Annotated in this window: 60 protein-coding genes and 3 pseudogenes (1 of these 63 cut by a window edge); 30 read left to right on the top strand and 33 right to left on the bottom strand. The window is 42.9% G+C overall.

The annotated features are described in order from the left end of the window. The 3 genes from DCO44_RS12090 to dnaJ form a co-directional block, all read left to right on the top strand. On the top strand, positions 1 to 438 hold the end of the coding sequence (locus DCO44_RS12090; RefSeq protein WP_116762220.1) for an efflux RND transporter permease subunit. 2,685 nt of this gene lie to the left of the window's left edge; only the last 438 of its 3,123 coding nucleotides appear in the window; the start codon falls outside the window, past its left edge; the stop codon is at positions 436 to 438. A 141-nt stretch (positions 439 to 579) separates the two neighbouring features. Then, a complete protein-coding gene (locus DCO44_RS12085; RefSeq protein WP_116762217.1) occupies positions 580 to 954 on the top strand; it encodes a hypothetical protein in 375 nt (124 codons plus the stop codon). 106 nt (positions 955 to 1,060) lie between these two features. Continuing rightward, the gene (gene dnaJ / locus DCO44_RS12080) at positions 1,061 to 2,167 is read left to right on the top strand and encodes a molecular chaperone DnaJ (RefSeq protein WP_116762215.1); all 1,107 of its coding nucleotides are present in this window, start codon (positions 1,061 to 1,063) and stop codon (positions 2,165 to 2,167) included. A 51-nt stretch (positions 2,168 to 2,218) separates the two neighbouring features. Here the strand turns inward: dnaJ and DCO44_RS12075 are convergent, their stop codons facing one another. Next, on the bottom strand, positions 2,219 to 2,473 hold the full coding sequence (locus DCO44_RS12075; protein WP_116762213.1) for a hypothetical protein: 255 nt from the start codon (positions 2,471 to 2,473) through the stop codon (positions 2,219 to 2,221). A 292-nt stretch (positions 2,474 to 2,765) separates the two neighbouring features. Here DCO44_RS12075 and dapB point away from each other — a divergent pair, with 292 nt between their 5' ends. Both dapB and DCO44_RS12065 read left to right on the top strand, forming a co-directional pair. Next, positions 2,766 to 3,587 (top strand): 4-hydroxy-tetrahydrodipicolinate reductase, encoded by an 822-nt coding sequence (dapB, locus tag DCO44_RS12070; protein ID WP_116762210.1) that lies wholly within the window; start codon positions 2,766 to 2,768, stop codon positions 3,585 to 3,587. Between the two features lie 58 nt (positions 3,588 to 3,645). Then, positions 3,646 to 4,290, top strand: a complete 645-nt coding sequence (locus tag DCO44_RS12065) for an START domain-containing protein (protein ID WP_116762208.1) — start codon at positions 3,646 to 3,648, stop codon at positions 4,288 to 4,290. A gap of 28 nt (positions 4,291 to 4,318) precedes the next feature. On the opposite strand, the gene DCO44_RS12060 is transcribed toward DCO44_RS12065, so the two are convergent. Both DCO44_RS12060 and dkgB read right to left on the bottom strand, forming a co-directional pair. Continuing rightward, positions 4,319 to 5,518, bottom strand: coding sequence for an MFS transporter (locus DCO44_RS12060; protein ID WP_116762206.1), 1,200 nt, complete (start codon positions 5,516 to 5,518; stop codon positions 4,319 to 4,321). A 9-nt stretch (positions 5,519 to 5,527) separates the two neighbouring features. Then, positions 5,528 to 6,331, bottom strand: a complete 804-nt coding sequence (dkgB, locus tag DCO44_RS12055) for a 2,5-didehydrogluconate reductase DkgB (protein ID WP_116762204.1) — start codon at positions 6,329 to 6,331, stop codon at positions 5,528 to 5,530. Between the two features lie 111 nt (positions 6,332 to 6,442). Here dkgB and DCO44_RS12050 point away from each other — a divergent pair, with 111 nt between their 5' ends. Further along, positions 6,443 to 7,333 carry a LysR family transcriptional regulator gene (locus DCO44_RS12050; RefSeq protein ID WP_116762237.1) on the top strand — a complete coding sequence of 297 codons (891 nt, stop codon included), beginning with the start codon at positions 6,443 to 6,445 and terminating at the stop codon, positions 7,331 to 7,333. Here the strand turns inward: DCO44_RS12050 and DCO44_RS12045 are convergent. Continuing rightward, the gene (locus DCO44_RS12045) at positions 7,293 to 7,694 is read right to left on the bottom strand and encodes a hypothetical protein (protein WP_116762202.1); all 402 of its coding nucleotides are present in this window, start codon (positions 7,692 to 7,694) and stop codon (positions 7,293 to 7,295) included. The genes DCO44_RS12050 and DCO44_RS12045 overlap by 41 nt on opposite strands. Positions 7,695 to 7,791: 97 nt before the next feature. Between DCO44_RS12045 and DCO44_RS12040 the strand changes: the two genes are divergently transcribed. Beyond that, positions 7,792 to 9,234: a PLP-dependent aminotransferase family protein gene (locus DCO44_RS12040; RefSeq protein ID WP_116762200.1), complete on the top strand. Its 1,443-nt coding sequence runs from the start codon at positions 7,792 to 7,794 to the stop codon at positions 9,232 to 9,234. Here DCO44_RS12040 and ahr read toward each other — a convergent pair. The 8 genes from ahr to DCO44_RS12000 all read right to left on the bottom strand — a co-directional run bounded on the left by ahr (position 9,204) and on the right by DCO44_RS12000 (position 14,507). Beyond that, positions 9,204 to 10,241, bottom strand: coding sequence for an NADPH-dependent aldehyde reductase Ahr (gene ahr, locus DCO44_RS12035; RefSeq protein WP_116762198.1), 1,038 nt, complete (start codon positions 10,239 to 10,241; stop codon positions 9,204 to 9,206). The two genes, DCO44_RS12040 and ahr, sit on opposite strands and share 31 nt — an antisense overlap. 12 nt (positions 10,242 to 10,253) lie before the next feature. Beyond that, on the bottom strand, positions 10,254 to 10,829 hold the full coding sequence (locus DCO44_RS12030; protein WP_116762196.1) for a DNA-3-methyladenine glycosylase I: 576 nt from the start codon (positions 10,827 to 10,829) through the stop codon (positions 10,254 to 10,256). A 25-nt stretch (positions 10,830 to 10,854) separates the two neighbouring features. Then, entirely contained in the window at positions 10,855 to 11,100 is a 246-nt protein-coding gene (locus DCO44_RS12025) for a hypothetical protein (protein WP_116762194.1), read from the bottom strand. Positions 11,101 to 11,117: 17 nt separating this feature from the next. After that, the gene (locus DCO44_RS12020) at positions 11,118 to 11,657 is read right to left on the bottom strand and encodes a M23 family metallopeptidase (protein WP_116762192.1); all 540 of its coding nucleotides are present in this window, start codon (positions 11,655 to 11,657) and stop codon (positions 11,118 to 11,120) included. Positions 11,658 to 11,722: 65 nt separating this feature from the next. Next, on the bottom strand, positions 11,723 to 12,751 hold the full coding sequence (mutY, locus tag DCO44_RS12015; protein ID WP_116762190.1) for an A/G-specific adenine glycosylase: 1,029 nt from the start codon (positions 12,749 to 12,751) through the stop codon (positions 11,723 to 11,725). Between the two features lie 122 nt (positions 12,752 to 12,873). Continuing rightward, on the bottom strand, positions 12,874 to 13,239 hold the full coding sequence (locus DCO44_RS12010) for an HIT family protein (RefSeq protein ID WP_116762188.1): 366 nt from the start codon (positions 13,237 to 13,239) through the stop codon (positions 12,874 to 12,876). Between the two features lie 75 nt (positions 13,240 to 13,314). Beyond that, positions 13,315 to 14,055, bottom strand: coding sequence for a dienelactone hydrolase family protein (locus DCO44_RS12005; protein WP_116762186.1), 741 nt, complete (start codon positions 14,053 to 14,055; stop codon positions 13,315 to 13,317). 293 nt (positions 14,056 to 14,348) lie between these two features. Continuing rightward, positions 14,349 to 14,507, bottom strand: a complete 159-nt coding sequence (locus DCO44_RS12000; RefSeq protein ID WP_004776391.1) for a DUF1328 domain-containing protein — start codon at positions 14,505 to 14,507, stop codon at positions 14,349 to 14,351. A 188-nt stretch (positions 14,508 to 14,695) separates the two neighbouring features. Between DCO44_RS12000 and DCO44_RS11995 the strand changes: the two genes are divergently transcribed. From DCO44_RS11995 to DCO44_RS11985, 3 genes are all read left to right on the top strand, one after another. Further along, positions 14,696 to 15,148, top strand: coding sequence for a YcgN family cysteine cluster protein (locus tag DCO44_RS11995; RefSeq protein ID WP_116762184.1), 453 nt, complete (start codon positions 14,696 to 14,698; stop codon positions 15,146 to 15,148). Between the two features lie 87 nt (positions 15,149 to 15,235). Continuing rightward, positions 15,236 to 16,135, top strand: a complete 900-nt coding sequence (locus tag DCO44_RS11990; RefSeq protein WP_228157554.1) for an alpha/beta hydrolase — start codon at positions 15,236 to 15,238, stop codon at positions 16,133 to 16,135. 82 nt (positions 16,136 to 16,217) lie between these two features. Beyond that, positions 16,218 to 17,492 carry a replication-associated recombination protein A gene (locus tag DCO44_RS11985; RefSeq protein ID WP_116762180.1) on the top strand — a complete coding sequence of 425 codons (1,275 nt, stop codon included), beginning with the start codon at positions 16,218 to 16,220 and terminating at the stop codon, positions 17,490 to 17,492. Positions 17,493 to 17,716: 224 nt separating this feature from the next. Here DCO44_RS11985 and DCO44_RS11980 read toward each other — a convergent pair whose 3' ends face one another. The 5 genes from DCO44_RS11980 to DCO44_RS11960 form a co-directional block, all read right to left on the bottom strand. Continuing rightward, positions 17,717 to 18,493, bottom strand: coding sequence for an ABC transporter ATP-binding protein (locus tag DCO44_RS11980; protein ID WP_016168904.1), 777 nt, complete (start codon positions 18,491 to 18,493; stop codon positions 17,717 to 17,719). An 11-nt stretch (positions 18,494 to 18,504) separates the two neighbouring features. After that, entirely contained in the window at positions 18,505 to 19,218 is a 714-nt protein-coding gene (locus DCO44_RS11975; protein WP_116762178.1) for an ABC transporter permease, read from the bottom strand. Beyond that, positions 19,215 to 19,904, bottom strand: coding sequence for an ABC transporter permease (locus DCO44_RS11970; RefSeq protein WP_016168902.1), 690 nt, complete (start codon positions 19,902 to 19,904; stop codon positions 19,215 to 19,217). The genes DCO44_RS11975 and DCO44_RS11970 overlap by 4 nt, the downstream gene beginning before the upstream one ends. 92 nt (positions 19,905 to 19,996) lie before the next feature. Then, positions 19,997 to 20,782 (bottom strand): ABC transporter substrate-binding protein, encoded by a 786-nt coding sequence (locus DCO44_RS11965; RefSeq protein WP_116762176.1) that lies wholly within the window; start codon positions 20,780 to 20,782, stop codon positions 19,997 to 19,999. 349 nt (positions 20,783 to 21,131) lie between these two features. Then, entirely contained in the window at positions 21,132 to 21,701 is a 570-nt protein-coding gene (locus tag DCO44_RS11960; RefSeq protein ID WP_228157553.1) for a LysE family translocator, read from the bottom strand. A gap of 136 nt (positions 21,702 to 21,837) precedes the next feature. Between DCO44_RS11960 and DCO44_RS11955 the strand changes: the two genes are divergently transcribed. Continuing rightward, on the top strand, positions 21,838 to 22,296 hold the full coding sequence (locus tag DCO44_RS11955) for an Lrp/AsnC family transcriptional regulator (protein ID WP_116762174.1): 459 nt from the start codon (positions 21,838 to 21,840) through the stop codon (positions 22,294 to 22,296). Positions 22,297 to 22,423: 127 nt separating this feature from the next. Here DCO44_RS11955 and purC read toward each other — a convergent pair whose 3' ends face one another. Genes purC through dapA form a run of 3 tightly spaced genes read right to left on the bottom strand, consistent with a single transcriptional unit; the run spans position 22,424 to position 24,699 of the window. Continuing rightward, a complete protein-coding gene (gene purC, locus DCO44_RS11950) occupies positions 22,424 to 23,143 on the bottom strand; it encodes a phosphoribosylaminoimidazolesuccinocarboxamide synthase (RefSeq protein WP_116762172.1) in 720 nt (239 codons plus the stop codon). Between the two features lie 37 nt (positions 23,144 to 23,180). Beyond that, a complete protein-coding gene (locus DCO44_RS11945; RefSeq protein WP_116762170.1) occupies positions 23,181 to 23,786 on the bottom strand; it encodes a lipoprotein-34 precursor (NlpB) in 606 nt (201 codons plus the stop codon). A 13-nt stretch (positions 23,787 to 23,799) separates the two neighbouring features. Next, positions 23,800 to 24,699: a 4-hydroxy-tetrahydrodipicolinate synthase gene (gene dapA, locus DCO44_RS11940; protein ID WP_116762168.1), complete on the bottom strand. Its 900-nt coding sequence runs from the start codon at positions 24,697 to 24,699 to the stop codon at positions 23,800 to 23,802. Between the two features lie 637 nt (positions 24,700 to 25,336). Here dapA and mhpT point away from each other — a divergent pair. From mhpT to ppk1, 5 genes are all read left to right on the top strand, one after another. Continuing rightward, on the top strand, positions 25,337 to 26,551 hold the full coding sequence (mhpT, locus tag DCO44_RS11935; protein WP_116762166.1) for a 3-(3-hydroxy-phenyl)propionate transporter MhpT: 1,215 nt from the start codon (positions 25,337 to 25,339) through the stop codon (positions 26,549 to 26,551). Between the two features lie 14 nt (positions 26,552 to 26,565). Beyond that, positions 26,566 to 26,706 carry a hypothetical protein gene (locus DCO44_RS16640; RefSeq protein WP_165815714.1) on the top strand — a complete coding sequence of 47 codons (141 nt, stop codon included), beginning with the start codon at positions 26,566 to 26,568 and terminating at the stop codon, positions 26,704 to 26,706. A 29-nt stretch (positions 26,707 to 26,735) separates the two neighbouring features. Next, positions 26,736 to 27,371, top strand: a complete 636-nt coding sequence (pncA, locus tag DCO44_RS11930) for a bifunctional nicotinamidase/pyrazinamidase (protein ID WP_116762233.1) — start codon at positions 26,736 to 26,738, stop codon at positions 27,369 to 27,371. A gap of 54 nt (positions 27,372 to 27,425) precedes the next feature. Continuing rightward, the gene (locus DCO44_RS11925; protein ID WP_116762164.1) at positions 27,426 to 28,400 is read left to right on the top strand and encodes a bile acid:sodium symporter family protein; all 975 of its coding nucleotides are present in this window, start codon (positions 27,426 to 27,428) and stop codon (positions 28,398 to 28,400) included. Positions 28,401 to 28,568: 168 nt separating this feature from the next. Continuing rightward, the gene (ppk1, locus tag DCO44_RS11920; RefSeq protein ID WP_116762162.1) at positions 28,569 to 30,632 is read left to right on the top strand and encodes a polyphosphate kinase 1; all 2,064 of its coding nucleotides are present in this window, start codon (positions 28,569 to 28,571) and stop codon (positions 30,630 to 30,632) included. Between the two features lie 58 nt (positions 30,633 to 30,690). On the opposite strand, the gene DCO44_RS11915 is transcribed toward ppk1, so the two are convergent. Continuing rightward, positions 30,691 to 31,944 carry a hypothetical protein gene (locus DCO44_RS11915; RefSeq protein WP_116762160.1) on the bottom strand — a complete coding sequence of 418 codons (1,254 nt, stop codon included), beginning with the start codon at positions 31,942 to 31,944 and terminating at the stop codon, positions 30,691 to 30,693. 77 nt (positions 31,945 to 32,021) lie between these two features. Here DCO44_RS11915 and serB point away from each other — a divergent pair, with 77 nt between their 5' ends. The 3 genes from serB (at position 32,022) to DCO44_RS11900 (ending at position 34,839) form a co-directional block, all read left to right on the top strand. Further along, on the top strand, positions 32,022 to 33,242 hold the full coding sequence (serB, locus tag DCO44_RS11910) for a phosphoserine phosphatase SerB (RefSeq protein WP_116762159.1): 1,221 nt from the start codon (positions 32,022 to 32,024) through the stop codon (positions 33,240 to 33,242). A gap of 412 nt (positions 33,243 to 33,654) precedes the next feature. Continuing rightward, positions 33,655 to 33,987, top strand: a complete 333-nt coding sequence (gene aciT / locus DCO44_RS11905) for a ciprofloxacin tolerance protein AciT (protein ID WP_116762157.1) — start codon at positions 33,655 to 33,657, stop codon at positions 33,985 to 33,987. A 372-nt stretch (positions 33,988 to 34,359) separates the two neighbouring features. Then, positions 34,360 to 34,839, top strand: a complete 480-nt coding sequence (locus tag DCO44_RS11900; RefSeq protein ID WP_116762155.1) for an SCP-2 sterol transfer family protein — start codon at positions 34,360 to 34,362, stop codon at positions 34,837 to 34,839. Positions 34,840 to 34,904: 65 nt separating this feature from the next. On the opposite strand, the gene dtd is transcribed toward DCO44_RS11900, so the two are convergent. After that, the gene (gene dtd / locus DCO44_RS11895; RefSeq protein ID WP_116762153.1) at positions 34,905 to 35,345 is read right to left on the bottom strand and encodes a D-aminoacyl-tRNA deacylase; all 441 of its coding nucleotides are present in this window, start codon (positions 35,343 to 35,345) and stop codon (positions 34,905 to 34,907) included. A 156-nt stretch (positions 35,346 to 35,501) separates the two neighbouring features. On the opposite strand from dtd, the gene pncB reads away from it, so the two are divergent. From pncB to asd, 3 genes are all read left to right on the top strand, one after another. Beyond that, positions 35,502 to 36,710 (top strand): nicotinate phosphoribosyltransferase, encoded by a 1,209-nt coding sequence (pncB, locus tag DCO44_RS11890; RefSeq protein ID WP_116762151.1) that lies wholly within the window; start codon positions 35,502 to 35,504, stop codon positions 36,708 to 36,710. A gap of 109 nt (positions 36,711 to 36,819) precedes the next feature. Beyond that, positions 36,820 to 37,668 carry a sulfurtransferase gene (locus DCO44_RS11885; RefSeq protein WP_116762149.1) on the top strand — a complete coding sequence of 283 codons (849 nt, stop codon included), beginning with the start codon at positions 36,820 to 36,822 and terminating at the stop codon, positions 37,666 to 37,668. After that, a complete protein-coding gene (gene asd / locus DCO44_RS11880; RefSeq protein WP_116762147.1) occupies positions 37,665 to 38,516 on the top strand; it encodes an archaetidylserine decarboxylase in 852 nt (283 codons plus the stop codon). Before DCO44_RS11885 ends, asd begins: the two co-directional genes overlap by 4 nt. A gap of 87 nt (positions 38,517 to 38,603) precedes the next feature. Here asd and phoR read toward each other — a convergent pair whose 3' ends face one another. The 3 genes from phoR to DCO44_RS11865 form a co-directional block, all read right to left on the bottom strand. Next, positions 38,604 to 39,962: a phosphate regulon sensor histidine kinase PhoR gene (gene phoR, locus DCO44_RS11875; RefSeq protein ID WP_116762145.1), complete on the bottom strand. Its 1,359-nt coding sequence runs from the start codon at positions 39,960 to 39,962 to the stop codon at positions 38,604 to 38,606. Between the two features lie 10 nt (positions 39,963 to 39,972). After that, the gene (gene phoB / locus DCO44_RS11870) at positions 39,973 to 40,683 is read right to left on the bottom strand and encodes a phosphate regulon transcriptional regulator PhoB (protein WP_116762143.1); all 711 of its coding nucleotides are present in this window, start codon (positions 40,681 to 40,683) and stop codon (positions 39,973 to 39,975) included. Between the two features lie 220 nt (positions 40,684 to 40,903). Further along, positions 40,904 to 41,590: a TetR/AcrR family transcriptional regulator gene (locus DCO44_RS11865; RefSeq protein ID WP_116762141.1), complete on the bottom strand. Its 687-nt coding sequence runs from the start codon at positions 41,588 to 41,590 to the stop codon at positions 40,904 to 40,906. A 211-nt stretch (positions 41,591 to 41,801) separates the two neighbouring features. On the opposite strand from DCO44_RS11865, the gene DCO44_RS11860 reads away from it, so the two are divergent. Next, on the top strand, positions 41,802 to 42,641 hold the full coding sequence (locus DCO44_RS11860; protein WP_116762139.1) for an SDR family NAD(P)-dependent oxidoreductase: 840 nt from the start codon (positions 41,802 to 41,804) through the stop codon (positions 42,639 to 42,641). A gap of 53 nt (positions 42,642 to 42,694) precedes the next feature. On the opposite strand, the gene DCO44_RS11855 is transcribed toward DCO44_RS11860, so the two are convergent. The 5 genes from DCO44_RS11855 to DCO44_RS11835 all read right to left on the bottom strand — a co-directional run bounded on the left by DCO44_RS11855 (position 42,695) and on the right by DCO44_RS11835 (position 47,942). Further along, positions 42,695 to 44,062, bottom strand: a complete 1,368-nt coding sequence (locus tag DCO44_RS11855; RefSeq protein WP_116762137.1) for an MATE family efflux transporter — start codon at positions 44,060 to 44,062, stop codon at positions 42,695 to 42,697. Between the two features lie 127 nt (positions 44,063 to 44,189). Continuing rightward, a complete protein-coding gene (locus tag DCO44_RS11850) occupies positions 44,190 to 45,344 on the bottom strand; it encodes a methionine aminotransferase (protein ID WP_116762135.1) in 1,155 nt (384 codons plus the stop codon). Positions 45,345 to 45,445: 101 nt separating this feature from the next. Beyond that, positions 45,446 to 46,750: a DUF445 domain-containing protein gene (locus tag DCO44_RS11845; RefSeq protein WP_116762133.1), complete on the bottom strand. Its 1,305-nt coding sequence runs from the start codon at positions 46,748 to 46,750 to the stop codon at positions 45,446 to 45,448. A gap of 15 nt (positions 46,751 to 46,765) precedes the next feature. Beyond that, positions 46,766 to 47,344, bottom strand: a complete 579-nt coding sequence (locus DCO44_RS11840) for a CC0125/CC1285 family lipoprotein (RefSeq protein WP_116762131.1) — start codon at positions 47,342 to 47,344, stop codon at positions 46,766 to 46,768. Positions 47,345 to 47,402: 58 nt separating this feature from the next. Further along, positions 47,403 to 47,942, bottom strand: coding sequence for a DUF924 family protein (locus DCO44_RS11835; RefSeq protein ID WP_116762129.1), 540 nt, complete (start codon positions 47,940 to 47,942; stop codon positions 47,403 to 47,405). 316 nt (positions 47,943 to 48,258) lie between these two features. On the opposite strand from DCO44_RS11835, the gene gshA reads away from it, so the two are divergent. Further along, on the top strand, positions 48,259 to 49,836 hold the full coding sequence (gshA, locus tag DCO44_RS11830) for a glutamate--cysteine ligase (RefSeq protein ID WP_116762127.1): 1,578 nt from the start codon (positions 48,259 to 48,261) through the stop codon (positions 49,834 to 49,836). A gap of 18 nt (positions 49,837 to 49,854) precedes the next feature. Beyond that, entirely contained in the window at positions 49,855 to 50,370 is a 516-nt protein-coding gene (locus DCO44_RS11825; protein WP_116762125.1) for a disulfide bond formation protein B, read from the top strand. Between the two features lie 60 nt (positions 50,371 to 50,430). Here the strand turns inward: DCO44_RS11825 and DCO44_RS11820 are convergent, their stop codons facing one another. Next, positions 50,431 to 51,762: an alpha/beta fold hydrolase gene (locus tag DCO44_RS11820; RefSeq protein WP_116762123.1), complete on the bottom strand. Its 1,332-nt coding sequence runs from the start codon at positions 51,760 to 51,762 to the stop codon at positions 50,431 to 50,433. Positions 51,763 to 52,005: 243 nt separating this feature from the next. On the opposite strand from DCO44_RS11820, the gene DCO44_RS11815 reads away from it, so the two are divergent. The 5 genes and pseudogenes from DCO44_RS11815 to DCO44_RS11800 form a co-directional block, all read left to right on the top strand. Continuing rightward, a complete protein-coding gene (locus DCO44_RS11815; protein ID WP_116762121.1) occupies positions 52,006 to 52,590 on the top strand; it encodes a YqiA/YcfP family alpha/beta fold hydrolase in 585 nt (194 codons plus the stop codon). A gap of 14 nt (positions 52,591 to 52,604) precedes the next feature. Further along, the gene (gene parE / locus DCO44_RS11810; RefSeq protein ID WP_116762119.1) at positions 52,605 to 54,485 is read left to right on the top strand and encodes a DNA topoisomerase IV subunit B; all 1,881 of its coding nucleotides are present in this window, start codon (positions 52,605 to 52,607) and stop codon (positions 54,483 to 54,485) included. After that, complete coding sequence (locus DCO44_RS11805; protein WP_116762117.1) at positions 54,485 to 55,042, top strand: DUF6714 family protein; 558 nt, start codon at positions 54,485 to 54,487, stop codon at positions 55,040 to 55,042. The genes parE and DCO44_RS11805 overlap by 1 nt, the downstream gene beginning before the upstream one ends. A 234-nt stretch (positions 55,043 to 55,276) precedes the next feature. Further along, positions 55,277 to 55,444, top strand: a pseudogene (locus DCO44_RS17005) (urea ABC transporter substrate-binding protein); the annotation flags it as partial. After that, positions 55,418 to 55,689, top strand: a pseudogene (locus DCO44_RS11800) (ABC transporter ATP-binding protein); the annotation flags it as partial. The pseudogenes DCO44_RS17005 and DCO44_RS11800, both read left to right, overlap by 27 nt. 69 nt (positions 55,690 to 55,758) lie before the next feature. On the opposite strand, the gene DCO44_RS11795 reads toward DCO44_RS11800, so the two are convergent. Together DCO44_RS11795 and DCO44_RS11790 are read right to left on the bottom strand one after the other, a co-directional pair. Then, complete coding sequence (locus tag DCO44_RS11795) at positions 55,759 to 56,409, bottom strand: phospholipase D family protein (RefSeq protein WP_116762115.1); 651 nt, start codon at positions 56,407 to 56,409, stop codon at positions 55,759 to 55,761. A 12-nt stretch (positions 56,410 to 56,421) separates the two neighbouring features. After that, positions 56,422 to 56,548: pseudogene (locus DCO44_RS11790) on the bottom strand (IS5/IS1182 family transposase); the annotation flags it as partial.

The following is a 56,548-nucleotide window of genomic DNA, read 5'->3' as shown; positions in this document are numbered from 1 at the left end:
ACCTTGCTGATGATTCAACTTAAAAGTATTTCCCGCGCCAGCATGGTCTTGCTCACGGCACCGCTCGGTTTAATTGGCGTAGTATTATTCTTGCTGTTGTTTAATAAGCCGTTTGGTTTTGTGGCGATGCTGGGCACGATTGCTCTTTCAGGCATGATTATGCGGAATTCCTTGATTTTGATTGATCAAATTGAACAAGACCGCGCAGCAGGACAAACCACATGGGAGGCGATTATTGAAGCGACAGTACGCCGTTTTCGTCCAATTTTGTTAACTGCACTGGCAGCAGTTCTGGCCATGATTCCATTATCACGCAGTATTTTCTTTGGGCCGATGGCGGTGGCCATTATGGGTGGCTTAATAGTTGCGACTTTGCTCACACTATTCTTTTTGCCAGCGTTATATGCGCAATGGTTTAAGGTGAAAAAGACCGGTTAGTACAAAATATTTTAGTAATATCAGGTGCGAAAGTTTGAAAATTTCAATATAGTAGCACCTTATATTTTTATTAAATTTCAGTTTAGGAATTTTGCTACATATTAAAAAAATCACAGATGTAGTAATGAGGTTTAATCGCACATGAAGCAAGACAGTTTAACCAAGTATCGCCGCTCTATCGCGATTTCTTATGTCTTCATGTTTTTGGCATTATTTACCGTCATCAGCGGTATTTTTGCTTATTGGTTTGCCCGTAAAGTTACCCAAATGGACACTGAAGTCTGGTTACAAGCCCAAGCCTTTTGGGTCATGCGAAATATCATTATTTATACTGTACTCAGTTTATTTGCTGCACTGTGGTTTATTCCTTTATGTTTTTTCACTTGGAATAGCGCGCTTTGGGTTACGGGTTGTACCGTTGCGGGTGTGGTATTTGGACTGATTGCCTTTTTATATTTGCTGAATGCTTGGATTAAAGGGCTTTCTAAGTTTATAAAAAATAAAGCAGTTTTCTAAAATTTATCATTTTTTTAGCATTTTGCCCTTGTAAAATCACGCTTTGCCCCCAATTTCAGAGCATTATTCAGTATCAAATGAAATTCCGTGAGGAGCATCGCCAGCCATGGCTAAACGTGATTATTATGAGGTTTTAGGTGTCGCTAAAACCGCTAGTGATGATGAAATTAAAAAAGCCTACCGTAAGTTGGCGATGAAATATCATCCAGATCGTAACCCAGACAATCCTGAAGCTGAAGAAAAGTTTAAAGAAGCTTCTGAAGCGTATGAAATTCTTTCCGACGGTGAAAAGCGCAGCATGTACGACCGTATGGGACATGGTGCATTCGAAGGCGGCGGCGGTGGTGGTGGCTTCGGCGGTTTCAGTGCAGAAGACATTTTCAGCCAGTTTGGTGATATCTTCGGTGGTGCTTTTGGTGGTGGCGGTCGCGGTCAGCAGCGTCAGCGCCGTGGTTCCGACTTACGTTATGTCATGGAACTCACTTTAGAAGAAGCAGTAAAAGGGGTGAAAAAGACCATTACCTTTACTGCACCAGCACCATGTGAGAGTTGTGACGGTAAAGGTTCTAAAAACCCGAATGACGTTGAAACGTGTAAAACCTGTCATGGTGCAGGTCAAGTCCGTATGCAGCAAGGCTTCTTCTCGGTACAGCAAACCTGTGGTACCTGTCGTGGCCAAGGCAAGATTATTAAAAACCCTTGTCAGAAATGTCATGGTTCAGGTGTTTCTGACCGTCAGCAAACCCTAGAAGTGACGATTCCAGCTGGGGTAGACAATGGCGATCGCGTGCGTTTAAGCGGTAAAGGTGAAGCCATTCGTGATGGTCAATCTGGCGACTTATACGTAGAAGTTGTGGTACGTGAACACGAAATTTTCCAACGTGATGGTGCAGATCTGTATATGGATGTACCCGTAAGCATTGCTGATGCTGCTTTGGGTAAAGAAATCGAGATTCCAACGCTAGAAGGTCGTGTTAGTTTGAAAATTCCTGAAGGCACGCAAACTGGAAAAATGTTCCGTTTACGTGGCAAAGGGGTCAAACCTGTGCGTACCAGTATGCAGGGTGATTTACTCTGCCGTATTGTGGTGGAAACACCTGTGAACTTGACGGCGCGTCAACGCGAATTGTTGAAAGAACTTCAAGTGACTTTAGATGGTGAAGAAAATAACTCTTCTCCGAAGAAAAAATCATTCTTTGGTTTGTTTGATTAATTCAAACCAATAAAAAAGGGCGTGTAAAACATGCCCTTTTTTTATGTCTGTTTATTGTGCGATGGGGGTATCAATCGCTTCAACACTCACCGTTTCATCAACAGGTTGTTGCGTTGCACTCACGGATGCTTGAGAGGCATTCGTTGCCATACGTTCGGCAAGGCTTCCAGATTGACCGTTGACCGTGGTCATAATTTTAACCCCTGCCAAACTGTCAACACTGTCGCCAGATTGCGCAGCAGGTTCAGCATAAACATGAGCAGCAACGGTACACAGTAAAGCAACTATTATTTTTTTCGAATGCATAGAAAGTCTCCTGACAATTTTTATCTTGATGATTCGTGACGGCTAGTCTGCGTAAGCAAGATGTAAATTGTGTGAAAAATGAGAGGTTATACTTTCATTTTTAAGGATTTTTTTCGATATAAATGCATGTCACGATCTAATTCTTCACTATCTTGATGCGTTGAAATTGGGCAATCTGAAGTTTAAATCGATTCAATCAAGTTTTTTGCGAAAAATTTAGATTACAACTTAGTCGTGTTCCAGAGTTTTGCTATAGTAAAGGCAATTTTAAATTCGAGATTAGGAACGGATTATGTCTACAAGTCCACGTATTGGGGTATTGGGTGCAGGCGGTCGTATGGGTCGCATTCTGATTCAGGCGGTACAACAAGCGGGTTATCAACTGGCTGCTGCGGTTGAGCGACCAGAAAGTAGTTTAGTCGGTTCAGATGCAGGTGAGCTTGCAGGCATTGGTAACATTGGTGTGAAGATTGTGGGCAGTCTGCAAGAAATCTTACCTGTATGTGATGTGGTGATTGATTTTACCGCGCCTGTTGCCACCGAACAGCACTTGAAGCTTTGCCGTGAAGCGGGTGTCGCCATGGTCATTGGTACCACAGGCATGAATGATGAGCAAAAAGCATTTCTTGATGAAACATCCACTCATACGCCAGTCGTCTATGCAGCCAACTATTCTGTAGGCGTGAATGTATCGATTAAATTATTGGAACTGGCATCAAAAGTCTTTGGCGATACAGTCGATATTGAAATCATTGAAGCGCATCACCGCCATAAAGTCGATGCACCATCGGGTACAGCTTTAATGATGGGTGAAGCCATTGCAGATGCATTAGGTCGTGACTTGAAACAAGATGCTGTGTATTGCCGTGAAGGCCATACGGGTCCACGTGAACGTCAAACCATTGGTTTTCAAACCATTCGTGGCGGTGACATTGTGGGTGAACACACGGCAATGTTTATTGGTGAAGGTGAGCGTGTAGAAATTACTCACAAAGCCACCAACCGCATGAATTTTGCTTCGGGTGCCGTTCGTGCCGCAGCATGGGTGGTTGGGCGTGAAGCACGCAAATATGACATGAAAGATGTACTAGGTTTTAACGATATTCAGGTGTAAAACACGGCCTGAATTTGCGAAAACATTTGCATAAAATTAAAATAAGAAGCTGAATTTAATGAAAATAAAACTGATCACTTGCTGTGCTGTAGCCTTATTTGCTACAGCACAGGCCAAGTCTATCGACAATGCCAAACTCAGTATTAACAAGCAAAATATTAAAGTTTGGACCTATCAAAACACTGCCAACCCTATGGTGTTGTATAAAGCCGAAACCCATTTTGATGTGCCGATTGAAAAGGCCACTGCCCTGATTTTGGATGTGGAACAAGCGCCAAGATGGGTGCCTTATATGGGCAGCGTCAAAGTCTTATCTCGAGATGACAGCAAAGGCGAGTTTCTGTTGTATATGGTGCTGGATTTTCCCTTTCCTTTAAAAGACCGAGATTTGGTGGTAAAGGGGAAAATGCGTAAAGATGCTCAAGGCATGATTCATATTCAAAACAAGGCTGTGAATCAAGGCTATCCGCTGAATCCAAATTATGTACGTTTAACCCGTTATGAAGGTGATTGGACCTTTCAGAAACTGGGGAAACAGAAAGTGAAAGTCTCGACCTATGGCTATGCCGATCCTGACGGCTCTATTCCGCTGAGCGCTGTGAATTTATTTGTCGAGCAGCAACCGTATCAAATGTTGTTAAAAATGAAGGATGAATTGGCAAAACCGCGGAATTATGCGGCTTTGCCAATCGCATTGCGCTAGTCAATATGATGTTAAAATCGACATGGATTTAGTGTTCAAGACATTGAGGCTCTATTTTCTGTATTTGGCTTTGTACAAGCTGTTTGTTCAGTAACATTTTTTGTAAGCCGACCAACAGCAAGGCTAGACCACTTAATAGTGCACCGATCCATGCCACCGCCGTATAGCTGAGTCCAAAACTGAGTACGCTGGCACCTGCCAGTGCACCCAAGGCATTGCCTAAATTAAAGGCGCCAATATTGACCGAAGAGGCAAGCCCAGAGGCTTCATGCGCAACCGACATGACGCGCATTTGTAAGGGAGGAACCACTGCAAATGCGGCTGCTCCCCAAAGGATTAATGCAATCGCTGCTCCAATGGCGGTTTGCGCCAGTAAGGGAAACAGCAGCATCATGATGCTGAGTAGGCTGAGAAAACCCAATAGCGTCCGATCCAGTGAGCGATCTGCGAATCTGCCCCCCAGATGATTGCCAATTGAAAAGCCAATCCCGACCAGAACCAACATGAACGTGATCAGGCTTGGTGTAGCTTGAGTGAAGTTTTGCAAACTGGGTGCAATGTAGGTATACAGTGTGAACATTGCGCCTGAGCTCATGACTGTGGTCAATAATGCCAAAACTACAGGTAAACGACGGAGTACCTTGAGTTCCTGAGCAATCTTGGGACGAGGACTGGCTTGACCTTCGGGAAGTGCTTTCCAGAGAGACAGCATGGTGATTACCCCCAGTAGCGTGATTCCCAGAAAGGCAATGCGCCAACCAATATGTTGTCCCACCCAAGTGGCGAATGGAACACCGCCAATATTGGCTAGGGTCAACCCCATAAACATGGCTGCGACAGCACTGGCTTGTTTTTCTTTGGGCACCACACTGGCTGCGACTACAGAACCAATGCCAAAGAAAGCACCATGATTTAAGCTGGTCAAGATACGTGCCAGCATTAAGCTCGAATAACTGTGGGCAAAATAAGCCAGCAGGTTGCCTAGTGTGAAAATGACCATGAGCAGGATCAGGGCACGCCGTTTGGAGTAGCGGCTAAACCACAGTGTCATCAGCGGGGCACCCAACATCACCCCAATCGCATAGGCATTGATGAGCATACCTGCTTGTGGAATAGAAATACTCAGATCACGGGCAATTTCAGGTAAAAAGCCCATGGGGGAAAATTCAGTCGTCCCAATGGCAAAGGCGCCTATTGCCAGTGCCAATAACGGGTAATTCACTTTCATTTGATTGCCCTAGTCCCACTCGGGAGCGAGTTGTTCAGGATTTACCTCACGTGAGTTTCGGTCGAGTTCAGCAATGGCCTGCATCTGTTCAGGAGTGAGCTGTAAATCTTGCGCTTTTAAATTTGCCAACAAATGTGCCCGTTGTGTAGAAGATGGAATGACGGCATAACTTTGTTGGAGAGCCCATGCCAATGCCACTTGTGCGGGACTGGCATTGATTTGCTGTGCAATCGTCTGCAAGACAGGATCTTGCAGCACTTTGCCATAGGCCAAAGTCATGTAAGAAGTCACATCAATCTGTTGCTGTTGCAGATAACTGACCAAGGGACGATTTTGTAAATAAGGACTCAGTTCAATTTGATTGGTGGCAATATGCTCGAGTCCAATACTGTTAATTGCCTGTTGGGTTAGGGCAATATTAAAATTTGAGATACCGATATGTTCGGTCAGTCCTAATTGCTTGGCATGCAGCAAGGCTTGCATGACTTCCTCAATTTGAACGCCCAGTTGTGGGGCAGGCCAATGAATTAAAGTCAAATTCACAGCATCCGCGCCTAATTTCTGTAGGCTCTGTTTTAAGCTCAGAATCAATTGCTCTGGAGCGTAATTTTCAGTCCAGATTTTGATGGTCAAAAATAATTCATGTTGTGGTACACCACTGTTGGCAATGGCTTGACCAATCTCAGCTTCATTGCCATAAATTTGTGCCGTATCAATGGCACGATAGCCGACCTCAAGTGCTGTCTGAACAGCATCAATTACTGTTGCACCCGTCAAGCGAAAGGTCCCCATTCCTATTTTTGGAACAATCATGTTTTTCTCAACCGAACTTTTTTAAAGATGGAGCTATTTTGCTGAAATAACTGTTGTGGAAAAATCTAGGAATTTGCAAAATATTGTTGACCAATAATCAATAAAATGACGATGAAATCGACCATTGAAGAATTAAATGCTTTTGTCCAGATTGTCGAAAGTGGCTCGATTGTGAAAGCTGCGGAGCAATTAGGACAAACCACATCGGGTGTTAGTCGTGCCTTGCAGCGCTTGGAAAGCAAACTTAATGTGACCCTGCTGGAACGGACTACGCGCAAGTTGAAACTGACGCAAGAAGGGCAGTTGTTTCTGGAAAAAACGCGTAAGATTTTGAATGATTTGACGGAAGCCGAAGATGCCTTATTAAAATCTGATCATGATATTTCAGGTCTCATTCGAGTCGATTCTGCGACGCCTTTTGTACTGCATGTGATCGTGCCACTGATTCAGGAGTTTATGCAGCAATATCCGAAGATTGAAATTGAATTAAATAATCACGATCAGATTATTGATTTACTGGAACATAAAACCGATGTGGCGATTCGTTTTGGCGAGTTAAATGATTCCAGCTTACATGCCAAACTGTTGTGCCGTAGCCGCCTGTATATTGTGGCCAGTCCTGATTATTTAGCCCAACATGGCGCGCCCAACCAGCCTGAGCAGTTGTTGCAGCACCCCTTGATTGGTTTTACCCAGCCCACACATTTAAATAGTTGGCCCTTAATGTTGCAGGGACAACATCTGAATATTCATCCAAAAATCAAGGCATCGAATGGGGAAACCGTACGTCAGTTGGTGCTTAACGGTGTTGGGATTACCTGCTTGTCGCGTTTTTTGGTTCAAGATGATCTCCATGCAGGACGTTTGGTGGCCCTGTTTGAAGATCAGATTGAACTGCAATATCAAAAAATCCATGCAGTGTATTATCAACAAGAACATTTACCGAAACGGGTTCGCTTGTTCATTGAGTTTTTGGCGCAGAAACTTGCAATTTATCTGTAGTTTTAGGCAAGTGAAGCTGTACAGTGAGCAAGGCTTGTCGTGGCGCTTGGTTCTGATCATGTTGAGCAATCGCAAAATGCTGTGCGTCGTTCCAACAGACAAAGCGTAACTCTTTTCGTTGTGTTTCACCGATTAAGGTGGTACGGGTTGAGCCAGATTGATAGCTAAACAGGCGCTGCGGGATGACGCTATCCACGACATCACTTTTCTGGTTCAATTCAAAGTTTTGTTGTCCAGACGCTTTTAAAAAGCCTTCGATTAAAGACTGACAAATAAAATCATGTTGCTGTTGCCAAACTGATGTGCTCGGTTGGCAGGCGACAAGAAACAGGGTGAGTACGATAAGGCTAAGACGATACATCTTGATTTTCCCCAAATAAAAATGAACTGTACGCCTAGCATAGGCAGGGTGTATTCTTGGTTACAGATACAAAATATATTAAAAAATGAGTACAGTGATGGGCATTCAATATCGGGATTTGGCACACCAGTTGGCACAGAAAATTTATGCGGGAGAATTGGGAGCAGGGCAGCGCTTGAGTTCGTTGCGTCAGTTTGCCCAGTCGCAACAGGTCAGTCTCAATACAGCCAAAAGTTGTTATGAACTATTAGAGGCACAAGGCTTAATTACGGCAAAACCTCAAGCAGGCTACTTTGTGCAACCACAAGCTTTGGCGGTGGCCGTGCCACAGCATGTTGATTTTGCGGTGACGGCGCGAGACGTTTCTAATCTAGAACTACAAATAGAAATTCAAGAGGCCTCCATTCATGATCAAATGATTCACTTGGGTTCTATTCAACTTTCACCAAATTTAGTACCTATAGAGGCACTCCGCCGTTCTATTCAACGTGCGCTGAAACACAGTAAACCTGAAGATTTTTTGTATAGTGATAAACAGGGACATCGACGTTTAAGAGAGGCTTTGTCGGCACATTGGGCGGAAGATGGCATTTACATGGCACCCGAAGATATTTATATCAGCAATGGTTGCATGCCCGCTTTGTCGGTGGTGATTCAAACTATCACCCAAGAAGGCGATAGTATTATTGTACCGACACCCAACTTTAACGGGCAGTTGCAATTGTTGGCGAGTCTGAATCGTAAAATTGTGGAAGTTCCAGCGCATGCCAATGGCTTTGACCTGAATCGATTTGAACAGGCGATGCGTGATTCGGGGGCGAAAGCGTGCTTACTCACAGCCAATTTTCAGAACCCTTTGGGTTTTTGTTTAAGCCCTGCAGAAAAGGAAAAAATTGCTCAGTTGGCAGCTCAATATCAGTGCTATGTGATTGAGGATGATATTTATGCCGAATGTAGTTTTGATTTAAAACGTCCATTGCCGATTCAATACTGGGATCGACAGGGTTATGTCATTTACTGTGGCTCGGTTTCCAAATCCTTATCTACCGCTTATCGGGTGGGGTGGTTTTGCATGCCGTCACGTTTAAACCATTTACGTGCACAACTTCTGACACGACATGTTGCGGTGAATACTCCCTTGCAATTGGGTTTGGCCGATCTGATTTATAGCCGTGCCTATCGAGAGCATTTAAACCGTTTAAAACCCTGTTTAATGCAACAGGTCGAGCAATATCGGCAATTTTTAATACAGGCTTTTTCAGGTATAGACATTCGCTTGAATCAACCCAAAGGCGGCTATGCTTTGTGGTTACAGTTGCCTGAAGCCATTCATAGTTTGGATATGTATCATTATGCCCAACAGCAAGGCATCAGTATTGTGCCCGGTATCGTTTTTGGAGAAGAGCAGCGTTATAAAAATTGTGTACGGTTAAATGCAGGTCATGAATTATCCGCCGAGATTCGCCAAGCAATTGAATGCTTGGCGGCTTGGACTCGGCGACAATTGGCTTATGTTGTGCTTGATTCGAAGTCGGCTTGAAGCACAATGCGATAACGGGCTTGGCCTGAGTGCAAACGCTCTATCGCCTGATTCAATTGTGACATTGGGAACAATTCAATTTGTGGCGCAATGTTTTTACGCGCAGCGAACTTAAGCAGTTGACGTAATGCAGCAGGTGAACCTGTAGGTGAGCCTGTAATCGACTTTGCTCCACCAATCAGGCTACCCGCATTAAACTTAATCGGCTCTAAGGGTAGTCCTAACAGATGTATGGTGCCATTGGGTGCCAGTGTACTGATATACGCAGGCCAATTGAGCGTGACATTAACCGTACTGAGCAACAGATCAAATTTGCCTCGTTGGGTTTTCAGTGCATCTACATCGCGGCTATTTACCACATGGTCTGCACCCATCGCTTTAAGTTCATCAGTCTTGTCCAGACTTGAAGTAAAGGCCGTTATTTCACAGCCCCACGCTTTGAGTAACTTAATCGCGATATGCCCCAAGCCACCAATACCAATCACACCGACATGATGCGTGGCTTGAATATTATGTTTAAGCAATGGGTCAAATACGGTAATCCCTCCACAGAGCAGAGGACCTGCACTTTCAGGATCTAAGTCTTCTGGTAGCGGAATGACCCATTGCCATGCCGCTCGGACTTTATCGGCAAAGCCACCAGCATGACCCACAATGGTCGCAGTGCTGCCACTGCTACATAATACAGGCTGTCCAGCCACACATGGATCACAGTATTGACAGCTTTCCGCAGTCCAACCCAACCCTACACGTTGACCTATCTGTAATCCTTTGGCTTCAGAACCCATTCTTAAAATAGTGCCAATGACTTCATGCCCTGCGATTACAGGGTAAACGGAATTCCCCCATTCGTTGCCAATCACTGAAACATCAGAATGACAGAGTCCACAATATTCCACTTTAATTTCAACTTGATGGGCTTGAAGTTCGCCTGCATCAAATTGAAAGGGGACCAGTGCTTCGCCTGCGTGTAGGGCGGCATAGCCATTGATCAGATTATTACTCATGACGTCATCCTCTTATTTATGGGGGCTATTTTTTGTATTTTTGGCAGGGCAATGATCTTCGTGATCATCGACCATACCCACGGCTTGCATAAAGGCATAACAGGTGGTTGGCCCCACAAACTTGAAGCCCTTTTTCTTTAAGGCTTTGGACATTTGTTGGCTAATTTCAGTTTGTGCAGGTGCTGTTTTATAGTTGGGCACAGCATTCAGAATAGGGGTGTGGCTGACAAAACCCCACAACCAATCCACGACATTTTCTTGTTGTTTCAGACTTTGCCAAGCCCGGGCATTCTCTCGAATGGCATGTAGTTTGCCAATGTGTCGAATGAGTCCAGCATCTTGTAATTTGGCTTCAAGCTCGGCATCGCTCAGCTCAGCAATCTGTTGAATCGGATGCTGAAAAAAATGTTGGCGATAGCTTTCCCGTTTTTTCAGTACGGTAATCCAAGAGAGACCCGCTTGCTGTCCTTCGAGACAAAGCATTTCAAACAAATGTTGTTCGTCATGCACAGGTTGCCCCCATTCATGATCATGGTAGGCAATGTAGAGAGGATCCTCGGTACACCAGCCACAGCGTTGTTTAGTCATTGTTCCTCTCTATGTTGTTGTTGATTTATAAAGTGAAGTCTACCCATTGGTCTGTTTTGTTGTTCCAATAGAATAAGGTGGCATGTTGTAAGTCGTTAAACGAAATCCAGAAATCTTTGCCTGATTTGTCTGCAAAACCTGTACTAATCAACAGGGCATCTTCGGTAATTTCCATGACCCAGCCCTGATAGCTTTGTCCTGCAACCACAATTTTTTGTTGATTGCCTGATTCTGCAAATTCAACCAGACGATTCATCAACACTTCAGACATGTGTATTTCCTAAAAAATTAACGTAAATATGGAAAAGGATTGACCGCACCGCGACCTTTACCTGCTAAATAGATGCCATAATGCAAATGGGGTGCAGTATGTCGAGCATTTCCCGTGTTGCCTACATAGCCAATCAGATCGCCTTTTTTGACATAATCTCCAACGGCCAGTCCACGTTTGTGCTCATTTAAGTGTGCATAATAATGCCAAGAGCCACTGGGCCCCAACACCCAAATTACTTTACCACCCAAATTGTTATCGCGTAAGTCAGCAATTAATCCATCGGTAGTGCTATACACTTTGGTTCCACGTGGAGCCATAATGTCGATACCTTCATGTCGACGTCCTTGGCTGCGTGAAGCACCCCATGTATCGCTCAATTGTTTGGTTTTAATATTTTGTACAGGAATCGGTAAGTTCGATTTAAGCGGCGTGCGTTGTAGGTCTTGAACAGTAGAGGGCGGCAGCCCAGAGCCTGTTTTCTTGGGTGTCGACGTACAGGCAGTGAGTACCAAAAAACTGATTGTTAAACTGCTAATCGCAAACTGACGAAGCACAATTTTTCCTTTTGATTATTGTGATTTTCAAGAAGCTAAACTTTCAGTTTCTGACTATGTCATATCTATAAGGCAGAGATCAATTTTTTCATGGCTGTAGGTAGCCCCATTTGTGTAGCTTTTTGTGGCGTGTACCATGTGCCTGAGAGTTCAATTGCAATATGCTCTTTTTGTTCTGGTTCCACGTGGAAACAAATCGCCTCAAGTAACCAAGTAAAATGAGTAAAACTATGTGAGATTTGCGCACTATTGCTGTTTGGTTTTAGACCTAACATTTGTGTGGTTCGAGTCAATTCAGCACCATCGTCATAGATGGGGAGACTCCATAATCCACCCCACAACCCAGTATTGGGGCGCTGTAACCATAGCCATTGATCTTGGCACTGCAATACCATGACTTGTGCCGATTTCACAGGAACCGCTTTCTTGGGTTTCTTATACGGTAGTTCAGTTTCTAAGCCTTGTTGATGAGCTTTGCAATGTTGCTGCATTGGGCAATACAGACATAGCGGTTTTTTGGGGGTACAGATGGTTGCCCCTAAGTCCATAATGGCTTGGGTATAGTCATGATTCCGTTGTTCTGGGCAGAGTTGTTCCGCCAGTTGCCACAGGGCACGTTCATGGACAGGTTTGCTAAGATCATCTTCAATGGCAAAGAAACGAGCGAGTACGCGTTTTACGTTACCATCCATAATCACGCCATATTGTCGTAAACCTAAAGACATTAATGCACCCGCCGTGGAGCGTCCTATGCCTGGCAGTGCCATCCATTCTTCTAAGCTGGTAGGGAAATGACCTTGCTGTGCCACAATTGCTGCGGCCTTATGCAGATTACGTGCACGCGCATAGTAGCCTAAACCTGCCCAGTAAGGAGCAACATCATCCCAAGAGGCACGGCCTAAATCTTCAACAGCGGGGAAGCGTTGCACAAAACGTGCAAAATATTGGAGTACGGTTTTGACTTGTGTCTGTTGCAGCATAATCTCAGAAACCCATACTTGGTAAGGATTATCTACCACTTGCCAAGGCAGGTCATGTCGACCATGTAGATCGAACCAAGCTAATAGCGCATCTGAGAAAGAAAACGAAGACATGTGAACTCTATACAATTTCAAGCGACTTAGTATAGCGGAGCCGTACTGATTTTTGCTGAGTCCCGACAGGAAATTTAGGCATAAAAAAATGATGCGATCGCATCATTTTTTATGGTGGCAGATTAAGCTTCGCTTAACATTCCCCAACGCGCATCGAGTTTTAGCGGTTGGTCATCGTAACGAGGGATAATGTGGATGTGCAAATGTTCAGATGCTTCACCAAACACCGAGCCATCATTAAAGCCGACGTGAAAACCGGTAGGTTGATGACGAAGCTGTAATTCATTGCGAGCCAGTTCTAAAAGTGACATTAAACTTTTACGTTCTTTGTCAGTGACATCAAAGAAAGAGCTGACATGGCGTAGAGGGATAATGACGCAATGTCCTTTAGAGAGTGCATTTGGCTCAGGTAGAATCACACCAAACTCATTTTTATCAATGATATCAAACTCATCAAAATTGCAGTATGGGCAGTTGTTCTCAGTCATTATCTTGTCCTCTTAATAAAGTATTCAAATTCAAAAATGATGTTGGATAAAGCCAACATCCACGTTTCTATTTTTTTATTCAGCCAAACGACGTTGTAGTAGTTCATACATGGCTTCAAGCCCTTGTCGTTCCGCCTCAGCATTATAGCCTAAGTCTACACCATTGGCTTTGGCTCTTTCATCTGCTTGTGGGTTACTAAAACCATGCTTTGCATCTTCAAAGACAATGACGTCATGTGGGACTTGAGCCGCATACATTTCTTCTCGGAAATGTGCAACATCATCTAAGCTGACCATGCTGTCGAGTTCACCGTGTAAGACCAAAATTTCAGCTTTGACTTGACCTGCTTGGGCAGGCGCTTGTGCTGACAGGTTGGCGTGGAAGGTCACGACAGCTTTCAGTTCAGCACCCGAACGTGCTAAATCCAAAATAACTTTACCTCCATAACAGAAGCCAATGGCAGCCAGTTTATCTGCATTTACTTCGGTTTGTGCAGCCAAAGTCGCTAAACCTGCTGACGCACGAGTCACAATGGTGTCTGGAGTTTGGAAGGTTTGCATCATCCATTCGTTGGCTTGCGCCGCAGATGTAGTCACATTTTTATCGCCATACATATCAATGGCAAAGGCTGCATAGCCGTGTTCGGCCAGTTCGCGTGCACGCTGTTCTGTGTATTCATTGCGTCCCCACCATTCAGGTGCAACCAAAACACCTGCAACTGGTTTAGCCGTGCTTGGTGCAGCAAAATATCCAATTAAGCGCGTACCATCTGCGGCAGTATATTCGATTTCACGAGTTTGAATATTGGTGGTCATCCCTTAGTCCTTAGTATTATTGAGTACGAGAATTGAATGATTAAAGCATAAAATAATCCATGATTTTGAAAAAATAATGTCATGGCGCTGAAGAAGTGTAAAAAAACATCTGTCTATTTTTCTTAATTGGATTAAGTTATTGAAATTAAAATAAACTAATAAAAATGTTTCATTGGATGAAAATAAAAAATATGAGTAAAACGTGGAATTTCTATGCTTAAATTATCCGTTTAAGCATAAAAAAAGAAGGAAAAATCCTTCTTTTTTTATGAAGTACATTTAATGACCGTATTCTAAACTTTCCCTCTAGAGATGAAGCCAACGATCGCTAAAATGACGGCAACGACCAATAAGATCACCGCAAAGTCTTTGGATAGCCCTGCAACACCACCAAAGCCGAGTAAGCTTGCAATTAATGCAATCACTGCAAAAATAATCGCCCAACGGAACATAAGTTTTCTCCATGTTGTTGTTGTCTTGCACTCAGTATAGGTTCGGGTGAACCTTTAGAATGTTGATCTTTTGTCTAAAAAATGTTCGCATATTTGAGTAAGTCTATGATTTAACGTAAAAGAGATTGCTGCATTGTTGCAGGAATTTATTGATATAATAATGATGTTATTTTTAGTTTTTGCCCACCATGTCTAGTGAATTACGCCCGCAGTTCTGGAAAAAATATCCGCTTGAAGCTCTGACTACTCAAGAGTGGGAGGCTTTATGCGATGGTTGTGGCTTATGCTGTCTGGTGAAATTAGAGGATGAAGATACGCAAGAAGTTGCGTATACCAAAGTCGCGTGCAAACTACTGGATTGTACAACTGCACGTTGTAGCAACTATCCTGAACGCTTAGATTATGTCCCAGATTGTATTCAATTGACGCCAGAGAAATTAAGACAGATTCATTGGTTGCCTGCGAGTTGTGCATATCGGCGTTTAAATGAAGGAAAAAGTTTACCTTCATGGCATTATTTAAATACAGATTCGCGGCAGAGTGTAATTAAAGCCAGAAAATCGGCAGCAGGTCGTTGTATCTCTGAGACTGAAGTCGATGAAGAACAGATTGATGAATATATTGTGCGTTGGGTGCGTTAACCCGCAGATAAAACAAGATGTTTAATTGATAATGATTCTTAATAAAAGTAGTATTTGATCTCTTTGTAGGTTTTTAGAGGTCTGGTCGTGTTTCATTTTTCATGCAAGTCTGCACTGTTACTGATATGTGGCTTTAGCTTGCTGATCCATGTAGAAGTACAGGCAAAACCGAATTTAGCCCCCTTAAAAGCCAATATTGCAGAACAAGGCTCTGCCTACTATCAGTTTCAGGTGAAGTATTTCCAATCTGCCGATCAGCAGCGTCGTTATAAAGTCTGGTTAGGTCTTCCGCGCCAAACAGCAAGAGTCTCTCCTGCATTATTCATGCTCGACGGTAATTCGGCGATGTCTTATTTGTCTGAAGATGTATTACAGCATTTGGCAAGGCGTGAAGCGCCAGTTTTGGTTGCAATTGGCTATGACACAGACTTGCCTTTTGATACAGCAGCACGTGCTTTGGATTATACCCCAACAGATGAAACTGGAAAAATTACAGCAGATCCCCGTCGACCTGAGCGCTTAAGTGGGGGCAGTGCAGAATTCCGTGAAGTCTTATTCAGCCAAATTCAACCTTGGGTGGCTGGACAGATTAAATTAGATCCTCAACGCCAAGCTTTATGGGGACATTCTTATGGCGGGCTATTTGTATTAGATAGTCTGATGCATCCGCAATACTTCAGTCATTATTTTGCCGCAAGTCCGTCTTTGTCATGGGCGGATGGGCGTATTCTGAAAAATATGCAAAGGAAGGCAGTGTCGCATGATCAGACCCAAGCTTTATGGATTATGGAAGGGGATTTAGCACAACATCATCCTGCGACAAAAAGCCCAAATTTTAATCCGAGAACTGTGCAAGAGAATCGAGATGTGATCGCATATTTTCAACAACAAGGGGTACAAAGCAAACTGTTGCTTTATCCAAATTTAAGTCATGGACAAATGTTTGCAGCCTCTTTGTTGGATATTTTAAATTACCAGCTATTCTAGTGGGATCTTCAGCATTCAGCTATTCAGTCTGCTTGGCATTCCAGTGTAGACTAGAACCACCTTTATTGGCTGAAATAACCATATGTCAGACACCCAGATTCCGCTTCCAGAACGTCTTCGTCCTCGTGATTTGTCTGAAATTATTGGGCAAGATCACTTATTGGGAGAGCAAGCACCATTACGTCAAATGATTGATCAGGGGCACTTGCCGTCGATTATTTTCTGGGGACCGCCGGGTGTTGGTAAAACCACGATTGCCTTGTTGTTGGCACAAGCGGTTGATCGTCCCTTTGTCAGTCTGTCGGCGTTAAATACGGGTGTGAAAGAATTACGGGAAATCATTGCTGAAAGTGGTGATTTACTCACCCCTGTGGTGTTTATTGACGAAATTCACCGTTTCAACAAATCACAGCAAGATGCTTTATTGAATGCGGTGGAAAAGGGCAAGATTACGCTGATTGGTGCGACCACAGAAAACCCCTCCTTTGAAGTCAACAGCGCCTTATTGTCACGCTGTCAGGTTTATACCTTAAATGTGCTCAGTAATGAGGCTATTCAGGAACTGATTCAACGTGCGATACAACAAGATCATTTTTTAAAACAACGTTATATTCAAATTGAAGAATTTGATGCCTTATTGCAGTTTGCCGCAGGTGATGCACGCAAGGCACTGAATTTACTCGACCTAATTGCCAGCACCTTTGAAGCAGACGTTGAAAATGTCATCACCAATGCCATTGTCGTGCGTGTTGCACAGCAAAATATTGCGCGGTATGACAAATCGGGTGAACAGCATTATGACTTGGTTTCGGCCTTTATTAAGTCGATTCGCGGTAGTGATCCAGACGCGGCTTTATATTGGATGGCACGGATGTTGAAAGGGGGAGAAGACCCCGTATTTATTGCGCGTCGCATGCTGATTGCCTCTTCGGAAGATATCGGCAATTCTAATCCGAATGCCTTGCTTTTGGCTGGAGAATGTTTCCGTTCGGTTCAAGCGGTCGGTATGCCTGAAGCACGGATTATTTTAGGACAATGTGCCGTGTATTTGGCAACCAGTGCCAAAAGCAACAGTACTTATCTGGCAATCAATAAAGCCCTCGATTTGGCAGAAAAAACGGCGAATTTGCCAGTGCCATTACATTTACGCAATGCGCCAACCAAACTCATGAAACAGCAAGGCTATGGGGTGGACTATTTATATCCGCATAACTACCCTGAACATTTTGTAATGCAAGACTATTTACCTCCAGAATTGAAAGGCACCAAGTTGTACGAATCTGCGCGTAATAAACGTGAAGTGGAAGGTGAGCGTTTACAGCAACGCCGTTGGATGCAAGAACAACAGCAGCAATAAGGCTGTAGTCCAAATAAAAAAAGCCCGACATCCTGTCGGGCTTTTTTCGTATGCGCTGCTTAGGTATAACTCCTGTCGTACCTCACATCCTAGTGGTGTCACTTATCATTATTGTTTTATGTTTTGGAACATCCTGTTCTCTATGTCTCCATCATATGAAAAATATTCAACCTGATCTAGAAGACATCTTCCTGAATCTTTGTAAGCTGTAACCTACAAAGCATTTATTTAAAATTGCCTTCAAGGAACTGTTTCAGTCGTTCACTTTTGGGATTGATCAGGACTTCTTTAGGGTCACCTTGTTCTTCAATTTTACCTTGATGCAAGAAAATCACATGGTTGGAGACATGCCGAGCAAAGCCCATTTCATGAGTCACCACAATCATGGTTCGACCTTCTTCTGCCAGACTTTGCATGACCTTTAATACCTCTCCCACCAGTTCAGGGTCTAAAGCACTGGTCGGCTCATCAAATAACATGACTTCGGGTTCCATCGCCAATGCACGTGCAATCGCTACCCGCTGCTGTTGCCCACCCGATAAGAAGGATGGATATTTACCTTCTACACTTTCAGCCAGTCCCACTTTTCTTAAGTATTTGCGCGCACGCTCTTCAGCTTCGGCACGTTTTAAACCCAAAACATGAATTGGCCCTTCCACGATGTTTTCCAGTACGGTCATATGTGACCATAAATTAAAATGCTGAAACACCATCATCAGTTGGGTGCGCATTTTTTGTAACTGTTTTGGACTGGTCGCTTTCAAATTGCCTGATTTGTCCAGTACAGTATTGAGTTGCTCGCCATTCAGTTGAATGGAACCCTGACTGGGTTGTTCTAAGAAGTTGATACAGCGTAGGAATGTACTTTTTCCTGAACCTGAAGAACCAATAATACTAATGACATCGCCTGCGTTAGCATTTAGAGATACACCTTTTAGAACTTCATTGTCCCCGAAGGTTTTATGTAAATCACGAATCACCAGTTTTGCTGAGTTTTCCATCTATGTTTCTCCTAATGATTCGATGGTTTTAGAAATGCCAACCAGCGTTGTTCCAATTTACGAAAAATCCAAATCAAGATAAATGCCAAACATGCATATAAGATTGCCGCGATGCCAAAAGCATCAAATGTGGCATAGGTTGCCGCATTCACATCTCGTGCAATTTTCAAAATATCAGGCACGGTTGCGGTAAAGGCAATGGTGGTGGCATGCAGCATTAAAATGACTTCATTACCATAAAATGGCAATGCACGGCGTAACATGGATGGAATGATAATACGGGTATAACGTTTCCACGGAGACATGCCAAAGGCCTTGGCGGCTTCAATTTCACCATACGGAATAGAGCGAATCGCACCTGCAAAAATTTCGGTAGTATAGGCTGCGGTATTCAGCGCAAAAGCCAAAATGGTACAGTTGAGTCCTTCGCGAAAGAATTCATCCAGACGCTCATGGGCATGAATATAATCGAGGCTATAAATACCCGTGTAAATAATAAGCAGTTGCACATAAAGTGGCGTGCCACGAAATACATAGGTATAAAACCAAACAGGCAGGCGAAAGAATGGATTTTCTGATACGCGGGCAATGGATAGCGGGACTGCCAGTACAAAGCCAATCGCAATTGAGAGCACCAAGAGCCATGCGGTCATGGCCACGCCTGTCATTTGAAAACCATCGGTCCAAAGGTATGACTGCCAATATTGTTGAAGAATTTCAATCATAGTTGTCCCTTTTTCACACCAACCGAGTAACGACGTTCTAACCACATCAAAATTAAATTCGAAATGGTGGTGATCGCCAGATAAATCACTGCGGCAATGACACTGAAGTAAAACACCTGCATGGTGCTACGACCTGCATCTTGAGTAATTTTGACGATGTCCGTCAAACCAATGAGTGAGACCAGTGCGGTCGCTTTAATCAGGACTTGCCAGTTATTGCCAATACCGGGTAGGGCAAAACGCATCATTTGCGGAAACAAAACGCGGCGAAAGACTTGAAATGAAGTCATGCCATAGGCATAGGCGGCTTCGATTTGTCCCTTGGGTACTGCTTGAAATGCGCCACGAAACGTTTCGGTGAAATACGCACCATAAATAAATGCCAAGGTAATTACGCCTGCAACAAACGGATTAATATCAATTTGTTCCATTTGCAACGATTCGGTAATCGAGTTTAGCCCCAGTTGCAGGCTATAAAATAGCAGCAGCATAATGACCAGATCAGGAACGCTTCGAATAAGGGTGGTGTAGGCAGTCGCAATATAGCGGACAAATTTAAGACTAGAGAGTTTAGAACTTGCACCAATCAATCCAATCATGATGGATAGTAATAGCGATAACAATGCAAGCTGTATGGTCATCCAAGTGCCTTCAAGCAACACGGGACCATAACCAGACAAAAACATACTCATCTACTCCGAACAGAAACTATAAATAGAATATTGATGAAATTCAGTTATGTATAAAAAATGTCGGTTTAAAACCGACATTCTTGTCATCAATAAATACTGAAGGAGAAGTATTTTTTCTCGAGTTTTTTGTATGTTCCATCGGCAATAATGGCGGCTAAAGCTTTATCAATGTCCTTTTTCAAATCAACATCTTCTTTACGTAAGCCAATTGCTGCACCTACGCCAAGGGTTTTAGCATCTACCACGTTGCCACCTGCAAAGCCGAATGCTTTACCTTTTGGTGATTTAAGGAAGCCACCATCAACCATAATGGCATCTTGTAATGTTGCATCTAGACGACCTGACACCATGTCTTGGTAAAGCACGTCTTGGTTTGGATAAGGCACGACATTGACACCTTTAGGTGCCCAATAGGCTTTTGCATAACTCTCTTGAATGGTGCCTTGTTGTACACCCACACGCTTCCCTTTTAGAGATGCAGGGGTTGGCAATAATGGAGAACCTTTCTTCGCGACCATGCGGGTTGGGGTGTTGTAAATTTTATTACTGAAAGCAATCTGTTTTGAACGATCCGCAGTGACCGTCATTGAAGATAAAATGCCATCGAATTTTTTCGCTTTGAGTGCGGGAATCATCCCATCAAAAGAATTTTCCACCCAAACACATTTGGCTTTTAATTTGGCACAAATGGCATTGCCTAGGTCGATGTCAAACCCCACCAATTTGTTGTCAGGGGTTTTATATTCAAAAGGGGCGTAAGCAGATTCGGTACCGAAACGAATGACTTTCCATTCTTTGGCTTGCACTGTGCTGCCAAGCGCTGTCAGCATTAACGTTGTTGAAAGTAATACTTTCTTTTGCCAGCTTTTCATCGTAAATATTAGCATCCGTAAAAAATCAAATTTCAAAAAATAAGACGAAGACAAATTTACTCCACCTGTTGCTTTGAAATAAAAGCAACATATATACCAAAATATCCATTTATTGGTGATTTATTCAGCTTTACGCCGTTGTAATGGTGGAAATTTGGGTATTTTCTACGGGCCAGAATAACTTTGTTTTGCAATATCCTATTCGCAATCCTTGATCATATTTAAAACATTGCACAGCACATAGTGGAAAAACTCGGGAAGCTGTGTGCGCTATGGCGTACACAGTTGCTGCTTTTTTTTACAGTTTTTCTTCATAATGGTTTTAGCTTAGAAAAACCTAGACCAAATATTAGGGCTGTAATGTGATGAATTGAAAACATACGGGTAAAACTGCGATGAGTAATGCAATTGCCATACTGAGATTAAAAATGAAGGCAAATTTAGCTTGCATTAACAATTGACGTAAAAATTTCCCCGCGATTGCCCAAATACCAACGCATGGAATCGAGATCAACATCAGAATGAAGGCGGCATAGGCAATGTCGGTGGATTGTTGGCTGGTAGCAAAGTAGGTTGAGATGGTACTGATAGACATCATCCATGCCTTGGGATTTAGCCATTGGAAAACAGCGCCTTGTAAAAATCCCATTGCAGGTTTTTCATCTAGACGTGTGTTGAGTGGACCACTGGACGCAATTTTCCATGCTAACCAAAGAATATAGGCGGATCCAATCAGGCTTAAGATGAACTGGAGTTGGGAAAAATGTAGGAATATTTGATGAAGTCCCAGACCAATTGCCATTAGTTGAAAGGCAACACCAAAGGCAATTCCCAGAATTAAAGGCAGGGTTTTCTGAAGCCCAAAGCGTGCTCCTGAAATCAGCACGAGGGCATTATTCGGCCCTGGGGTACTGGTCATGACCAAACAAAAAAGTAAATAAGAGATAAATAGAGAAGGGGACATGTATTTTGCATCATAAATAAAAAACATTTTATTGTTCAGATTGCGCAATTTGGTTGTATATTGAGCTTAAAAATAGATAGTTTTGCAATAAATGATTGAACTAGACCGATTAGACCGAAGAATATTGTGTGAGTTGGAAGCCGATGCACATTTAACCAATCTTAAATTGGCTGAACGTGTGGGTTTGTCCGCATCAGCATGTTTGCGTCGGGTGCAGGAATTAGAAAAAATTGGGGTGATTAAGGGCTACAAAGCCATTATTGATCGATCACTTTTAGGCATTGGATTAATTGTCTATGTGACTATAGGACTGTCGTGCCATTCCAAAGCATGTTTGCAACACTTTGAAGAAGTGATTGAGACTACGCCTGAGGTTACTGAGTGTCACACCATTACGGGTGCAGTCGAGTATTTGCTTCGGGTCGAGGTGACCGATATAAAATCCTATAAAAAATTTCATACTGATGTTTTGGGCACGATTCCTTCCATTTCCTCGATTACCAGTTTATTGGTGATGGATACCACCAAAGATTTGCGTGTACAAGTATGAACAACAGGGAAATCTATTTAAGGGATCCGATTCAATTCAAGGTATAGATATTGGAAAGCAATGAATTCATAGCATAAAAAACCGAGCCATCAGACTCGGTTTTTTTAGTTCGAAGCTTCAGAGCAAATTAGATGTCTGAAAGGTCGATGCCAATACGTGCAGCAACTTCTTCATAAGCTTCAACCACACCACCTAAACCTTGGCGGAAACGGTCTTTGTCGAGTTTCTTCTTGGTGTCTTTATCCCATAGACGGCAACCGTCTGGAGAGAATTCGTCACCCAATACAATACGGTCATGGAACACACCAAACTCAAGTTTGAAGTCAACCAAAATCATGTTGCCTTTGTCGAACAATGCTTTAAGCACATCGTTCACTTGGTAAGTGAGTTCTTTCATTTTTTCGAGTTGTGCAGCATTTGCCCAACCTAAAGCAATGGCTTGAGATTCATTCACCATTGGATCGCCAAGGGCATCATCTTTGAAGAACAATTCGAAAGTTGGAGGTGTAAGTTCTTTACCCTCTTCAACGCCTAAGCGACGGCAGAGTGAACCTGCTGCATAATTACGAATGACACATTCCACAGGAATCATGTCTAATTTCTTTACCAACACTTCGGTTGGAGAAAGTAATTTTTCAAAGTGAGTTTCAATGCCAGCAGCAGCCAGTTGCTCCATGATAAAGGCGTTAAAACGGTTGTTCACCTTGCCTTTACGATCTAGTTGTTCGATTTTTTCGCCATTGAACGCAGAGGCATCATCACGAAATACTAAAATCAGGTGGTCTTGACTATCTGTTTCATACACAGATTTCGCTTTACCAGTATAGAGCAAGGTTTGTTTTAACATGGGGGAACCTTTTGCAAAAAAAAATGCCTAGTGTGATCTAGGCCGGCCAGTTTTGGTAAATCTGGGTTAACAGTTCTGCAGCTTTTTGTTGATCTGCAAAGCTATTATCGGCATTAAACACTGCCAAATTATGACTTGAACCAGCGGAAGTGAGTCGAAGTACATAGATCTGCTGATCAATTTTAAGCGTTACTTCGTAACGGTTTTTACTTTGACCCACAATGTTCTGGTTCATGCTGCTGAGTGTGGCAAGTGTATACTGCCAAATTGTATCAGAATTTCCATCAATTTTGAGTAATGGATTTTGATTTCCATCAGTTAGTAATTGAGGACGACCTATCTCAGTGCTTTGTTCAGCAGCAGTTGCTGCGCTGTTGGGTGCAGCAACATCTGGGCGAGGTAAAGCAAAACGGTTGCCTTTGCTATTTTCGAGCTTCGGTGCGTGTTGAATTGCTAAAGGTTCAACCGTTGGTGCTGGATACAGTGGCGTTACTGGACGAACCATTGATCCTTCAGGATATTGTAGCGGTTCGAGGGTTGCTGTCTCTTTATAGCTCAAAGATTTGTTGCTAACCGCAAGTGAACTACAACCCGCTAAACTCAATACTGAAAGTGCAAGGGTTAAACCTAAACGTAACTGCATAATGTAGTGCTCTTTATTTGATTATACCTGCCGCCACTAACGCTTCACGAAGCGGTGCGCGGTATTGTTCTGCAAGAGGTGTTAATGGTAAGCGTATGCCTGTACCAATTAAGCCCATTTCGTGTAGTGCCCATTTCACAGGAATTGGGTTCGATTCACAAAATAGAATATTGTGTAAATTTGCAACTTGCGCATTTAATGCTTGTGCACGTGCAGCATCGCCAGCAATCGCAGCCGCACACACTTCACTCATTTGCTTAGGCGCAACATTCGCAGTGACCGAAATATTACCTTTCGCACCATGTTCAATTAACTGGTAAGCGGTTGCATCATCACCTGAATAAACCACCATGTCTTTACCATGAAGACCTTCCAGTAAAGCTTGACCACGCGGAATATCACCAGTGGCATCTTTAATGCCAATAATTTGCGGAATATCAGCCAGACGAATGACTGTTTCATTTGCCATGTCTACGCCTGTACGGCCTGGTACGTTATACAGAATTTGAGGTAAATCAACAGCTTCAGCAATCGCTTTATAATGCTGATATAAGCCTTCTTGTGTCGGTTTATTGTAATATGGTGTGACCAATAGGGCTGCATCAGCACCGAGTTGTTTTGCTTCTTTTGTGAGTTCAATTGCTTCGCGCGTTGAGTTTGCACCAGTACCAGCAATAATTGGAATACGTTTGTTGGCTACACGAACGACTTCTTTAATCACTTGTGTATGTTCAGCCATGCTTAATGTAGACGCTTCACCAGTTGTTCCAACTGCAACAATACTGTTTGTTCCCTGTTCTATGTGCCACTCAACGAGCTTCTCAAGACCTTTCCAATCTACGCTGCCATCTTCAAACATTGGGGTGACGATTGCGACTATTGAGCCTTGAATGATCTGTGCTTGTTGAGTCATTTTAAAAAAATATCCTATTTTTCCATCCAGTGAAGTGAAAAACATGAGGTTGGATGGGTGCGTATTTTGATTTATAGCAGTTTCAATTAGAGTGTGTCGAATTGAATAATGCTTACGCAAATTATGACTGAACAAACGATGAAGAACAATATGCTTTAGTCAAAGCAACTCAAAACTTTAAAAAAGTGAAAAATAATTCATAGCGAGAGGATACATCTCGTGCTTTAGAATGCCAGAGAAGGGCATAGATCAATACATTTGAGGCAGAAAAATAAATAGGATTAAGAGCTTATAGGACTTAATAAATAGCTTATAGCTCTAGGTCATAGGCAAGAAAGTAGGAGACTTCATTCTAAAAAGTGTCGTCAATTATTGATTTGAACAATAACTGATAAATTGCAGTTGAATTGGATGAGCAGCTAAGTCGTTAAAGTTCAATTGAATTGTTGACTATTTCAGTCAAATTTATTTCTGATTAATTGTTTTTAAGACTATTTATGCTAGGCAAAGAAAATGTGACTTATCTCATAATTTATAAAAAAACACCAAAAATCTTCCACTTAAGGTGAGTTAATTTAAATTTCTGCTTCACGGATGATGAGCTTCATTTTGGACGCGGTTTAAACAAGGAGTTGAGATGAATACATTGTCAGCGCGTAGGCACTCCGTGATTACGGTCGCAATTTGTTTTTTGATTGCGGTGATTGAAGGTTTAGATATTCAGGCTGCGGGTATAGCCGCAGCAGGCATTCGAGAACATTTTGCACTGAACAGTTCACAACTGGGTGTGTTTTTTAGCGCAGGAATTTTAGGCTTATTACCTGGGGCATTGGTGGGTGGACGTTTTGCAGACCGCATAGGACGTAAAACAGTCTTGGTTTGGTCTGTTGCCGTATTTGCAGTATTCACTTTATGTACTGTCTGGGTAAATAGTTTTTACAGTTTATTGCTGGTTCGCTTTTTGGCTGGCGCGGGCTTAGGTGCTGCGATGCCGTTGTTAATTACGCTAGCATCGGAAGCGGTTACTCCTGCAAAGCGTGGGCAAGCGGTAGGGTTAATGTATTGTGGTATGCCCGTCGGAGCTGCGATTCTGTCCTACATTGCCAGTTTAGATTTTGGTTCGAACTGGAAAAATATTTTCTATTTGGGCGGGTTGTTACCTATTATTGTGCTCCCGATAATGATCAAATTCTTGCCTGAATCGCGTGAATTCTTAAAAGCCCAAACACGTGTTGAAACCACCGAGGTCGAGCAAAAAGTCTCTTTTCGGGATCTGTTTAATCGCCATAACTTAATGCGTACAGGCTTAATTTGGTTCAGTTATTTCTTCACCTTAATGGTGGTTTATATCATGCTGAGCTGGTTACCTTCGTTATTTATGGAGCTTGGTTTCTCGCGTAAAGAAGGCAGTACAGCACAATTCTACTTCATGCTCAGTGCAACCGTAGGAACGGTGATTTTGGGTATGCTGACAGATCGCTGGAAAAAAGCTTATGTGATTGTGTTGATGTATGGCGGAATTTTGGCAGGCTTATTTGCCTTAAATGCTGCGGCTTCACTGACTCAAATGTATTTGGCATCAGCACTTGTCGGCGCTTTTGTGATTGGTTGTCAGGGCGTGCTCTATGCGTTTGGGAGTATTGTTTATCCGACTGAACTACGTGGTACAGGCGTGGGCATGGCTTCGGCTGTTGGGCGTATTGGGGCGATGTTGGGTCCGACCATTGCGGGACAGCTTTTAGCAGCAGGTTTTGGCGCGACTGGTGTTGTTTCAGCAGCGATTCCTTGTATTGTGATTTCTGCCGTATTGATGTTAATTTTGGTCCAACGTCTACAGAAAGTCACCGTTTAAACATCGAATGGTCTATGAATAGCCCGTATTTACGGGCTATTTTTATGGGGAATAAACAATCGGCAACAGCAGGAATTGCTGTAGATCAAGCCAGTGAGACGGATGCACTGACTACATTCTTAGACTTTTGTTATATGCTAGCGAACAATGAATAAAAACAGTGAACGAAACGGACATGCAACAGATACAAAACAAGAAAGCGTTGATTGTGGTGGATGTACAAAATGGTTTTACCCCAGGAGGAAATCTTGCGGTTGCCCATGCCGACCAAATTATTCCCAAAATAAATCAATTGGGGGATTATTTTGAGCAGATTATTCTGACCCAAGACTGGCATCCCGCACAGCATATTTCTTTTGCAGACAATCATGTGGGTAAACAAGCCTTTGATCAGATTGAACTGCCTTATGGCACACAGGTGCTTTGGCCTGTGCATTGTGTACAAGGCAGCCATGATGCCGATTTTCATCCGGATTTAGTCTTACCCCAAGCCCAATTGATTATCCGTAAAGGCACGCATGTGAATATCGACAGTTATTCGGCATTTATGGAAGCAGACCGTAAAACCACCACAGGTTTGGCTGGTTATTTAAATGCACGTGGCATAGACACTGTCTATATTGTGGGCATTGCGACAGATTTCTGTGTGGCATGGACAGCGATAGATGCCTGTCGTTTAGGCTTTAAAACCTATGTGATTGCCGATGCAACCAAAGCGATTGATTTAAATGGTTCTTTGCAACATGCTTGGCAGGATATGCTGGCTGCCGGCGTACAACGCCTCTATATCAAAGATATTGTTGCGACCATGACTGCATAATTGGTGTTATCTCATTTTACCTTTTCTAGTTTGACTCCCCATTGAGGACTAACGATGTCTGCATTATTGCAATTGAGCCATTGGATTCAGAAAACGTTTGCTTTGTGGGTGGTTCTGTTTGCAGGGATCGCGTTGATTTTGCCTGAAGCCTTTGTGTGGTTAAAAGCCTATATCCCGTGGATGTTGGGGATTATTATGCTGGGCATGGGAATGACCATGCAGCTGGCGGACTTTAAAGCCATAGCACAAACGCCGAAAGCGGTCTGTATTGGTGTGATGGCACAATTTGTGGTGATGCCGTTGTTGGCTTATGTCCTGTGTCTGATCTTTCAATTGCCTGCTGAATTGGCTGTCGGGGTGATTTTAGTCGGTTGTTGTCCCGGGGGAACCGCTTCGAATGTCATTACTTATATGGCAAAGGGTAATACGGCGTTGTCTGTCGCCTGCACTGCGGTTTCGACCTTATTGGCACCTCTACTCACCCCATTTATTTTCTATCTGCTTGCGAGTCAATGGATTGAAATTAATGCGTGGTCCATGCTGAGCTCTATTTTACAGGTGGTGCTATTGCCGATTGTGGTGGGCTTAATTTTAAGACGTTTATTGAAACAAAAGATTCAGCAGTACATCCGTGTAATGCCCCTCATTTCTGTGCTGGCTATCGTCTTGATTGTGGCGGCAATTATTGGCGGCAGTAAAGCGCAGCTCCTCCATTCAGGCTTGCTTATATTTCTGGTGGTGGCATTACACAATGGTTTAGGATATTTATTGGGATTTGGATGCAGCCGTTTATTTCATTTAAATTATGCAGACAGTAAGGCGGTAGCGATAGAAGTTGGAATGCAAAACTCAGGTCTGGGTGTGGCTTTAGCCGCAGTACATTTTGCGACAGCACCTTTAGCAGCCTTACCCAGTGCAATTTTTAGTTTATGGCATAATATTTCAGGACCGATTTTGGCAACCTATTGGGCAAGTCGACAGCATGAATCGGTTTCTGAAATTGAATTAGAGTCAAGAAAATCCGAATAAAATGAGTGGATTATTCTAATACAGGTGTGAGTTCTGCCTATAAAACCAACACTGGGACTGTATATTGAAGCTGAGTCTTAGGCTGTAATAAAAACGTCATAAACACTGCATAACATGCAGACACAGAGGGTAAAGAGTTGATTAAAAAATCAACCGCATTGAGTCTACATGGAAAATTTTCAGCATTCATCAGCAACGTATTTTAATCGAGAATTGGCATTAATTGAATTTAATCGGCGTGTTCTGGCTCAGGCGAGAAATCCCGATTTACCCATTTTAGAGCGACTCAACTTTCTAATTATTTTTTCCCGTAATCTAGATGAGTTTTTTGAAATTCGAGTTGCGGGGTTAATGAAGCAACAGGATTTAAACGCCATTACCCGAATGCCTGATGGTATTCCAACCGATGTGGTTTTGTCAGAACTTTCGACCATTGTGCATCAGGCAGTCCAACAACAATACGAGATTTTCAACCATTCCATTTTGCCGCAGCTACAAGGCTTTGGAATTCATTTCATTCAATATCAAGATATTTTAGAAAAGCATAAGGCGTGGATTGCCAACTATTTTGCCAAACAAGTGCAGCCTGTGTTGACGCCAATCAGTTTAGATCCATCACATCCCTTTCCTCGCTTGGTCAATAAAAGTCTGAATTTCATTGTGAGTCTGGAAGGTAAAGATGCTTTTGGGCGTGAAATTGAAATGGCGATTGTGCCTGCGCCTCGTTCTTTACCACGTTTGATTCATTTGCCCGAGAGTGTGGTGGGGAATCATCAAGAACAGATTTTCCTGACCGCCATTATTCAGCAACATATCAGTGATTTATTTCCGGGTATGAAAGCGACGGGTTGCTATGCGTTTCGTGTGACACGCAACGCTGATTTAATTTTGTCGGAAGATGTGGATGATCTGGCGGTGGCATTAAAAGATGAGCTGTCTTCGCGGCGTTTTGGTCGCGCGGTGCGTTTAGAAATTGAAGATGATTGTCCCCGTGAAATTACGGATTATTTGCTGAATCAATTTGATTTAGATCAAGAGCATTTATATTCGATTTCGGGACCCATCAATTTATCACGCTTAACCACCAGTTTTGCTCGCCCAGATTTGAAATATCCCGTATTTAACCCTGTTATTCCGAAGGCGTTTCGTAAGCAACAGTCCATCTTTGAAATTTTGAAAAAAGAAGATGTGTTACTGCATCATCCTTTTGATTCATTTCAACCTGTGATCAGTTTATTGCGTGAAGCGGCAAAAGATCCGAATGTATTGGCCATTAAGCAAACGCTCTATCGCAGTGGGCCAGATTCGGAAATTGTGCAAGCCTTAGCAGAAGCTGCCCGTAATGGCAAAGAAGTCACCGCGGTGATTGAGCTGCGGGCACGTTTTGATGAAGAATCGAATATTACCGTGGCCAATGTCTTGCAAGAAGCGGGGGCAGTGGTGGTGTACGGCATTGTGGGTTATAAAACCCATGCCAAAATGATTTTAATCGTACGTCGTGAAGATCAGCAATTGGTGCGTTATGCACATTTAGGCACAGGCAATTATCATGCAGGTAATGCCAAAATGTATACCGATTATGGCTTAATGACCACGCAGCCTGATATTTGTGAAGATGTACATCGGATGTTCCAAGAGCTGACGGGGATGGGCAAGATGGCAAAATTAAAGACTTTGCTGCATGCCCCTTTCACCTTGCATACTGAATTGCTGAAGTTGATTGATCAGGAAATTGCGTGTGCACAAGCGGGGAAAAATGCGCGCATTATCATTAAAGTCAATGCACTGACCGAGCCACAACTGATAGCAGCTTTATATCGTGCTTCGCAAGCTGGGGTGAAAATTGAACTGATTATTCGTTCGATTTGCTGTTTGGTTCCACAACTGGAGGACTTGTCCGAAAATATTCGAGTGCGGTCCATTGTGGGACGTTTCTTGGAACATACCCGCGTCTATTATTTTGAACAGGGTGGTGAAAAGAAACTGTACTGTGCCAGCGCAGACTGGATGGGGCGTAATTTATTTTCGCGTGTTGAAACCTGCTTCCCCATTTTAGACCCGAAAATCAAAAAGCGTATTCTGCAAGATGGCTTACTCAATTATTTGTCGGATCAAAAAGGCACGTGGGAATTGCAGTCTACTGGAGAGTGGATTCCAGCCTACGTTGCTCCAGATGAAGTGCCGCATTCCGCGCAAGAGTTCTTAATCAGCAAAAGCCTACAAAAAATTTAATCTTTTAAGACAGCATAAAAAAGCCTGACAGGAGTCAGGCTTTTTTATTGCAGCAAGCTTATGAGGCTTTAGATTGTTTGCCTTTCAGAATCTCAGTTCTTAAACTTTGTGCCAATTCGGCTGTACTGCTATCCATCCCATTGACCATAAAGGCATGGCGAGTCAATACATTGGTCGGATTCGGTAAGGACACCAAGTCATAATGCTCGCTGATATCCTTTAACAATTCATTGTTCAGATGCACTGCACTTTCTTTGGCAGAGAGTTGATGCACCAAACGTTCAGCCGCTTGCACGGCAGACAACTGCATGGCGTCTACCGATGAAGAAATCGCACTGCGGGTTTGTAAAACGAAACGTTTTTCTTCACGGTAGCGTTTATATAAAACTTCCGACAATAATTGGAACACTGAACTAATCATCACCAGACAAGGCACAGCATCAGGCATGTCAGCCGATAGGGTAATGGTTGCCCCTTGTGCGCTGAATTGCTGGACTGTAGTAATGTCAGAACGATTCAATTTATAGTGCTGAACAGCAAGCTCAATACTTTTGTTCAGGAAAATCTGGCACAAATTGAAATAAGGTACAGATACCGTCTGATTGACTGAATCGAGGAGTTGCTTCGGATCATAATATTGAATGTTCAATGCGACCGAGCAATCATCCAAAATCACAGGTTTAATTTCTTTGGCTTTATTTTTATTCTGGAACTGTTGTTGGGCTTGAGCAATGGTTAACGCAGCATTATGTTTCTCTTGCTCAAGTGCTTGAGTTAAGGCCTGAATTTCGTGTTTTAAGCGGGATTCATTATTAATGCGTGCTAAGTATTCTGTACGGCTTGGGCGCGCAATCGCACGGTAACCTAACCAGAGTAAGCCGTGAATAAAGAACGAGAACAAAATGGCCAACCATTGAGTCCGTAAAATTTCACCAATGCTAGGTTTGATCAGGGTAATTTCAATGGTGCCGACTTTTTTCTCATTTTGTAAGGCATCACGAACAAAGATTTCACCATCACGCGTTTTGGATAAACCGCCTGTGGCCAAAACCTGATTAGTACCATCTAAAATTCGAATAGAGGCGACACTTGGATTCGTGGCGTAACGATTTACCAATAAGGCCAGTGATACTGTATTGGCAGGTTCAAGTTCCGATAAACTGTCTGTGACCAACTGACTGGTCATCAACTGTCCCTGATTCGCACGGTTTTCATTTAGTTGGTGAGTGGTTGCAATCACCAATAAAAAGGTATGAAGTGCAAAACTTATTATCAGTAGGCTAGCAAATAGCCCTTGTCTAGGCGCATTCAACGTAAACTTCCAAGGCAATTCTATTCAAATTCGATTATGATTCTCACAATAGTTGTAGCTCAGACTCGAGTCAATTCATGCGAGAAATCATTCTTATATCATTTTTAGGACCCGACCAACCTAATCAATTCACTCGATTAATGCAGGTTTTGTCCACTCATTCCTTACAAATTCTAGATGTTGGACAAGCCGTCATCCATAATCAACTGACTTTAGGTATTGTTGTTTCGTCAGATGACCAGACTGCAACAGCATTAGCCATGAAGGAAATTCTGATTCTAGCACATGATATCGGCTTAACAGTGCGCTTTAAACCGATCTCTGCAACAGAATATGATCAATGGGTAAGTGAAGGTGGACGTACACGCTATATTGTCACGGCTTTGGCGCCAGAACTAACTGCTGAGCATTTACAAGCTGTTACCAATATTGTGTCGAACCAAGGTTTTAATATTGAAACAGTGATCCGTTTATCGGGTCGTCCACAGCTACAAAACCAGTCAGAAGGACCAAAACGTTCTTGTGTACAGTTTGGTTTGAGTGGGCAAATGTTAGATGCAACGGCAATGCGTGCAGCTTGCTTACGTTTGTCTTCAGAACTCAGCATTGATATTGCGGTGCAAGAAGACAATGCTTACCGTCGCAACAGCCGTTTAGTGTGTTTTGACATGGATTCGACCCTCATTGAACAAGAGGTGATTGATGAATTGGCGATTGAAGCGGGTGTGGGTGAGCAAGTTGCAGAAATTACTGAACGTGCCATGCAAGGGGAGTTGGATTTCCAACAAAGCTTCCGTGCGCGTGTGGCCTTATTAAAAGGTTTGGATGCTTCGGTATTACCTAAAATTGCGGAACGCTTGACCATTACCGAAGGCGCAGAACGATTAATTACAACATTAAAATCATTGGGTTATAGAACAGCAATTTTATCAGGTGGCTTCCAGTACTTTGCCGAGTATTTACAAGCCAAACTTGGGATTGATGAAGTGCATGCTAATGTACTAGATGTACAAGATGGCCATGTCACAGGTGAAGTCAAAGGACATATTGTCGATGGCGCACGTAAGGCATTTTTATTGGGTGAACTGGCAGACAACATGGGGATTTCACCAGAGCAAACCATTGCAGTGGGGGATGGTGCCAATGATTTACCCATGCTGTCTTTGGCGGGTTTAGGCGTTGCTTTCCGTGCGAAACCTTTAGTCCGTCAGAATGCCAATCAGGCGATTTCAAGCGTGGGACTGGATGGTGTTTTATACCTGTTGGGTGTGCATGATAAAGATCTTAACTGCGTGTAACCATTACAGTTTCATGAAAAAAACGCAATCTTAGGATTGCGTTTTTTGTTTTCTTCTGCGTGACTTTTGTATTAAAAAATCATCTAACGATTGGTCACAATCTGCTTCATATCGGGTGTCCAAAAAATATTTTTTTCACTGAAAAACCCCGTTGTTTTTTTGTAATGACACGCCAACTCATGGCATATCTTGCTTCCATTCAAGTCGAAATGACAAAAAATGTAATGACAAAATAATATTGCGACAAGGTATGTCGTTCAATAAAAAAGCATGGCTTTTTTTCTGTTTAAAACTGCTCATAATGCTTGCATAGAGATACAGATAAACAAATTTCACAAAATTAATATAGGTCGTGAGAATTACTGGTCGGGTCCCTGCCCAGACACGATTTCCATTGAAGACGGAGGTTTTTATGGTCACAGCGAATTTAGCAACCATAATTGGCTTGAGTTGTGTGGCTGTTGCACTGATTGCTGTTTTCTTCTCGCCTTATCGTCGTTGGCTGAGCTTTATGTTCGCAGGTATGATGTTCTGGGGCTTGCTAGAAATGATTCGACTGAGCATTCAGGTCGTGTTTGATTTACCTATGGCGTATAGTTATCTGGCTGCGGTGAGCTTATCCATGACGATGGTGACACTATTATTGTTCCGAGAAGATCGCCGTGCTGAACGTGCTTTATCAAAGCGCCGTTACATTGAACATACCCCTGTATATGAAGATGATCAACAGTACAGTAGCCGTTAAGCGTTGACGGCTCCTTTTCAGCCAAGATGGGAGGGAGCTAAGTTCCAAGGCAGTTTGGACAATCAGAAAATAACAATAAGTATTACCATACTAAGGTGAATGCTGATGATGCAGTTCATACGTGTAGAAATAGGTAAGTTTTGATTTTTAGTCAGGACAGTTGTGATTTAGCCAATCTAAGAGTTTAAACTTTTATATGCTGATTTACGCATGCGACAAAAAGACTGTGATTTTGTGATCAACATAAAATTTTTGTTTGTGACTTTAGCGCTCAGATTGGGATTGTTATACAAAGCCTAGCTTCCATCAGAATTAAGTTATGGTAGGATGGAGCAGTCAATTTTTCTACAATTACAATAGGCTTTAAACGTCATGAAACTGTCTTCAATTCCAGTTGTCAAACTACCTTTGGTCGATGTGAGCACGGATCCACTTGATCTTTTAGTGGCGAGTTTAGTGTTGCGCATGAAACAACTGGCTCGTACTAGCCCAAAATTTATTGAGTTGATTCATGAGCGTCAATTTCGCATCCAAATTGGGACTGACCAAGGTGTAGCGCGTCAAATTATTATCAACAATGGACAAATTGATACAGTTTCAGGTGATGCAGAGAAAGCCGATTTTATCCTGCAATTTGTAGACAGCGAGCAAGGTGTGAAAACCTTACTGAAAGGTGATCCATCGGCATTCATGACGGGGATGCAAAATGGCAGCATCAAAATGGAAGGTGACTTCAGCTTATTGGTTTGGTTTAATAAAGTTGCAAAATTGATTCCACCAAAATTACCAAAACCAGTGAAAGAGAAAATTCAATTGGCGCGTCAATTCTTAAAAGAAAAAACAGGTCGATAAGTCTTAAATTGCGAAGCAATAAAAAAGCCTACAATTCACTGTAGGCTTTTTTATTGCGGAATTTTTCATTCAACTTCAAGCTGAAAAGTCACAGGACCGTCATTAATTAAATGCACTTTCATGTCTGCTGCAAAAATGCCCGTTTGTACTTGTTCAAACTGAGATTTGGCATAGTCCACCAATTGTTCATACAAGACTTTGGCGGCATCGGGTGGCATTGCAGGACCAAAATCTGGGCGTAAGCCCTTTTGCGTTTGTGCCATGAGGGTAAATTGTGATACCAAGAGCAAACCACCTTGTGCTTGAGTCAAATTCCAGCCCATTTTGCCTTGTTCATCATCAAAAATACGGTACTTGAGGATTTTATCAATCAGCTTTTTGCCTTTTTCAAGCTGATCCTCTTTGCCGAGTCCCAAAAAGACCAGCAACCCATGTTGAATTTCACCCGTAACTTGACCGTCGACGATCACTTTGGCTTCAAGTACTCGCTGTAATAAAGCACGCATGAGAATCCCTCAATGTTAATGTGGCAGGCATTGTAGCAAAGATGACTTTAGCAGGGGTTTTGAGACATCTTGATTTGGTGAGTTTTCTGCAATCAATGGCTTTTTTCAGCTTGAAAGTGTGCTTTAATGCTAGAAGTTGATAAAAACTGAACCTTTATGTCTGCAATTATTCACTCACTCCTCGATACTGACTTATATAAGTTCACCATGTTACAAGTGGTGCTGCACCAGTTCCCGCAAACACATAGTGTTTACCACTTCCGTTGCCGTAATTTGGATGAAACGGTGTATCCCTTGGTGGATATTTTGCAAGATTTGAATGAGCAGCTAGATTATTTGTGTCAGCTTCGGTTTAAAGAAGATGAATTGCAATATTTGCGTGGCTTACGTTTTATTAAAAGTGACTTTGTCGATTATCTAGAATTATTCCAGTTAAAACGCCGCTTTATTCATGCAGATGTCGATCAAGAAGGTCGATTAGACATTTGGGTGGAAGGCCCCATGGTGCAAGCCATGATGTTCGAGATTTTTGTTTTGGCGATTGTGAATGAACTGTACTTCAAACGCATTCGTACGCCAGAAGTGCTCGAAGAAGGCGAGCGTCGCCTCAAAGCCAAAATTGAATTTATTCAACAGTGTGAACAGCAGCAGCGCCCAGAAGATCCGCCTTTCTTGGTATCGGATTTTGGTACCCGTCGTCGCTATAGTTTGACTTGGCAAAGGCAGGTGATTCAGGCATTTCACCAAGCAGTACCGAATGTTTTTCGTGGCACCAGTAATGTGTTGTTGGCAAAAGAATTGGGGATTTCACCCATTGGCACCATGGCGCATGAGTTTTTACAAGCTTTTCAGGCGCTAGATGTGCGGCTGCGCGATTTCCAAAAAGCAGCATTAGAGACTTGGGTACAAGAATACCGTGGGGATCTAGGCATTGCCCTGACCGATGTGGTGGGAATGGATGCTTTCCTGCGCGATTTCGATTTGTATTTTGCCAAATTATTCGATGGTTTGAGACATGACAGTGGTGACCCTTTTGTTTGGGGGGATAAAGCCTATGCGCATTACAAAACCTTGAAAATTGACAGTAGAACCAAAATGCTGACCTTTAGTGATGGTTTAGATTTACAAAAAGCCTGGGCATTACATCAATATTTCAAAGACCGTTTCAAAGTGAGCTTCGGCATTGGCACCAATCTGACCAATGATATGGGGCAGACTCCATTGAATATTGTATTGAAGTTGGTGGAATGTAATGGACAATCGGTGGCGAAAATTTCAGATAGTCCAGGCAAAACCATGACCGATAACGATACCTTCTTGGCCTACTTACGTCAGGTTTTTCAAATTACAGAGCCTGTGCATTAATTGATTTATATTGCTGATTTTCTGCAATGATCTCTAGGAAAATCGGCAGTTGGTAGACATGGGCTTATGCTAAGATCAAGCTGTTGCCAGAACAAAACGTGTAAAAAAGATGACGGAATCTACGCTAAATTTGGGTTTATTAATCGAGGTGGAAGAGCTACTTCCACATTTAGACAATGAAAAATTACGTATCGTGGATTTAAGTCGACGTTCAGTTTATGAGCAGCTACATATTCCACATGCCATTCCACTTAAGCCCGCACAATTGCTGCGCCAAGAAGAAAATACCACAGGATTATTACCTGATGCTGAAGGCTTGACTGCGCTGATTCAGTATTTGAATATTAGCCCTGAGCATCATGTGGTGGTTTATGATGATGAAGGTGGTGCTTGGGCAGGACGCTTGATCTGGAATTTGCATTGCTTAGGTTTTTATAATACCTCGCTGCTCAATGGCGGTATTCATGCATGGTTAGGGCAAGGTTTGCCCACCACTTCAGAACAGGAGCAATTCGCCCCTGTAGAATCCTTAGTGCAAGTCAATTTGGCTGCGCAAGATCAAGTCCGAATTGAATATCCCGAGTTGCTGTCTTTGGTACAGCAAAACGCCATTCAGCTTTGGGATTGTCGAACTGAAGATGAATATACGGGTTTAAGATTAGCAGCGCGACGCGGTGGTCACATTCCAAATGCGCGCCATTTTGAATGGAGTACTGCACTTAACCGTGAAAATCATTTAAAATTGCATGCTTTAGAACGCACACAACAACGCTTAGAACAACAAGGTTTCAATTTACAAGAACCTGTCGTGGTGTACTGCCAGTCACATCATCGTTCAGGTTTGGCTTATATTTTGGGTCGTGTATTGGGTTGGAATATTCGAGCTTATGATGGTGCGTGGAGTGAATGGGGCAATCGCCTCGATAGTCCAATCGTTACTGGAGAGTTACCGTCTTGAGCCTCACCTCACGTTTAACAAAACAATTTTTTATTCAGGCGCAACGCGTTGTGCCACAACATCAACTCTCGCGTGTGGTCGGTAAGATTGCTGCCAGTGAACATCCATTGATTAAAAACACGGCAATTTCTGCATTTAAAGCGCAATATGGCATTGATATGTCGATTGCAGAGCAAAAAAATGCGTTGAAATACAAATCATTCAATGAGTTCTTTACCCGTGCTTTGCAAGAGGGTGTGCGTGAGATTGATACCGATGAGACGAGCATTGTGTCACCTGCCGATGGGGCAATTTCACAATTGGGGCATATTGAGTCTGGCGAAGTGTTCCAAGCCAAAGGGCAAAGTTTTTCGGTTGAAAAACTGATTGCGGATCCTCAATTAGCAGAGCCATTCAAACAGGGTGAATTTGCAACGGTATATTTATCTCCGCGCGATTATCACCGTGTACATATGCCGTTTGCAGGTACGCTCACCGAAACTTTATATGTGCCGGGTGAATTGTTCTCTGTGAACCAGACCACGGCTGAAAATATTCCAGGTTTGTTTGCACGTAATGAGCGTATGGTGTGTTTGTTTGATACCGAATTGGGTCGTATGGCCGTGGTGTTAGTCGGTGCGATGATTGTGGCAGGCATTGAAACGGTTGCGACAGGCAAAGTGAAACCGACTGGGCGTTTAGAGTTAAACCAGCACAATCTTTTCCTTGAAAAAGGTGCAGAGCTAGGGCGTTTTTACTTAGGTTCAACCGCGATTGTTTTATTTGAACACAATAAAATGCAGTGGGATGCGCAGTTTAAAGCCAATTCGACGGTAGTGATGGGCGAAGCATTGGGGCATACCCTGTAATGATGCCTTTGAGATGGTTGTCGTATGCAACCATCTCAATCCCTATTTTTTAAATCATATAATAATCATTGCTGAATAAAACAATTTTTAGCTCATGTGATACAGGCGCTCTTTCGGGAACACCACTTTAAAGGTCGAGCCTTGATTCTCTTTGGATTCAATTTCTAAATGTGCGTTGTGCTGCATCAGTACGTGTTTCACAATCGCCAGTCCTAAACCCGTTCCACCTGTTTGACGACTACGTGCGCTATCCACACGATAAAAGCGTTCGGTTAAGCGTGGCAAATGTTTTGGATCAATCCCAATACCTGTATCTTCAACCGTGAAATAACCATGTTCGCCATCATCATGCCAACCCATGGTAATGGTACCGCCTTTCGGGGTGTATTTAATCGCATTGGTAATGAGATTGCTAAACGCACTGGCCAATTCGGTATCTGAACCAATGAGGTCGCAATGACTGTCGATGTCCAGATTCAGGGTATGGCCATAATCCACGTTATACGCCTGCGCATCATCGAATAACTGATTCATCAGGCTTGGCATTTCAATAATCTGGTTTTTGGCAATTTGTTTGTTATTTTCCAAACGGGATAATAGCAACAAATCATTGACCAAGGCATTCATGCGTTTGGTCTGTGCCTGCATTTGCTCAAACGCACGCTTCCAGCGTGGATTTAAATCTTCTTGGTCGGTAAAGGTTTCAATATAACCACTGAGCACCGTTAAAGGCGTGCGTAATTCATGTGAAATATTATCGACAAAATCTTTACGCATTTGCTCCAGATTGTGCATCCGAGTCACGTCATACGCCACTAAAAGACGGCTTTCACCGCCAAAGCGAGTCATTTTGATTTGTACGTAATGATCTTCAAACACTGAGGATTTCATTTTAATTCCGTCAGGAATTTGATCGCTTTGTTTGAAATATTCAATAAAACTCGGCTGGCGCAGAATAGTCATGATATTGCGACCACGATCTAGCGCCTGAATACCGAGTAGTTTTTCCGCCGCGGGATTCCACCATTCAATTTGATGTGACTCATCAATTAACACCACCGCTTCTGCCAGTGCCACCAATGAAGATTGTGCACGGTCAATCAAGCCGACCATTTCAGCTTGAACAATACGTTCTTGGCGCTGTGCACGATAGACATTAAATAATAATGCCCCCCAAATACCGTTTAAATTAGGCGGAACATCATAAGGACGGTTGGAAATCCATTCATTGACCAAGTACAAAGAACGCAATTGGAAACCAAAAAAAATGGTAAAAGCGGTAAAAATACAAACCCAAAAATACCCGATGCCAAACCCGATCAAGCTTGCAATGAGCAGTAGAAACGCCAGTAAACGTAAATCTTGTTTGGCAAATATCCATAAACTGCTGTAACGGAATTTTTGATGCTCACGCGCCAGTTCGGGGACAGGGTAGGGTTCATACATAAAACTAAAATTAACCTAAAGCTACATCAGCACGAGTGGAGAAGCGGTAACCCGTTCCACGCACGGTTTGAACAAAACGGTCTGCACCATAGGGTTCTAAGACTTTGCGTAAACGACGAATATGGACGTCAATGGTACGATCTTCAATATAGACATTGCCACCCCAAACCTGATCAAGCAATTGCGCACGGGTATAAGCACGTTCAGGATGCGTCATGAAGAAGGCCAGCAAACGATATTCAGTTGGCCCCATTTCTAGAATGTTATTGCTAAAACTGACGCGTTGGCTGACTGGATCAAGTAATAAACCATTGGCATCAATGGTTTTTTCGCCGCTTAGAGCATTGGCGCGACGCAGCACTGCTTTAATGCGCGATACCAATTCACGCGTCGAAAAAGGTTTGGTCATGTAGTCATCTGCACCTGCATCGAGACCTTGGACTTTATGGTCTTCTTCTCCGCGCGCAGTCAGCATAATCACAGGAATTTCAGATAAGTTTTCATCGCGTTTAAGGCGACGACAAAGGTCGACACCGCTGACACCACCAGGCATCATCCAGTCGAGCAGAATTAACGCTGGGCGTTGATCGACAATCATTTGATGCGCCTGTTTTGCATCTTCTGCCTGTAAGCATTGAAAGCCTGCCATATCCAAAGAGGTATGAATCATCTCTCGAATTGGAAGTTCGTCATCGACGATTAGTATGTAGTCATCTTTCACAACGCAATATCCTATTGATGATAACGGTAGGCCGTTTTTTATTTATGACAGGCTTATTACAAAGATTAATTATGACAGTATCATTGCAGAATAGGGCAGAATCCCAATTTTCGCAAAGTTTTGTGACAATTTTTAGTCGAATTCATGAACAATTTTAGACAGGCGTAGAGGCGGTCATAAAATTAGAGTCAATTTTTTGTAAAAATTAAATATCTGTAATTTAATTTTTTTTCTCAGAAAATGATTCGAGTAGGGCTAAAAAAACCACTCGACACGATGCCAATACATCTTCCAGAGACTGTTTAAAGCCACTGATGACCCAACGAATCGCAATCTGGGTAACATAACCATTTAAGCCTGTAGAAACCCATGAAATTTCACGTTCTGAATGCGGGATATTCGGCATCATCAACATGACAAAAGCATGAATCATACGGTCAAAACGCAACATGGTTTCGTGAATGGTGGCTTGGTTATGCAGTTCTTGCACCAGCATGGCATCGATATAAATAATACGCGCCATCCGCGGGTTATCTTTGAGCGTGGTGAGTAGGGCGGTTAAGCCAGCATCGACCATTTTTTCATGACTGTTTGAGGCTTGCATAATCGCTTGCATAACGTTCTGTTGCAGTTCATCAATCAGTTTTAAAAAGATAGTTTGGAAGAGTTGATCACTCTTTTTAAAGGATTCATAAAAATAGCGTTCGGTCAGTTTGGCTTCATTGCAAATGTCTTTGACCGTGACGGCAAAAAAACCATGGGTGCCATAAACTTCAATCCCCGCTTCGATGAGTTTTTCACGGCGTGCCTGCTGACGCTCAGTCAAAGAGAGTCCTTTAAACTGGCGTTCTTTATTTTTTAACGGTTGGTTATTTTTTCCTGCATCGTTGGTATTGGAATAAGTCATAAAGATAAAACGTAGCAAAGACCGCCTATAGTTTAACAATAATTGCTGCAAATGCCTAAATTAAACGCGGAGTTTGGCCGAAAGGAGATTCATCAGACATTTATTGACAATGGTTATTGTCAAATTTATATTGAGAGAGTCTTTCGCATCATGCATAAAAGAATGGGGGGTAGCTTTGTCATACCGCCTTAGGAACCAATAAGGAAAGAAAATGAAAACATTTAACAATAAAGTCGCCGCTGTAACAGGTGCGGGTTCAGGGATTGGTCAACAGTTGGCATTACTTTTAGCTCAACAAGGTTGTCACCTTTCTTTAAGTGATATTAATGAGCAAGGTTTGGCAAAAACCGTAGAATTACTCAAAGACAGCAATGTTCGAGTGACCACCAAAAAACTGGATGTGTCTGATCGTGAAGCCATGCGTACTTGGGCAGAAGAAACAGTACAAAATCATGGTTCAGTCAATATGATTTTTAACAATGCTGGGGTGGCGTTGGGCTCGACAGTAGAAGGTGCGAGTTATGATGAACTAGAATGGATTGTGGGGATTAATTTTTGGGGTGTGGTGTACGGGACCAAAGAGTTTTTGCCTTTGATTAAGCAAACAGGCGATGGTCATATCATCAACATTTCTAGCTTATTCGGTTTAACGGCTCAACCTACCCAATCGGCTTATAATGCCACCAAGTTTGCGGTTCGTGGTTTTACCGAATCCTTACGTCAGGAACTGGATATTGAAAACTGTGGGGTTAGCGCGCTGTGTGTACATCCAGGTGGAATTCGCACCAATATTGCCAATGATGCGCGTATGAATGACAGCTTGCGCAGCTTGGGGATGAATCCAGAAAAATCGGCACGCACATTTAACAAGTTATTACGTATTCCACCAGAAGAAGCTGCACGTCAAATTTTAGCTGCGGTGCAAAAAGATAAGCGTCGTGTGTTAATTGGCAACGATGCAAAATCGTTAGATCTGATTCAGCGTATTTTGCCAACAGGCTATCAAAAAGTGACGGCTATGGCGACGACGTTGAGTAAACGTTTTAAATAAAAGGTGATACGTGTTGATCTGAGGATCAGCACGTTTTTTCAGCCAATCAGCCATTAAATTAAGATTTGTATGGTTTTCTTTTTCCAGACAAATTGATAATACAGACCTTGCATCACACATAGGCAGACAAAGGCAAGTGCATAGGCATACCATATACCTTGCAGTCCCCACCAGTCACTAAATAAATAAGCGCAGGGGACTTCAATAGCAATAATGGCAACAATGTTGATGATCATCGGAACGGTGACGGTACCACTGGCACGCATAATCGACGCGAAAATTGCGCTGGCACCAAAGAATAAAATGGACCATAACACAATAAACAAAAGCTGTTGACCAAGCTCGACCACAGCATGATCTGTAATAAAAAGCGCCATCAGATATTTTGAAAATAGATAACCTAAAACCACCAATAAACCTGTAATCGCAATATTCATCCCAAGTGCGGTACGTGTAACTTTGGCGAGTAATTCTGACTTTCCAGCGCCAATTGCTTGTGCTGCAAAAATCGATGCAGCAATGGCAATCGAAAGTGCAGGGAACTGGATATAATTCAGAACCTGATTCACTGCCCCATAGGCAGCAGTCGCATCAGCACCATGACGATTGACCAACCCGACAATCACCAAACCAGCAACCGAAGTCGTGACCATTTGCACCCCAGTTGGAATACCAAGGCGTAAAATAATTTGACTGAGTTGGCGGTCAAAACGAATATGGCGCAGCATTTGCGCGTCGAGTCTGAGCGGGTGTTGTTTATAAGCCAGATAAAAATATAAAAAAATCAGAACAGAAATAAAACCTAAGGTCGATGCAATTGCAGGTGCAACAATTCCCAGTCGAGGAAAGCCCCAATAGCCTGCAATCAAGACAGGAGTCACACAAAGGCCCACTAAAATGGTCATGCCCGAGGCGATTAAAGGGGTCGTGCTATCGCCCACACCGCGTAAAATGGAGGTATAAATAATATAGATAAATAATAAGGGGCTACCTGCGAGCATCCACTGCACATAAGGCAAGGACAAATGCATGACGGCTTCATCTGTGCCCAACGCCAATAACACATGACGGGCAAACAATACCCCCAGTAAGGCAATGATGCTTCCACCAATCAGGGTCATGAATAGGGTCGAGCCGACGACCGCCCGCACTTTTTCTATATTCTGTGCACCCCATGCCTGTCCGATCAATACAGTTGAGCCTGCGGACAAGCCAATTACAAAGGCCATTAAAAAGAACAAAATCGGAAAAAATACTGCTACTGCGGCAATCGCCTGTACCCCCATCATCTGCCCGACAAAGACCGTATTAATTGTCCCTGATAGGTTTTGCAGAATATTGGTGGCAATCAACGGCATCAGGAAAATAAAAAAGGCTTTCCATAGCTTTTGATGTTGCACCAAAGGGTTGTGTGCCGACATAGATGATCCTGTGCTCTTTTTATCGTATTGTTTCAGCTTACCCTAGCACAGTTAGCATAGAAAAAATGGATGTATTTCAGTAAACAAAGCCATATTGCATCAGTTGTTTTTTACGCTTGGATTGGCTTTATACCGCACTAAGAATTTGGGTGGCTTGGGTCAAGGTCTGTTCAGTTTTGGCGAAACAAAAACGAATCAGTTTTAAATCTTCAGGTGGTTGTTGATAAAACACAGAAATCGGAATGGCGACAATGCCATGCTGTTCGGCAAGGAAGTGGCACATGTCAACATCATTCAAATCGGGGCGAATCGCACGATAATCCAGATTTTGGAAATAGGTGCCTTGAGAGGGCGTCAATGTAAATCGGGAAGTTGCTAATCCTGCATTAAATAAATCACGTTTTTGCTGATAAAAATAAGCAAGCTGCTGAATATGTTCAGGATGTTCTTGCATGTACTGTGCTAAAGCGACTTGAACTGGCGTGACTCCACAAAAATTGGAAAATTGATAAACTTGACGAAAGACCCGCATCAACTCAGGGGCAGCCACACAATACCCTGTTTTCCAACCCGTCACATGGAAGGTTTTTCCAAATGAACCGACCACAAAACACCGTTCACGCAGCTCTGGAAAAGACAAAGCTGAATAGTGCTGTTGTCCATCGTATACCAAGTGTTCATAGACCTCATCTGAGAGCACCACAATATTTCGATTTTGGATCAGTTGAATCAACTGTTGCCAATCTTGCTTGGACCAAATCGCCCCCGTTGGATTATGTGGTGTATTGACAATGATCATGCGGGTTTTGGCATTAATTGCGTTGGCAACTCGGTTCCAGTCCACATGAAAATGCGGTGCCATTAAAGGAATATGAATCGCTTTTGCACCGACCAAAGCAATACTTGGTGCGTAGCTGTCATAGCTTGGATCAAACACAATGACTTCATCACCTGCATTTACAAGGGCTTGAATGGCACTAAATAAGGCGATGGTCGCCCCAGGTGTAATGGTGATTTCATGGACAGGATCGAGATTCAGTTGATCGCGCTGTAGAAACTGTTGCGCGACTTGTTGGCGTAGGCTGAGTAAACCATCGCCTGCTGCATATTGATTAGATCCGTGTAAGGTTGCATGGCTCAAGGCTTCAACCAAGGCTTGTGGTGGCGCAAAGTCGGGAAAGCCTTGTGATAAATTGAGTGCATTCAGCCGTTGTGCCATGGCAGTCATCTGGCTAAAAATCGTGACCCCTTGTGCAGGGAGTTTGGAATGAATTTCAAGCATGACCGCAGACTCAAGGAAGAATAAACCGATTTAATTTAGCATGTTGCAAGGTTTGTACAAGTTTAAATCTATTTATTTCTTTGTCTGAGTCGTATCGTGAATTAGAGCAAATAATCGACCACAGCACGGATAATCCCCAGTGCGAGACCAATAAAGGCCCCCACCACCACGCCGTTGACACGAATCATGTGCAGGTCGCCACCGACTTCATTTTCAATTTTACCAATCATCTCGCGTGAGTCCCATTCATGAATGCGTTCGCTAATAAAACGAATCACTTTTTCACTGTATTGATCACTCAAATTAACCGCCAAACCACTCATGCGATCATTCAATAACTGGCGGACAGCCTGATTGGCAATGATGTTTTCCCCGACCTGTTGAATCGCCACGCGTAGATTGGCTGCAATACCCGAATCAGGCTGCATTAAATCGGCTTTGATGGCATCACATAAAATCACCACCGCACCGCGAATAAAATTCAGCACTTGAGGGCTATCCAGTAAGGCATCTTTACCCTGATTCAGGCGTTGGCTTGCTGCACTGTTCCGATCGGTTAATTGCAGCATCAGTTCTTGGGCCGTTTCTTCAATCTGTTGTCGCCAAGGATGTTCTGGATTGGCGAGCATGGATTCTACCCGTTCAATCAGTGAGTCAATGGTGCGTTGTTGCACATCAATCCCAATCCAACTGGCGCCTTTGGCCAATTTAGAGACTCCCAGTTCTTTAAACAGCTTTTGTGTGAGTTCACGGGTTTGCTCTGGATGGTGGATCATCCAGTCATGTACGACATCGAGACCACGTTGCAATACATCTTGGTGGAAGTCATTTTCAATCACGGCACGCAGCATTTCACTGGCCAGCATGTTGATATTGGTGTTGCGCACCCATTGCACGCTATTGTTTTGAATAAAGCGTCCAATCTGTTCTTGCCCAACAAAGTCAAAGATTTTCGGGACGGTTTGCTGAATCACTTGCGTCACTTGCGTGTTGTTATGCGGATTGGCTAACCATTGACCGACGGCCAGACTCAAGTCGATATTTTGAAGACTACGTTCGACCACTTGGGGAGAGAGAAAATTTTCCTGTACAAAACGCCCCATGGACTCGGCAATGCGGGCTTTGTTGCGGGGAATAATTTCGGTATGGTCAAGTAAGAACTTGGGAATTGGCATTTTGCCAAAAGGATTGCGAAACAGTACCGTAATGGCATACCAGTCTGCTAATCCACCGACCATACCTGCTTCTGCGGACAACATGAGAATATGAATCAGCCAAGCGTATTCGGGCATGAATTTGGCGAGTACCATGAGCACAATCCATGTCATGACCGCCAGCAATAAAGCGATATTTGCGAAGCGTTTACTCCGTTGCAAGCTTTCAGAACTGGTGGTCGCTACAGGCATAGAATGGTCCTAATTTTATTTTTGGGTTGGAGCAGATACTTCGGGTTGTGGTTGAATGACCTCACCTGTAGAGGTCAGTCCGTATTTTTGCCCTAAAGATTTTAGAATAAGCATCGCATCAAAAGCATCGCTTGGCACTTTATCCTGTTCTTTATAGCACTCAATCGTATACGAGACTTGTACAGGGTCAATATTTACCACCTGTGGTGTGTCGTAAAATGGGTCTGGCCAATAGCCTGGATAGCGGCGGTAATTGCCACGTGGATAGTAACCATAAGGGTAGAAAGACGGTGAGCGATACACGATAGCCTGACGGGGTGGTTTATTGGTCAAATTACTGGGGTCATCTAGCACTTTAAAATAGCGAAAGCCATTTTTAAGCGTCGTTTGTGCTGCTTTGACCAAGGTAATTTCTTCCGCAACGCCATAGTTCATATTCGGGTCGGCTTCAAAACTAATCCGATAGGTTTGCGTGTTCATGGGGTAGGTATTAAACCGTCCCAACTGATCGAAGGTTCGAGGTTTAGAAGGCGTAGAGGCACAGCCCACCAGCGCGAGTGTGAGAAGAGTCAGGGCAATAAGCTTAGTTTTCATGTTTATACTCCGCAGACTGCTGATGAAATAGGGGAGAAAGAAGACACATCGCTCAGGGTTAAAAATGGCTATTGGGTTGTGTCAAAAATTCTAATTCTTCAGCGCTAGATGATCGTCCTAGAATCTGATTTCGGTGTGGATAGCGTCCAAATCGGTCAATAATAGCTTTATGTTGTCGTTCAAATTCTAAGGCAATCGGATGTCCCAGTTGTTCAAATAATTTTAACCCAAATTCATGTACACGTTGCGACTCACTGTGCATAAAAGGCATATATAAGAAATAACGATGTTCTGGGCTAAGTTCTAAGTCATGTTGACCTAAAATGGCTTCTTGTGCCAACCCGAGCGCAAGTCCATCTTGTGCAAAGGCCTGTGCTTGATCACGAAATAAATTACGGGAAAATTGATCCAGAATAATCACTTCGGCAAGACGCCCTTCAGGCTGCTGGCGCCATTCCCACAGTTCAGCTAAAGCAGCTTGCTGATGTATCTGAGCAAACTTTTCTGCTAACATTTGATCAAATTCGCTACTTTGGGCAAACCAGTTTGGTTGAGTTTCAGGGGCAAACCAAAAGCTTAAAATATCCTGATAATTCATTTTTATTACAGATCCTTAGCACTTATTCTTCCATAAAATCATATTTTTTGGGTGTCTTATAGAGTAACTTTGTGATAAAAAATTGCCGCAATAGGTATACTTTTTAAGAAATTTTTATATTGACCTGTTGAACATAAGCGATGTTACCCATATTAATGCTACTGATCTGATTTATTGGATCTTTTCGACAGAAGCAGCAAATGCTGTGAATCTGTTTAAAAAATAGACAGCATATTATGTGGCGGCATCAAATCACAGTAGACTGATATAAACTGATGATTTTATTTTAGTAGTTCTTCCAAAAAGCGAGATGATAATGAATCAACCCGAATCGACCTCTCAAGCTGTACTTCCGACTTGGGTGGATTCTTCGCTGTTACAAGGGATGTTGCGTGGTGTAGAACGTGAAAGTTTGCGGATGCAAAGCAATGGTTTTTTATCGCAAGCCGATCATCCTAAAGCGTTGGGATCGGCATTGACCCATCCGCATATCACCACCGATTATTCAGAAGCCTTGATGGAGTTTATTACCCCTCCACAAGACAGTATTGCCAAAACCTTGTCTTATTTGACCGATATTCATGCTGTGGTGCATCGTCACTTAGAGAACGAAGAAAAACTTTGGCCTTTGTCGATGCCTTGTATGTTAGACAGTGAGGAAGACAATATTCGTTTGGCACAATATGGCAGTTCTAATATTGGCCGTTTCAAGACCTTATACCGTCATGGTTTAGGCATTCGTTATGGTCGCCGTATGCAGACCATTTCTGGGGTACATTATAATTTATCCTTCCCCGACAGCTTATTTAATGCATTACAACAACAAGAAACCGATGCTCATTTACGCCAACTGTCTGCACAAGATTACCGTAGCCATCGCTATTTTGGCCTCATTCGCAATTTTATTCGTTTAACGCCGTTGGTGATGTTTTTGTTGGGTGCAAGTCCGTCAGTGTGTAAATGCTTTATGACGGGGCGTGAGCATCATTTGCTACCGTTGTTAAAAGGGACGTTATATTTGCCTTATGCCACTGCTTTGCGCATGGGACGTTTTGGTTATCAGAATTCAGCGCAGAAGCAACTCGGCATTCACTATAATGACATTCAGGGCTATTTAGACGGTTTACAAAAAGCGGTCAAAACTCCGTATGCAGACTTTAGCCGTTTAGGGTTAAATGATGCGCAAGGTGAGCCAACCCAAATTAATGACCATGTCCTGCAAATTGAAAATGAGTACTACAGTCTGGTGCGACCAAAACAGGTGCCTCAAGCGGGTGAAACGCCTTCAGACGCTTTAGCGAATCGTGGCGTGGGCTATGTCGAGCTACGTGCGGTGGATGTGAATCCGTATAGTCCGATTGGGATTGATGAAAGCAGCGCAGGTTTTCTGGAAGTCTTGGCATTGTATTGTTTATTACAAGACAGTCCTGCGCTGTTAGATGCTGAGCAAGAACAGATTGAACAGAATCAGGCGGAAGTGGTCAATCGGGGGCGTGCACCGAATGCACACATTGTGGAAGATGGACAGGATTATCAGATTGAAGCTTGGTGTCAAAAACATCTTGATGCGATGCAACCCTTCGCAGAATTGCTGGATCAAGCCAATACCACGCAGTTGTATGTCCAAGCTTTACAACTGATGCAACAACGTATTGATGAGGTCGATCATACCCTTTCAGCACAGGTGATCGCAGATACCCTGACACATGGTGGAACGTGGAATTTTGGTAGCGTGATGGCTCAACAACATGCGGCAGTGTATGAACAGCATCAATTAAACCCTGAAACACAGGCCTATTTTGATGAACTGGCACAAACATCGCTACAACAGCAACAACAACTTGAACAAGATACTGACATCAGTTTTGACGAATATCTTGCACATTATCGATAAAAATTAAGAGGTTTGACCATGCAATGGAGTTTTCGCTTCGTGAGCGGGTTTTTAGTGATTGCCAGTATTGTGGGTATGGCGTTTGCGCTGTATCTCGAACATGTCCAAGGTTTGTCTCCATGCCCATTGTGCGTCTTTCAGCGTGTGGGTTTAATGGGGTTGGGCTTTATTTCCCTGATTGCGTTGATTCATAATCCAAAGTCTACGGTGGGAAAACGCATTTATGCCTTACTCGGTAGCTTGTCTATTTTATGGTCGGCAGGTGTTGCAGCACGCCATGTTTGGTTGCAGAACTTGCCGCCCGATCAGGTGCCGAGCTGTGGTCCAGGATTAAATTATCTGATTGATGCTTTGCCATTAAAAAGCGTGTTGGCACAAGTGCTCACAGGTTCAGGCGAGTGTGCGGTGATTGACTGGACATTCTTGGGACAGTCTTTGCCTGTATGGTCATTGTTATTTTTCGTGGTCTTGGCTGTGGTGAGCCTGTGGCAATTGGTGCGCCGTTATCCAACCGCAGCGAAAGCTAAAAAATAATAGCGACTTTGTTCAAGAGGTATCAAAAAGCCAACAGTTGTTGGCTTTTTTCATGTGGCATCAGGTCAGGGCAATGCCTTCCAAATCATCTAAACCAATCATATGTTCATGTGCATGCAGTTGATGATGTTGTGCTTTTTCAGGATAGAACCAATGCACAATTTGTTCTGCTACGCTGGAGTGGTATTGAATTTCTAAATGATTCAGACCGTAAAAAATGGCTTTATGTGATTCGGGTAATTTCAATTGAAAACGTGGATTGGGATGTTCGCCTAAAGCACTTTTTACACTGACCAAATAATCGCCAATTACTTTTAAGGTTTTGTTTTTACGGTGCTCAAATTCGAGTGTGCCTGCGACCAAATAGGTATTGATATGCGAAGGTAGAGGAGCAGGTTTACGGTTATCGTCAAAGAAACCAATCCGTGCTTCGTTATGCTCCCAATCGTCATCACGGACACTGCCATAACGTAAATCTAAAATACCATTACTGCGAATATTGACCAGATGCCCGACCAATTTCACAATCGGAAAGCGCCCCAGTTTTTCTTGAACCGCAAAACCAAATCGTTCCAGTGCTGCACCATGATGTGGTGAACCTAGACAGACCAAGTTTTCGACCATGTGCAGCCATTGATGCAGATTTTGTTTACCATAGAACAAGGCACTGCGGGCAACCAGTCCGCCCATACTATGCCCAATAATATCAATACTGGTAATGCGCGGGTTACGCTGAATCAGATCTTCTAAGGTATTGGCGAGGCTGCGTCCATTGGCCGAAATACGACGCCCTGTGTTGTAGTTTAAGTACAACATGGTGTTGTGGTCCCGTTGCGCCAGCAGTTTTTCGCCAAAACCCCCATTATTACGGTTGGTCCAGTCAAGATGGTTCATACACAGACCATGCACAAAAATCACCACCCGACCCGATAAATCGCCACGTTGGATTTCACCGTAGTGATCATAGAGCACCATCGGCAGTGCCATTGGATTATGATATTTCAGCAAATAGTCACCCAATACGCCATTCACCGCACCCACTAAAAAATGCAGAGTCGGAGTAAGCGGTTTTTCATGCAGTTTTGGGTATTTTTCTATAATTTGGCGTAGGCCTGGCGCTAAAAGATAATGTCCATAATTTTCTAATACACTCATGCTTAAGCGGTTAAATCGAGCAATTTGTGGGTGATTTTGCAAATTTTTGAATTCTTGCTCATCAAGACCAAAAATACTTGAGAAAATTTCCCGCTGAATGGTACGCATAAAATCTTGCACCACATTGTTGAGTGGCGTACTGAGTAATTGGGCCAGACCTTCCAGTAAATCTGCTTGGCTGGGAGGTGTCCGATCCCATTTACAATAAGTTTCATGCAGCGGTGTTAAACTCGGCATTTGTTGTTATCCTTGATGCTTTGTTTGTCTCATCTCAACGCTTTCATTTTGATTAAGATAGAGGTATAACTTTTTTCAGTTTTCATCATATCGAGAACAACTCGAATAATTTTAAAATACCGATGAAGATCATGAAATAGGGCTTATTTTGTCTAACAATTTGAGCCTTTCGACGAATTTAGAATAATCCTGCGTCAGAATGATGAAAAATGGATGAAGGGATAAGCTACGTAACCAGAAAATATGAATATTGTTTATATCCACGGCTTTCAAAGTGGTCCAAAATCAATCAAAGCACAGCAGCTACAACAGTATTGTGCACAAGATGATACATTGGCTGTCCATGTGCCCGACTTAAATATGCCACCTGAGCAAGCCCTACAAGTGTTACAAGATTTGGTACTTGCCCATCAGGATGTTGCTTTGGTCGGCAGTAGTCTGGGAGGCTTCTATGCGACACAATTGGTCGCAAGGCATGCGCTGCCTGCTGTTTTGATTAATCCAGCTATGCGACCATGGCAATTGTTTCGTGAGTTATTTGGGCAACAGCAACTTCCCTATCAGGTTAATCCTGCATGGACCTTGGATGAGGCACAATTGGACTATTTAGAGCAGATTGCAGTGCCAAATGTTCAGCAAGCAGACAAAGTGCTGGTGTTATTACAACAAGGCGACGATGTTTTAGATTATCGTGAAGCGGAACGTTATTATGCGTCGCAGCAACCGCGAGCTTTGGTCATGACCGAAGCGCATGGCAACCATGCCATGGATGATTTTGCTGCTAAAATCCCCATGATTTTACAATTTTTTTCGTCTTCCAGATTATAAGGAAATCGTACAACGTGTCTCAATATACCGCTCAATCGCTTGAAGTTTTATCTGGTTTGGACCCTGTCCGTCGTCGTCCAGGAATGTATACCGATACGTCTCGTCCGAACCATTTGGCTCAGGAAGTCATTGATAATGCGGTGGACGAAGCGCTGGCGGGGCATGCCAATAAAATTACGGTGACGGTATATAAAGATGGCTCCTTGGCTGTTGCGGACAATGGCCGTGGAATGCCCGTGGATATTCATCCTGAATATGGGCAAAGCGGGATTGAAATTATTTTAACCAAATTGCATGCAGGCGGAAAATTCAGTACCGATAACTACCAGTTTTCTGGAGGGTTACATGGTGTAGGCATTTCTGTCGTGAACGCTCTATCGACCCGTGTCGAAGTGGAAGTTCAGCGTCAAGGTAACCTCTACCAAATGGCATTCGAGCAGGGTGAACCTGTTGCACCTTTGACGGTGTTAGAGGGCAAAGCCCCTAAACGGGCCACAGGGACCTTGGTACATTTTTGGCCAGAAACGAAATATTTTGATTCTCCTAAATTTGCCCTAAAAGCGCTGAAACATAATTTAAAAGCCAAGGCGGTCTTAGCTGCTGGGCTACAAATTATTTATGTCGATGAAATCAACGACGAAAAAATTGAGTGGCAATTTGAAAATGGTTTGGTCGATTATTTAATGGACGAACTGGAAGACCGTGAAATTGTGCCTGCACCTGCATTTGTCGCTACTGGGGATGCTGAACGTGCCAGTGCAGAATTTGCCATTTGTTGGAATGCAGAAGGTGGCGAGCAAATTCAGGAAAGCTATGTCAACTTGATTCCAACGGCGCAAGGCGGAACGCATGTCAACGGCCTTCGTTCAGGGGTCACTGATGCTTTGCGTGAGTTTTGTGAGCTGCGTAATTTATTACCGCGTAACTTGAAACTGTCTGCGGAAGATGTTTGGGATGGCGTGAACTATATTTTGTCGCTGAAATTCCAAGAACCGCAATTTTCAGGGCAAACCAAAGAGCGCCTTTCTAGCCGTGAAGCTGCTGGTATTGTACAGAACATTGCCAAAGATGCTTTTGCACTGTGGTTGAACCAGCATTCTGAAATTGCCATGCAACTGGCAGAAATGGCGATTTCCAAAGCCGGTCGTCGTTTAAAAGCTGCGAAAAAAGTGGAACGTAAGAGAATCGTATCGGGACCTGCTTTGCCGGGTAAATTGGCGGATTGCGTCGGGCAAACCCGAGAAGATTCAGAACTGTTTATTGTGGAAGGAGATTCTGCGGGCGGTTCAGCCAAACAGGCACGGGATAAAAATTTCCAAGCCATCATGCCAATTCGCGGCAAGATTTTAAATACTTGGGAGGTCTCTTCCGATGAGGTGCTTGCTTCCCAAGAAGTGCATGATATCGCGATTGCGATCGGGGTTGATCCAGGCAGCGATGATTTATCCGAATTGCGTTACGGCAAGATTTGTATCTTGGCGGATGCCGATTCAGATGGTCTGCACATTGCCACACTGTTGTGTGCGCTGTTTGTGAAACATTTCCTCACCTTGGTTGAAGAAGGACATTTATATGTGGCGATGCCACCTTTGTTCCGTATCGATGACGGCAAAGACGTGCATTATGCCTTGGATGAAGAAGAGCTCGAGTCAATTCTGAAGAAAGCCAAAACCAAAAATCCGCAAATTACTCGCTTTAAAGGCTTGGGTGAGATGAATGCCAGCCAATTGCGTGAAACGACAATGGACCCGAACACCCGTCGTCTGGTGCAATTAGATTTGGACGATAGTCATTTAACCACGAGTTTGTTGGATAAGTTGTTGGCCAAGAAGCGTTCAGGTGACCGTAAACATTGGTTAGAGCAAAAAGGCAATCTGGCGGATATTGCGGTCTGATGAGAAAGTATCCTTCACCTGATGATATTCAGGAAATGCGTAAAAATGGCTATGATCTGATCACAATTGTAGAGGCTGAAGAACTCTTGCCACGCTGGCAAGAGTTAGAGCAAGTGAAACAAAAGATTTGTAGTGCTTTTGCTGGGGTCACCTTACAAGAGGGTGTTGGCTTATATCAGGCACAAGGGATAGATGATTATGCCAGCCAAGCACAGTGCTTGGCTTATCGTGCTAAAGATGAAAAATTAAATTGGAAAAATATCTCGATTGATGATTTGAATCGCTGTAACAGTAGCCTATCTTTTTTTGATGCTCAGGGTATGTTATTTCATTTGCCTGCCTTTTTATTGGCAAGTTTAAATGATGAGTATAGATTTGACTTAATTTTTACGCTAACACGACTAGGTCCTCATACGGACAGAAAATTCAGCTTATTCAATGCTGAACAGCGCTCTGCTGTGAGATCTTATCTTTTGTTCTTACTGGATGAACCTGATGAGGTTTATCACTATCCAAATATCTTGGAAGCTTTAGAACAATATTGGCAAGAAAAGTGAACCTATTTTAAAAATCAAAATCATTTCTTTATCAACAAATCCTATGATGGAAAGATGGACAAATTTTCATCATTTTAGGTCAGCAAGTATTTTTTGTATGCAATGATGTATACAAAATTAATAAATTAAATTTTAAAAATTAATATTATAAAACAACATCTTAATTAATTGTTATGGGGATTGAATACTCAGGGCAGACATAACCAAAAACATAAAATGCTTGGAGAATTGAAGATGTTCCAACAAAAATTATTGAGCCAAACCTTTTTGGCGGCAGAGATAGTAGGGAGTATGGCATTAACAGGTTGTTCAAAACCCGCAGAAAAAGCCGCATTTGAAGCCAAAGCACCCTCAGCCAGTGGCGATACCATTAAAGTGGGGATATTACCCATCAAGTCGGGACAAATTTATTGGATGGCAAAGACATTTCTCAATTGAGTCCTGAACAGCGAGGACGTGCGGGTTTGACTTATGTCCCGCAACGACGTGATATTTTTTCGACCTTAACCGTAGAAGAAAATATTTTAATTGGCATGGCGAAGTTCTCTGGTGCCAAAACCAAAAAAGTACCTGAATATCCGTATGACATTTTTCCTATACTGAATGAAATGAAGCATCGCTGTGGAGGGGATTTATCAGGGGGACAGCACAGCAATTGGTGATTTAAAAAATAACCTCTTAAGCTATTTGGGTAGTTTAAGAGGTTTTAATTCTAATTAAATACTCATATTTTCCGACCATAAAAAATAACCGCCATATTGGCTTGGTCTGAATTCTCCACCTACAGCTTTACCTTGTTCAGTTAAATAATGTTTACCATTTTCATTTAATTGCAATAGCCCTTTCTCGACAAAAATTTCTAAAAGATCACCTGTCTTGATTTTATGTTTTGCAGCTAATTTAGAAGAGGTAAGTTTAGTCAAGTGATCTGAATCTTCTTGGCTAGTCTCAGCTTTGGTTTGTTCGGATTTTACTTCATCTAAAGAAATTCGAACTTCATCGCTAATTCGAATAATTCTTTGCGCTTCTTCATAAGCATCTTTAAAAACTTGGATATCATCATTTTTCGAAATTAAAATGCCCATCTCATTATTATTGACTTGGCTAAACTCATAAAGGTTTAAGCTTGAAACAATACAGGTCTCTTCATTGAGATAGCATTTAGCATGTAAATTTTTACAAAAACTAATTCGAACATAATCCAGTTGTTGCATCCATTTAATTTCATCAGGATGCAAATCACTTTTGCCATAAATAATACGAATATCAATTTTTAAGCGGTTCTTATCTTCGAGTAATTCTTTAATACGATCATTGAGCCTCAAATAGGGACTAATCAGAATCAAACGTTCTTTGGCATTTTTTATTAGGGCGTGTCCTTATTTGGCTTTACACCAAATGAACATACAAGCAATGTAAATCATAGACTGATAATTTCGTGCCAGCTTATCAAATCGGGTTGCAATCGCTCGAAAATGTTTTAACCTCGCAAAGGCATTTTCAACT

It is taken from the genome of Acinetobacter sp. AM (assembly GCF_003105055.1).
In the GTDB taxonomy this organism is placed as follows: Bacteria; Pseudomonadota; Gammaproteobacteria; order Pseudomonadales; family Moraxellaceae; genus Acinetobacter; species Acinetobacter tibetensis.
The sequence above is the reverse complement of the archived record's forward strand: the minus strand, read 5'-3'. Positions and strand labels throughout refer to the sequence as shown.

Coding starts and splice junctions, on each gene's coding strand:
- DCO44_RS12075 (WP_116762213.1), bottom strand. CDS start 2,473: ATGCATTCGAAAAAAATAATAGTTGCTTTACTGTGTACCGTTGCTGCT.
- DCO44_RS11850 (WP_116762135.1), bottom strand. CDS start 45,344: ATGCTTGAAATTCATTCCAAACTCCCTGCACAAGGGGTCACGATTTTT.
- DCO44_RS12025 (WP_116762194.1), bottom strand. CDS start 11,100: ATGTCTGAAGTGTTGATGAATCGTCTGGTTGAATTTGCAGAATCAGGC.
- mhpT (WP_116762166.1), top strand. CDS start 25,337: ATGAATACATTGTCAGCGCGTAGGCACTCCGTGATTACGGTCGCAATT.
- dtd (WP_116762153.1), bottom strand. CDS start 35,345: ATGCGTGCTTTATTACAGCGAGTACTTGAAGCCAAAGTGATCGTCGAC.
- purC (WP_116762172.1), bottom strand. CDS start 23,143: ATGTTAAAACAAACCTTGCTCTATACTGGTAAAGCGAAATCTGTGTAT.
- DCO44_RS11970 (WP_016168902.1), bottom strand. CDS start 19,904: ATGTTTTTGTCTGGTTATGGTCCCGTGTTGCTTGAAGGCACTTGGATG.
- DCO44_RS12000 (WP_004776391.1), bottom strand. CDS start 14,507: ATGTTCCGTTGGGCGATTATTTTTGCAGTGATTGCATTAATTGCAAGC.
- DCO44_RS11805 (WP_116762117.1), top strand. CDS start 54,485: ATGAGAAAGTATCCTTCACCTGATGATATTCAGGAAATGCGTAAAAAT.
- DCO44_RS11960 (WP_228157553.1), bottom strand. CDS start 21,701: ATGACCAGTACCCCAGGGCCGAATAATGCCCTCGTGCTGATTTCAGGA.
- dapB (WP_116762210.1), top strand. CDS start 2,766: ATGTCTACAAGTCCACGTATTGGGGTATTGGGTGCAGGCGGTCGTATG.
- DCO44_RS12060 (WP_116762206.1), bottom strand. CDS start 5,518: ATGAAAGTGAATTACCCGTTATTGGCACTGGCAATAGGCGCCTTTGCC.
- pncB (WP_116762151.1), top strand. CDS start 35,502: ATGTCTGCAATTATTCACTCACTCCTCGATACTGACTTATATAAGTTC.
- DCO44_RS12085 (WP_116762217.1), top strand. CDS start 580: ATGAAGCAAGACAGTTTAACCAAGTATCGCCGCTCTATCGCGATTTCT.
- DCO44_RS12010 (WP_116762188.1), bottom strand. CDS start 13,239: ATGACTGAGAACAACTGCCCATACTGCAATTTTGATGAGTTTGATATC.
- dapA (WP_116762168.1), bottom strand. CDS start 24,699: ATGACTCAACAAGCACAGATCATTCAAGGCTCAATAGTCGCAATCGTC.
- ahr (WP_116762198.1), bottom strand. CDS start 10,241: ATGAGTAATAATCTGATCAATGGCTATGCCGCCCTACACGCAGGCGAA.
- dkgB (WP_116762204.1), bottom strand. CDS start 6,331: ATGATTGTTCCAAAAATAGGAATGGGGACCTTTCGCTTGACGGGTGCA.
- DCO44_RS11845 (WP_116762133.1), bottom strand. CDS start 46,750: ATGCCTGTAGCGACCACCAGTTCTGAAAGCTTGCAACGGAGTAAACGC.
- DCO44_RS11815 (WP_116762121.1), top strand. CDS start 52,006: ATGAATATTGTTTATATCCACGGCTTTCAAAGTGGTCCAAAATCAATC.
- ppk1 (WP_116762162.1), top strand. CDS start 28,569: ATGGAAAATTTTCAGCATTCATCAGCAACGTATTTTAATCGAGAATTG.
- DCO44_RS11885 (WP_116762149.1), top strand. CDS start 36,820: ATGACGGAATCTACGCTAAATTTGGGTTTATTAATCGAGGTGGAAGAG.
- DCO44_RS12045 (WP_116762202.1), bottom strand. CDS start 7,694: ATGTATCGTCTTAGCCTTATCGTACTCACCCTGTTTCTTGTCGCCTGC.
- DCO44_RS11955 (WP_116762174.1), top strand. CDS start 21,838: ATGATTGAACTAGACCGATTAGACCGAAGAATATTGTGTGAGTTGGAA.
- DCO44_RS12040 (WP_116762200.1), top strand. CDS start 7,792: ATGGGCATTCAATATCGGGATTTGGCACACCAGTTGGCACAGAAAATT.
- DCO44_RS11835 (WP_116762129.1), bottom strand. CDS start 47,942: ATGAATTATCAGGATATTTTAAGCTTTTGGTTTGCCCCTGAAACTCAA.
- DCO44_RS11865 (WP_116762141.1), bottom strand. CDS start 41,590: ATGACTTATTCCAATACCAACGATGCAGGAAAAAATAACCAACCGTTA.
- DCO44_RS12050 (WP_116762237.1), top strand. CDS start 6,443: ATGAAATCGACCATTGAAGAATTAAATGCTTTTGTCCAGATTGTCGAA.
- DCO44_RS11985 (WP_116762180.1), top strand. CDS start 16,218: ATGTCAGACACCCAGATTCCGCTTCCAGAACGTCTTCGTCCTCGTGAT.
- dnaJ (WP_116762215.1), top strand. CDS start 1,061: ATGGCTAAACGTGATTATTATGAGGTTTTAGGTGTCGCTAAAACCGCT.
- DCO44_RS11855 (WP_116762137.1), bottom strand. CDS start 44,062: ATGTCGGCACACAACCCTTTGGTGCAACATCAAAAGCTATGGAAAGCC.
- DCO44_RS11860 (WP_116762139.1), top strand. CDS start 41,802: ATGAAAACATTTAACAATAAAGTCGCCGCTGTAACAGGTGCGGGTTCA.
- DCO44_RS16640 (WP_165815714.1), top strand. CDS start 26,566: ATGAATAGCCCGTATTTACGGGCTATTTTTATGGGGAATAAACAATCG.
- DCO44_RS11820 (WP_116762123.1), bottom strand. CDS start 51,762: ATGCCGAGTTTAACACCGCTGCATGAAACTTATTGTAAATGGGATCGG.
- serB (WP_116762159.1), top strand. CDS start 32,022: ATGCGAGAAATCATTCTTATATCATTTTTAGGACCCGACCAACCTAAT.
- DCO44_RS12005 (WP_116762186.1), bottom strand. CDS start 14,055: ATGACCACCAATATTCAAACTCGTGAAATCGAATATACTGCCGCAGAT.
- mutY (WP_116762190.1), bottom strand. CDS start 12,751: ATGTCTTCGTTTTCTTTCTCAGATGCGCTATTAGCTTGGTTCGATCTA.
- DCO44_RS11945 (WP_116762170.1), bottom strand. CDS start 23,786: ATGCAGTTACGTTTAGGTTTAACCCTTGCACTTTCAGTATTGAGTTTA.
- DCO44_RS11995 (WP_116762184.1), top strand. CDS start 14,696: ATGTCTAGTGAATTACGCCCGCAGTTCTGGAAAAAATATCCGCTTGAA.
- gshA (WP_116762127.1), top strand. CDS start 48,259: ATGAATCAACCCGAATCGACCTCTCAAGCTGTACTTCCGACTTGGGTG.
- DCO44_RS11840 (WP_116762131.1), bottom strand. CDS start 47,344: ATGAAAACTAAGCTTATTGCCCTGACTCTTCTCACACTCGCGCTGGTG.
- aciT (WP_116762157.1), top strand. CDS start 33,655: ATGGTCACAGCGAATTTAGCAACCATAATTGGCTTGAGTTGTGTGGCT.
- DCO44_RS12065 (WP_116762208.1), top strand. CDS start 3,646: ATGAAAATAAAACTGATCACTTGCTGTGCTGTAGCCTTATTTGCTACA.
- DCO44_RS11925 (WP_116762164.1), top strand. CDS start 27,426: ATGTCTGCATTATTGCAATTGAGCCATTGGATTCAGAAAACGTTTGCT.
- DCO44_RS12030 (WP_116762196.1), bottom strand. CDS start 10,829: ATGACTAAACAACGCTGTGGCTGGTGTACCGAGGATCCTCTCTACATT.
- phoR (WP_116762145.1), bottom strand. CDS start 39,962: ATGTATGAACCCTACCCTGTCCCCGAACTGGCGCGTGAGCATCAAAAA.
- DCO44_RS11965 (WP_116762176.1), bottom strand. CDS start 20,782: ATGAAAAGCTGGCAAAAGAAAGTATTACTTTCAACAACGTTAATGCTG.
- DCO44_RS11980 (WP_016168904.1), bottom strand. CDS start 18,493: ATGGAAAACTCAGCAAAACTGGTGATTCGTGATTTACATAAAACCTTC.
- DCO44_RS11900 (WP_116762155.1), top strand. CDS start 34,360: ATGAAACTGTCTTCAATTCCAGTTGTCAAACTACCTTTGGTCGATGTG.
- DCO44_RS11975 (WP_116762178.1), bottom strand. CDS start 19,218: ATGATTGAAATTCTTCAACAATATTGGCAGTCATACCTTTGGACCGAT.
- DCO44_RS11825 (WP_116762125.1), top strand. CDS start 49,855: ATGCAATGGAGTTTTCGCTTCGTGAGCGGGTTTTTAGTGATTGCCAGT.